This is a genomic window from Shewanella sp. SG44-2, from assembly GCF_014164215.1.
GTDB classification, from domain to species: domain Bacteria; phylum Pseudomonadota; class Gammaproteobacteria; order Enterobacterales; family Shewanellaceae; genus Shewanella; species Shewanella frigidimarina.
In genome coordinates this window covers 1-57671 of the sequence record NZ_JACJEU010000011.1, presented here as the reverse complement: position 1 = coordinate 57671, position 57671 = coordinate 1, and the positions used below count along the sequence as shown (strand labels likewise).

General features: G+C 42.2%; 43 protein-coding genes (1 of these 43 running past the window's edge). 20 read left to right on the top strand and 23 right to left on the bottom strand.

Going from position 1 to position 57671, the window contains the following annotated elements:
- A protein-coding gene (locus H5181_RS10555; protein ID WP_059745629.1) for an NUDIX hydrolase crosses the window boundary here: on the top strand, positions 1–419 show its 3' portion. It extends 115 nt beyond the left edge of the window; only the last 419 of its 534 coding nucleotides appear in the window; its start codon lies beyond the left edge, outside the window; its stop codon occupies positions 417–419.
- 91 nt (positions 420–510) lie between these two features.
- Here the strand turns inward: H5181_RS10555 and proC are convergent, their stop codons facing one another.
- Genes proC through putP form a run of 4 tightly spaced genes read right to left on the bottom strand, consistent with a single transcriptional unit; the run spans position 511 to position 5288 of the window.
- Entirely contained in the window at positions 511–1389 is an 879-nt protein-coding gene (gene proC / locus H5181_RS10550; RefSeq protein ID WP_102037121.1) for a pyrroline-5-carboxylate reductase, read from the bottom strand.
- 37 nt (positions 1390–1426) lie between these two features.
- The gene (locus H5181_RS10545; RefSeq protein WP_182750989.1) at positions 1427–2674 is read right to left on the bottom strand and encodes a glutamate-5-semialdehyde dehydrogenase; all 1248 of its coding nucleotides are present in this window, start codon (positions 2672–2674) and stop codon (positions 1427–1429) included.
- Positions 2671–3777 carry a glutamate 5-kinase gene (gene proB / locus H5181_RS10540; protein WP_011636242.1) on the bottom strand — a complete coding sequence of 369 codons (1107 nt, stop codon included), beginning with the start codon at positions 3775–3777 and terminating at the stop codon, positions 2671–2673. Before proB ends, H5181_RS10545 begins: the two co-directional genes overlap by 4 nt.
- A gap of 14 nt (positions 3778–3791) precedes the next feature.
- Positions 3792–5288, bottom strand: a complete 1497-nt coding sequence (gene putP / locus H5181_RS10535; RefSeq protein ID WP_011636243.1) for a sodium/proline symporter PutP — start codon at positions 5286–5288, stop codon at positions 3792–3794.
- A gap of 1041 nt (positions 5289–6329) precedes the next feature.
- Between putP and H5181_RS10530 the strand changes: the two genes are divergently transcribed.
- Together H5181_RS10530 and H5181_RS10525 are read left to right on the top strand one after the other, a co-directional pair.
- Positions 6330–6974, top strand: coding sequence for a TetR/AcrR family transcriptional regulator (locus tag H5181_RS10530; protein WP_259397029.1), 645 nt, complete (start codon positions 6330–6332; stop codon positions 6972–6974).
- 47 nt (positions 6975–7021) lie between these two features.
- Positions 7022–8005 (top strand): MDR family oxidoreductase, encoded by a 984-nt coding sequence (locus H5181_RS10525; protein WP_182750987.1) that lies wholly within the window; start codon positions 7022–7024, stop codon positions 8003–8005.
- A gap of 228 nt (positions 8006–8233) precedes the next feature.
- On the opposite strand, the gene H5181_RS10520 is transcribed toward H5181_RS10525, so the two are convergent.
- Genes H5181_RS10520 through H5181_RS10510 form a run of 3 tightly spaced genes read right to left on the bottom strand, consistent with a single transcriptional unit; the run spans position 8234 to position 12886 of the window.
- Positions 8234–10279, bottom strand: coding sequence for a bifunctional diguanylate cyclase/phosphodiesterase (locus H5181_RS10520; RefSeq protein WP_182750986.1), 2046 nt, complete (start codon positions 10277–10279; stop codon positions 8234–8236).
- Between the two features lie 4 nt (positions 10280–10283).
- Complete coding sequence (locus tag H5181_RS10515) at positions 10284–10814, bottom strand: YfiR family protein (RefSeq protein WP_182750985.1); 531 nt, start codon at positions 10812–10814, stop codon at positions 10284–10286.
- Between the two features lie 8 nt (positions 10815–10822).
- On the bottom strand, positions 10823–12886 hold the full coding sequence (locus tag H5181_RS10510; RefSeq protein WP_182750984.1) for a TonB-dependent receptor domain-containing protein: 2064 nt from the start codon (positions 12884–12886) through the stop codon (positions 10823–10825).
- 321 nt (positions 12887–13207) lie between these two features.
- Between H5181_RS10510 and H5181_RS10505 the strand changes: the two genes are divergently transcribed.
- The 3 genes from H5181_RS10505 to H5181_RS10495 all read left to right on the top strand — a co-directional run bounded on the left by H5181_RS10505 (position 13208) and on the right by H5181_RS10495 (position 18825).
- Positions 13208–13723 carry a VF530 family protein gene (locus H5181_RS10505; protein ID WP_011636249.1) on the top strand — a complete coding sequence of 172 codons (516 nt, stop codon included), beginning with the start codon at positions 13208–13210 and terminating at the stop codon, positions 13721–13723.
- A 491-nt stretch (positions 13724–14214) separates the two neighbouring features.
- Entirely contained in the window at positions 14215–16797 is a 2583-nt protein-coding gene (locus tag H5181_RS10500) for an acylase (protein WP_182750983.1), read from the top strand.
- Between the two features lie 558 nt (positions 16798–17355).
- The gene (locus tag H5181_RS10495; RefSeq protein ID WP_182750982.1) at positions 17356–18825 is read left to right on the top strand and encodes a carbon starvation protein A; all 1470 of its coding nucleotides are present in this window, start codon (positions 17356–17358) and stop codon (positions 18823–18825) included.
- Positions 18826–18904: 79 nt separating this feature from the next.
- On the opposite strand, the gene H5181_RS10490 is transcribed toward H5181_RS10495, so the two are convergent.
- A complete protein-coding gene (locus H5181_RS10490) occupies positions 18905–20119 on the bottom strand; it encodes a 4Fe-4S binding protein (RefSeq protein WP_182750981.1) in 1215 nt (404 codons plus the stop codon).
- Between the two features lie 243 nt (positions 20120–20362).
- Here H5181_RS10490 and H5181_RS10485 point away from each other — a divergent pair, with 243 nt between their 5' ends.
- Together H5181_RS10485 and H5181_RS10480 are read left to right on the top strand one after the other, a co-directional pair.
- On the top strand, positions 20363–21385 hold the full coding sequence (locus H5181_RS10485) for a DUF2817 domain-containing protein (RefSeq protein ID WP_182750980.1): 1023 nt from the start codon (positions 20363–20365) through the stop codon (positions 21383–21385).
- Between the two features lie 19 nt (positions 21386–21404).
- Positions 21405–22199, top strand: a complete 795-nt coding sequence (locus tag H5181_RS10480) for an alpha/beta fold hydrolase (protein WP_182750979.1) — start codon at positions 21405–21407, stop codon at positions 22197–22199.
- A 245-nt stretch (positions 22200–22444) separates the two neighbouring features.
- Here the strand turns inward: H5181_RS10480 and H5181_RS10475 are convergent, their stop codons facing one another.
- The 4 genes from H5181_RS10475 to H5181_RS10460 are packed head-to-tail and all read right to left on the bottom strand — an operon-like array spanning position 22445 to position 26615.
- A complete protein-coding gene (locus H5181_RS10475; protein ID WP_182750978.1) occupies positions 22445–23344 on the bottom strand; it encodes a LysR family transcriptional regulator in 900 nt (299 codons plus the stop codon).
- Positions 23345–23372: 28 nt separating this feature from the next.
- Positions 23373–24959, bottom strand: coding sequence for a cryptochrome/photolyase family protein (locus tag H5181_RS10470; protein WP_182750977.1), 1587 nt, complete (start codon positions 24957–24959; stop codon positions 23373–23375).
- An 11-nt stretch (positions 24960–24970) separates the two neighbouring features.
- On the bottom strand, positions 24971–25111 hold the full coding sequence (locus tag H5181_RS10465) for a DUF2256 domain-containing protein (RefSeq protein WP_182750976.1): 141 nt from the start codon (positions 25109–25111) through the stop codon (positions 24971–24973).
- Positions 25101–26615: a cryptochrome/deoxyribodipyrimidine photo-lyase family protein gene (locus tag H5181_RS10460; RefSeq protein WP_182750975.1), complete on the bottom strand. Its 1515-nt coding sequence runs from the start codon at positions 26613–26615 to the stop codon at positions 25101–25103. The genes H5181_RS10465 and H5181_RS10460 overlap by 11 nt, the downstream gene beginning before the upstream one ends.
- Before the next feature lie 204 nt (positions 26616–26819).
- On the opposite strand from H5181_RS10460, the gene H5181_RS10455 reads away from it, so the two are divergent.
- From H5181_RS10455 to H5181_RS10445, 3 genes are all read left to right on the top strand, one after another.
- Positions 26820–27458, top strand: coding sequence for an NAD(P)-dependent oxidoreductase (locus tag H5181_RS10455; RefSeq protein WP_182750974.1), 639 nt, complete (start codon positions 26820–26822; stop codon positions 27456–27458).
- An 854-nt stretch (positions 27459–28312) separates the two neighbouring features.
- Entirely contained in the window at positions 28313–29035 is a 723-nt protein-coding gene (locus H5181_RS10450; protein ID WP_182750973.1) for a hypothetical protein, read from the top strand.
- 148 nt (positions 29036–29183) lie between these two features.
- On the top strand, positions 29184–29666 hold the full coding sequence (locus H5181_RS10445) for a hypothetical protein (RefSeq protein WP_182750972.1): 483 nt from the start codon (positions 29184–29186) through the stop codon (positions 29664–29666).
- A gap of 597 nt (positions 29667–30263) precedes the next feature.
- On the opposite strand, the gene H5181_RS10440 is transcribed toward H5181_RS10445, so the two are convergent.
- Positions 30264–31166, bottom strand: a complete 903-nt coding sequence (locus tag H5181_RS10440) for a LysR substrate-binding domain-containing protein (protein ID WP_182750971.1) — start codon at positions 31164–31166, stop codon at positions 30264–30266.
- A 199-nt stretch (positions 31167–31365) separates the two neighbouring features.
- Between H5181_RS10440 and H5181_RS10435 the strand changes: the two genes are divergently transcribed.
- Together H5181_RS10435 and ybaK are read left to right on the top strand one after the other, a co-directional pair.
- Positions 31366–32334 carry a TDT family transporter gene (locus H5181_RS10435; RefSeq protein WP_182750970.1) on the top strand — a complete coding sequence of 323 codons (969 nt, stop codon included), beginning with the start codon at positions 31366–31368 and terminating at the stop codon, positions 32332–32334.
- 14 nt (positions 32335–32348) lie between these two features.
- On the top strand, positions 32349–32822 hold the full coding sequence (gene ybaK / locus H5181_RS10430; RefSeq protein ID WP_059748031.1) for a Cys-tRNA(Pro) deacylase: 474 nt from the start codon (positions 32349–32351) through the stop codon (positions 32820–32822).
- Between the two features lie 368 nt (positions 32823–33190).
- Here ybaK and H5181_RS10425 read toward each other — a convergent pair whose 3' ends face one another.
- Both H5181_RS10425 and H5181_RS10420 read right to left on the bottom strand, forming a co-directional pair.
- Positions 33191–33901, bottom strand: coding sequence for a DUF2057 domain-containing protein (locus H5181_RS10425; RefSeq protein ID WP_182750969.1), 711 nt, complete (start codon positions 33899–33901; stop codon positions 33191–33193).
- Positions 33902–33980: 79 nt separating this feature from the next.
- Positions 33981–34826: an RNA pseudouridine synthase gene (locus H5181_RS10420; protein ID WP_011636265.1), complete on the bottom strand. Its 846-nt coding sequence runs from the start codon at positions 34824–34826 to the stop codon at positions 33981–33983.
- 181 nt (positions 34827–35007) lie between these two features.
- Here H5181_RS10420 and lgt point away from each other — a divergent pair, with 181 nt between their 5' ends.
- Positions 35008–35784: a prolipoprotein diacylglyceryl transferase gene (gene lgt / locus H5181_RS10415; protein WP_011636266.1), complete on the top strand. Its 777-nt coding sequence runs from the start codon at positions 35008–35010 to the stop codon at positions 35782–35784.
- A gap of 108 nt (positions 35785–35892) precedes the next feature.
- On the opposite strand, the gene H5181_RS10410 is transcribed toward lgt, so the two are convergent.
- On the bottom strand, positions 35893–36735 hold the full coding sequence (locus H5181_RS10410) for a sulfotransferase domain-containing protein (RefSeq protein ID WP_182750968.1): 843 nt from the start codon (positions 36733–36735) through the stop codon (positions 35893–35895).
- 525 nt (positions 36736–37260) lie between these two features.
- On the opposite strand from H5181_RS10410, the gene H5181_RS10405 reads away from it, so the two are divergent.
- Together H5181_RS10405 and H5181_RS10400 are read left to right on the top strand one after the other, a co-directional pair.
- The gene (locus H5181_RS10405; RefSeq protein ID WP_011636268.1) at positions 37261–38751 is read left to right on the top strand and encodes a SulP family inorganic anion transporter; all 1491 of its coding nucleotides are present in this window, start codon (positions 37261–37263) and stop codon (positions 38749–38751) included.
- Between the two features lie 32 nt (positions 38752–38783).
- Positions 38784–39638 (top strand): universal stress protein, encoded by an 855-nt coding sequence (locus H5181_RS10400; protein WP_182751009.1) that lies wholly within the window; start codon positions 38784–38786, stop codon positions 39636–39638.
- A 168-nt stretch (positions 39639–39806) separates the two neighbouring features.
- Here H5181_RS10400 and fdhF read toward each other — a convergent pair whose 3' ends face one another.
- The 3 genes from fdhF to H5181_RS10385 all read right to left on the bottom strand — a co-directional run bounded on the left by fdhF (position 39807) and on the right by H5181_RS10385 (position 46245).
- Positions 39807–44024: a formate dehydrogenase subunit alpha gene (gene fdhF / locus H5181_RS10395; protein WP_182750967.1), complete on the bottom strand. Its 4218-nt coding sequence runs from the start codon at positions 44022–44024 to the stop codon at positions 39807–39809.
- Positions 44025–44465: 441 nt separating this feature from the next.
- Positions 44466–45182, bottom strand: coding sequence for an oxidative stress defense protein (locus tag H5181_RS10390; RefSeq protein WP_182750966.1), 717 nt, complete (start codon positions 45180–45182; stop codon positions 44466–44468).
- A 157-nt stretch (positions 45183–45339) separates the two neighbouring features.
- Positions 45340–46245, bottom strand: coding sequence for a LysR family transcriptional regulator (locus H5181_RS10385; protein ID WP_182750965.1), 906 nt, complete (start codon positions 46243–46245; stop codon positions 45340–45342).
- A gap of 100 nt (positions 46246–46345) precedes the next feature.
- Here H5181_RS10385 and H5181_RS10380 point away from each other — a divergent pair, with 100 nt between their 5' ends.
- Both H5181_RS10380 and H5181_RS10375 read left to right on the top strand, forming a co-directional pair.
- Entirely contained in the window at positions 46346–47152 is an 807-nt protein-coding gene (locus tag H5181_RS10380; RefSeq protein ID WP_404948503.1) for a class II aldolase/adducin family protein, read from the top strand.
- Between the two features lie 136 nt (positions 47153–47288).
- Positions 47289–48182: a bile acid:sodium symporter family protein gene (locus H5181_RS10375; RefSeq protein WP_182750963.1), complete on the top strand. Its 894-nt coding sequence runs from the start codon at positions 47289–47291 to the stop codon at positions 48180–48182.
- A gap of 205 nt (positions 48183–48387) precedes the next feature.
- On the opposite strand, the gene H5181_RS10370 is transcribed toward H5181_RS10375, so the two are convergent.
- From H5181_RS10370 to H5181_RS10355, 4 genes are all read right to left on the bottom strand, one after another.
- Positions 48388–49509, bottom strand: coding sequence for a sensor domain-containing diguanylate cyclase (locus H5181_RS10370; protein ID WP_180957078.1), 1122 nt, complete (start codon positions 49507–49509; stop codon positions 48388–48390).
- A 540-nt stretch (positions 49510–50049) separates the two neighbouring features.
- Complete coding sequence (locus H5181_RS10365; RefSeq protein ID WP_162022418.1) at positions 50050–50421, bottom strand: DP-EP family protein; 372 nt, start codon at positions 50419–50421, stop codon at positions 50050–50052.
- A gap of 23 nt (positions 50422–50444) precedes the next feature.
- Positions 50445–53738, bottom strand: coding sequence for a winged helix-turn-helix domain-containing protein (locus tag H5181_RS10360; RefSeq protein WP_182750962.1), 3294 nt, complete (start codon positions 53736–53738; stop codon positions 50445–50447).
- Positions 53739–53943: 205 nt separating this feature from the next.
- Positions 53944–54909, bottom strand: a complete 966-nt coding sequence (locus H5181_RS10355; RefSeq protein ID WP_182750961.1) for a 2-dehydropantoate 2-reductase — start codon at positions 54907–54909, stop codon at positions 53944–53946.
- A gap of 139 nt (positions 54910–55048) precedes the next feature.
- Here H5181_RS10355 and H5181_RS10350 point away from each other — a divergent pair, with 139 nt between their 5' ends.
- Together H5181_RS10350 and H5181_RS10345 are read left to right on the top strand one after the other, a co-directional pair.
- Positions 55049–56362: an amidohydrolase family protein gene (locus H5181_RS10350; RefSeq protein ID WP_182750960.1), complete on the top strand. Its 1314-nt coding sequence runs from the start codon at positions 55049–55051 to the stop codon at positions 56360–56362.
- 100 nt (positions 56363–56462) lie between these two features.
- Positions 56463–57631, top strand: a protein-coding gene (locus H5181_RS10345; protein WP_404948502.1) for an IS3 family transposase whose coding sequence is annotated in 2 segments (ribosomal slippage) — positions 56463–56715 and positions 56715–57631 — 1170 coding nt in all. Because the reading frame shifts where the segments join, the coding sequence is not laid out codon by codon here.
- The last annotated feature ends 40 nt before the right edge of the window (positions 57632–57671 follow it).

Genomic DNA, 57671 nt, shown 5'->3' with positions numbered 1-57671 from the left:
AAATATTAATGCTTTACACCCAACGTTATCATGACTATTCATTGCCTGGTGGTGGCGTTGATGTAGGTGAGGAGATAGAGCAAGGGCTGATCCGTGAGTTACAAGAAGAAACTGGCGCTCAACAAATTCGCAATATTAATCCATTCGGCTTATATGAAGAATATCGCCCTTGGCAACGAGATGGTTATACATCGGTTAATATGCTGTCTTATTGTTTCACTTGTGATATTGACAGCCAGCTGGGGGAAACCCAATTTGAAGCTCACGAAATTAATAACGGCATGATACCAGTATGGATTGATATCGATGAGGCTATTGGGCATAACCTTGACACTATCGCCAACAGCAGCAAAAAAGGCTTATCGATTGAACGAGAAACCTTTTTGCTGAAATTGATTAAACAAGAGTTACTGAGCTAGCCTTAAGCCATTGTGGCTTAGCAAAGTAGCATATGGCTATGTTGTATTGTCAGGCTGATGTTATTAGCATCAACTCAGGCTCACAGCTCCGTTAGCCTATAGACAATTCTTTGGCTCTTGTCGTTGCGCACGCCATTGCGCTGGCAACTAGCTCATCAAGATCACCATCCTGAAATGCCAATATTGCCTGTTCCGTCGTGCCTTTAGGTGAGGTCACCTGGTGACGTAAACTTGCCAAATTATGCTGACTGTTCATCGCCATTGATATAGCTCCCATGGCACTCTGCAGCACAGCTTTAGCGGCTATTTCTGGCGGCAATCCTTGTTCAATTGCAGCTTTTTCCATGGCTTCTAAAAATAAGAATAAATACGCCGGTGAGCTACCCGCAGCCGCCACGATGGTCGACATTTGGCTTTCTTCTTTTAACCATACGGTTTCACCTACAGCGCGCATGAGTCTTTCTGCTAGCGCAATGTCATTAGCGTGAGTGTCTGGGCCTGCATATAAACCTGTTAATCCTTCACCAATGGCGGTCGGTAAGTTTGGCATGGCGCAAATGACTTTAGGCGAAAAATGCAGTTTTTGGCGGAGTGTTGCATGTTTGACACCCGCGGCAATCGAGATAACGAGTTTACGGTTATCGTACTGCATAACTTCACTCAACTGCTCACACACTACAGGTACTACAAAAGGCTTAACGGCAACAATGATGACATCAGCAAACGCAACGGCAGCGGTGTTGTCTTGATGTACTTTAACATTGAATTTATCGATCAAGTCGTGTCGGGTGGTTTGGCTGGGGGCGCACACTAGAATATTGGCACTGTTATGACCTTGTTTAAGTAGGCCGCTGATTATGGCTCTTGCCATGTTGCCACCACCGATAAAGGCGATACAGGTATTGGGATCTAATGATTCATGTTGAGAGATGACAACCTCCGAAAATGTCGCTAAAAAAGAAAAGGCCACGCTTTCGCTTGGCCTTTGAATTGTGGTACCTGTTTAATTATGCGCGAACTTGACCTACACCGCTGACTAAGTATTTCTCAGTGGTAAGTGACTCAAGGCCCATAGGTCCGTAGGCATGTAATTTGCTCGTGGCAATACCAATTTCAGCACCTAAACCGAGCTCGCTACCATCAGAAAAACGAGACGATGCATTAACCATTACTACCGAGGCATCCACGGTACGTTGAAAACGCGTAGCCGTTAATTCATTTTGGGTACAAATCACTTCAGTATGATGGCTACCAAAGCGGCGAATATGATTGATCGCATGGTCAAAATCAGTGACTTGGCGAATGGCTATTTCTAAATCCAAATATTCTTGGCCGAAATCATCATCGCTAATAACGTTAGCATGCTCAAAGTATTGCTGGGCATTTTTGCTGACATTAATACGCACTTTATGTGCAGCAAGTTGGGCTGCCACTTTAGGTAAAAATTCTGCTGCTACATCTTGATGTACCAGTAATCCCTCTAGAGCATTACATACTCCAGTGCGTTGGGTCTTGCCATTGAGCAATAAAGAGATCGCAATATCGAGATCGGCATCTTTATCAACATACAAATGACAAACACCTTTAAAGTGTTGAATAACAGGAATTTTACTATTATCCGTAACAAAATTGATTAAGCCTTCGCCACCACGTGGAATAATGACATCAATAAAGTCACGTTGCTGCATAAGCTCTAGTAGTAAGGCGCGATCTGGATCGGGTATCACAGTGATCAGTGCTGGTGGTAACTGATATGCTTGCAATACATTTTGTAAAATAGAAGCAATGATTTTACTTGAATGTAGTGCTTCTTTACCGCCACGCAATATCACTGCATTACCTGATTTAAAGCACAATGCACCCGCATCAGCGGTAACATTAGGGCGTGCTTCATAAATCATACAAACAACGCCTAAAGGTACGCGCATTTTTTGAATGTTTAGACCATTTGGTCGCTCACATATTTCACGTACCATGCCGACCGGATCGGGTAATGATGCAACGGTTTCGATACCCGCGGCCATTGATTCAATACGTTCAGGTGTCAGTGTTAGTCGGTCTATCATTGCCGCGCCTAAATCCGCTTTTTCGGCATGGTCAAGATCCAATAAATTCGCTTTAATAATATCGTCGCTGTGTGCTCTAAGTGCACGGGCCATATCAACTAAAATGGTATTTTTAACTTTTTCATCTAATAGGGCTAGAGTTTGTGCCGCTGTGGCTGCTGCTTGCGATAAATCTTTAATTAAACTCATAGTTGCTCCAAAATGGCGATGTTTTTGTCAGAGATCAGTGGGCCCGTTTTTTGCTGGGCATTGTTGGCAAATTCACGATCTTCCTGGTCTGCAATAAAATGTAATAAACAACTACTGTAGTTTGATTTGGCTTTAGCCAATTTAGTACCATCGCCTTTGCGCACTAGAACAGTATCACCGACGGAAAAGTTGCCTCTTACGGCCACTACATCGTCTGTGGTTAGTTGAGTATCATGTTCTTCAAGGTCAGCGCTAAAGTCATTTTCGACAATTAACTCACCTTGAATTTGTGAGGTATGCATCATCCAATGCAAGTGTTCTTGCATCGGTACATCATACGGGGTGAATAAAGTGCCTGGATTTTGGCCCTTTAAAAGTTGATTGAATGTGTCCGCGTCAAAACCATCCACAATCATGGTTTCAATTCCGTGTGAAATCGCTTTCTCAGCGGCTTCAATCTTGGTTAACATGCCACCAGTACCTACGCTGCTCGTAGCACCGCCAGCCATAGCATAAATCTCAGCATTGATTTCACTGACTTGCTTAATTAGCGTGGCATCTTCATGTAAATTAGGGTTTTTAGTATAAAGCCCTTTTACGTCAGAGCAGATAATTAACGCATCTGCATCCGCTGCTGCGGCGACCATAGCTGATAAATTGTCATTATCACCCACACGTAACTTGGCTGCGGTAACAGCATCGTTTTCGTTGATAATGGGAAGTAAGCCATTGTCTAACAGGGTAAAAATAGTATTTTTAATGCTGATATAACGGTCGCGATCGCGTAAATCACCATGGGTAAGTAATAACTGCGCCGAAGGGAAATCAAATAACTTATCCCAAGTGGCCATCATATCGGCCTGGCCTGCTGCTGCCATGGCTTTTTTAAGCGAAATGCTTGGTTCTGCCGTATCAGGGAATCGATGTCTACCAGCGGCAACTGAACCTGAAGATACCAATACAACTTGGCATCCTTGAGCGCGACAGGTAGCAATAAACTGTGCAATACCTAATAAATAATGGCTGCTACAACCTTGTTGATGGGGCGCAATTAATGCGCTTCCCACTTTAACGACAATCCGTTTCCAATGTGAAGTTGACATAGTATTGTTCTCCATTACTGTTGCTCGGTTAAAACACGATTCGCTTCATGGAAGGTATCAACTGTTTTATTACAAGGATCCGAGTCAAGAGCACTGGCAATCCAAATCACTACACTACTAACAATAAAGCCTGGGATCATTTCATAAACCACGCTGGTTAATGCTTTTCCGTCGGCAAGCACAGGAGCATATATCCAAAAGAGGACGGTAGCAGCACCTGAAACAATACCAGCTACAGCGGCTTTATGAGTGAGATTTTGTTTGTATAAACTAAACAATACCAGTGGACCAAAGGCCGCGCCAAATCCTGCCCAAGCATTACTCACTAACGATAAAATACTGTTAGAGCGATCCAGTGCTAGTAAACTTGCCACAATGGCAACTCCAGCAACACCATAACGGCCCATTTTAACCATTTCTTTATCCGTTGATTCTTTCTTTGAAATCACCCGATAGATATCTTCAGTTAGCGAGCTTGACGATACTAATAACTGTGAAGATATGGTGCTCATAATCGCGGCTAAAATAGCTGCAAGCAAGAAACCACTGATTAAAGGATTAAACAGTAATTCTGAAAATATAATAAAGATGGTTTCAGGATCACTGACTTTCATGTCAAATTTGTTGGCATAGGCAATACCGACTAGACCTGTAGCCAGCGCACCAACGATAGTGACTGTCATCCAGCTCATGCCAATTCTTCGTGCGGTTTTGATATCCGAGACTGAGCGGATAGCCATAAATCGTACAATAATATGTGGTTGGCCAAAATAACCTAATCCCCAAGAAAGACTGGAAATTAACCCGAGCATAGTGACATTTTGCATCGCATCAGAAAAATGCGGAATAGACTCATAAGCAAAGCCCATCATTTTGTCTGCGCTACTAAACTCTTGATACGCAACCACGGGTACTAAAACTAAGGCAATAAACATAATACAGCCTTGTACAAAGTCCGTCAGACTTACGGCTAAGAAGCCACCGAGTAGGGTATAAGACACTACTACAGCAAGGGTGACGATTAACCCTAGTTCATAACTTAAATCAAATGCTGATACAAATAACTTTCCACCAGCGACAAGCCCAGCTGATGTATATAAGGTAAAGAAGATAACGATGATAACTGCTGCGATAATACGCACATGACCGTTAGGTGCATGGAAGCGCTTAGCAAAAAACTCAGGAATGGTCAGGGAGTTATCTGCAACTTCGGTATAGACCCTTAATTTAGGTGCTACAACAAGGTAATTAACCAATGCACCAATTAATAGACCTAATGCAATGTAGATGGTTTCAAAGCCAACCAAGAACATAGCCCCAGGTAAGCCCATTAGCATCCAGCCACTCATATCGGAGGCACCTGCTGACAGCGCGGTAACTTGTGGGCTGACTTTACGGCCACCCAAAATGTAACCCGATACATCGCTTGTTGATTGTTTATACGCGAACAATCCAATGCCTAGCATTACCAGGAAATATATTGCTAATGAGACATAGGTTAAGTAATGCATGAATTATTTTCCTCCTAACGCTTTGTGATTTTGAATCCCGCTAGGTTTCAACATAACAAAGAGATAGGTGCTTAGAAGGGCACATAAACAAAATAATTGTGAAGCCTCTTTCAGCTTTAGTGTAGCGGTATTCAACATAGTGGTAATGAGATTTTCTTCGTTTGACGTGTCCGTTGACATAATGTCCTCCTGGGTGCGGGCTAATCGGCTTATTGTTAATTTATTTTTCATTCAACAATAAAAAACCACCAAACTAGTTAGTGGTCTAACTATATTAACATCATTTTAGGTAAAATTTCCAATCCAATCTCAGTTAAGTCAGTAATAAATGTTTTTTAACAACTATTTAACGTCATATCGATATATAGCCAGCGACAATAATTATGTCGATACCACGCTGGCTACTTGGGTTGTGATAATAATTTCCTTATGTGTAGCTCATCTTTTAAATTTTTGATGGGGCTAAGTTAAGTTGCTGTATTAAATGTTTTATATATTGATTGTGTAGTGTGTGCTTCATAGGTTTAGCAGGATATTAGCTTGATATAGATGCTATAGAGTGCGTATTGTGCAGTGTAAACGTTACCAATATGGTGTTATTCGTAAGAGGACATGACACATTATTTTGCTATTAATAAGGTGTTTTTACGCAAGTGATTACAGTTCAAATGATTTGAATTCAAATGGTTTTAGCTCAAGTAACTATGCCGGAAATATTTGATCTTACCGGGTGACATGTGATGAATGACCGCTTCATTTTCAAACATTAGTAAGGCGACTGTTTCAAAATACTCATACTTCACGGCATGGATATGGTGGAATATCTATTGGCGACTTCAGTAGCAATAGTGGGTTAAGTTAGTGTGCTAGTTTAGTGATAACATTTCTGTGAGATTGGACTTTACTGGCTTATGTTAATGTTGTCCTCCCCCTGATATTAGTGGGAAACTGGGCTTCAAACCGCGATTTAATACAATGTTATTGCATTTAAATAGACGTTCGGTCTAATATTGGCCTATGAACAATTTAAGCTTAGATATAATGACGAGTCCACATACTAGTTCAAACCCTAAACCGCGCAGAGGTAGACCACCTAAAGTATCGCGAGATAATCCTGATACTCGGGCTGAGCTTATTCGTAGTGGTCTTGAACAATTGACAGAGCAAGGTTTTGCCTCATCGGGTATAGAACCTATTTTGAAAAAGGTTGGCGTACCGAAAGGCTCTTTTTATCATTATTTTGCGAGTAAAGAAGCCTTTGGCCAAGCGGTATTGCAGAACTATGCTGAATACTTTTTACATAAACTTGAGATCCATTTGCTCGATGAAGCTTATTTGCCGTTAACGCGAATTAGACATTTTGTTGAAGATGCTAAAGCAGGAATGATTCGATACCAATTTAAACGTGGTTGTTTAGTGGGTAATTTGGGGCAAGAAGTGGGCGTTTTACCAGAGAGCTTTAGGCCGCTTATTATCGAGATTTTTTTGAGTTGGCAAGCTTGTTTAGCTCGCTGCCTCAAGGCCGCACAATCACTTGGACAAATCGCTGAAACAGCAGATTGTGATGCCCTAGCGGAAAGTTTTTGGGTTGGCTGGGAAGGGGCGGTAAGCCGCGCAAAGTTAGTTCAAGATGAACGACCGCTTGATAACTACTATGATCATTTTATGGCAGCGTTACCAAAGTAAAATTTTTTAATCATTAATAGACGATCAGTCTAAATTAGGAGTGCAGAATGTTTAATGGCATGTTGATCGAGAAAGATGACCAAGGTTACCGCACCACAGTGAAAAGCATTGATGAAAGCGTGCTACCTGAAGGTGATGTGACGGTAAATGTGCTTTATAGCACCCTCAATTATAAAGATGCGCTCGCGATTACCGGTAAAGCGCCGGTAGTGAGATCATTCCCTATTGTGCCAGGCATTGATCTAGTAGGCATTGTCGAACATAGCGATAGCGACAAATTCGTTACGGGTGATACGGTATTATTAAATGGTTTTGGGGTAGGCGAAACCCATTGTGGTGGCTTGGCCACTAAAGCCCGTTTAAAAAGTGAATGGCTTATTCCACTGCCAAAGGCATTTTCACCGCAACAAGCAATGGCGATAGGCACAGCAGGCTATACCGCAATGTTATGTGTGATAGCTCTTGAGAAAAATGGCGTAACGCCAGATAAAGGTGAGGTGCTTGTCACTGGTGCTAATGGCGGAGTAGGCAGTTTTGCTATCGCTATTTTAGCTAAGTTGGGCTATCACGTCGTCGCTTCGACTGGCCGAATGGATGAAAGTGACTACCTAAGAAAATTAGGTGCTAAAGACATTATCGATCGCACAACTTTGTCAGAAGCGGGTCGTCCATTAGCAAAAGAGCGTTGGGCTGGTGCTGTTGATTCTGTCGGCAGCCATACTTTAGCCAATGTGTGTGCCAGTACCAAGTATGGTGGAACGGTTGCCGCTTGTGGTTTGGCACAGGGAATGGATTTTCCTGCCAGCGTAGCGCCGTTTATTTTACGTTGTGTGACCCTAGCGGGTGTTGACAGTGTAATGCGACCTTTAGCTGACCGTATTGAGGCATGGCAACGTTTAGGTGATATCCTGGATGTTGGTGTTTTCGATGACATTGTTCACGAGATCAGCTTGACTGAAGCGATTGATGTGGCAAGTGATTTGTTAGCAGGTAAGGTTCGTGGCCGTGTGGTTGTTGATGTAAATCGTTAATCGAATGATTTTAATAGAAGGTATTTATCTAAATACTTTGTCGGTCTGTGCATAGCAGGCCGATTAATTTCTAGCACTATTGGCTGTACCATCTAGTACTTTATAACAGTAAGCCGTCTCGATAATCTCCTGCCACAGCAAGGTTTATGAATGCCTTTATTCGAAGATTTAATGCAGAAGTAAGATATTCAGAATACTATTTTTACATCACTATTTTCAGTTGTGTTATTACTCTGCGGCAAGTGTTGATGATCTGACATAACGGTCAATAAAATTTTGTGTCGGCATAGGTTTGGCAAATAAATAGCCTTGTAAGTAATCGCATGAAAGTTGTTGAAGTAACTGATGCTGCCCTATGGTTTCAACGCCCTCAGCGACCACTTTAACCTTTAAATGATGTGCCATGGTGATAATGGCTCGCACCAACGCAATACTATTTTCATTGCTTTCCATATGCTTAATAAATGAACGGTCAATTTTTAAAATATCAATATCGAGCCGTTGCAAATAGGCTAATGATGAATATCCGACCCCAAAATCATCAATGGCGATATCAATACCGTAATTGTTGAGTCGCAGCATTTGTTGTTGAATGGGTGAGTCTGGGTCCATCAAGGTATTTTCTGTCACTTCAATAATCATGGTATCGCGAGGTAAATTGAATTTATTGCACGCTAATATCCATTCATCGACCCACAAACCCTCATGATCAATTTGTAGCGGTGAGGTATTAACGCTCACTTGCATTTTGTTGCCCGACAGCTGATAAAAATGAGCGGCATCTTCAATCGCTTGATTTCTTACCCAATTACCTATGTCTTCTATTAAACCATTTTGTTCGGCCACTGGAATAAATTCATTGGGTCCAATAAGGCCGCGTTGTGGATGATCCCAACGGATGAGCGCTTCTGCCTTAGTAACTGTAATGCCGCATTGATCAAAAATAGGTTGATAAAACAACACAAATTGACCGAGTTTGAGTGCTATGCGAATTTCTTCGATAAGGCGCCGTTTTTCAATGGCTTGTTCTTCGATAGCATGAGAGAAAAACTCATATCGATTACGGCCTTTGCTTTTAGATAAGTACATCGCTTGGTCGGCATGTTTAACTAACGCTTCAACATTTTGGCCATCAGCTGGATAAAACGTGAGTCCGATGCTACCCGTCACGTTAACTTGTACCTCTTCAATGCTAATGCATTGCATCAGGCTACTTTTCACTTTTTCAGCAATGGAGGCTGCGTGTTCTAAGTCACTCACATCTTCAATAATTAAGGTGAATTCGTCTCCGCCGAGTCGTGCAACCGTATCATGATCTCGAACGCACCCGCGTAAACGTTTAGCCACTTGATGCAGTAACCTATCCCCATATTCATGGCCTAAGGAATCGTTGATCTCTTTGAAGCCATCTAGGTCGATAAAAATTAACGCAAAAACCATGTGGTCAGTATCAATGAGCAATTGAAGTTTTTCATAGAAATAACGTCGATTAGGTAACAGAGTTAATCCATCTTGATAGGCATATTCGTGTAACTGGCTATTGGCATTTTCAAGTTCTCCAGTACGCAGTTTTACTTCAGTTTCAAGTGAACTCTCACGCTGTTCAATATTATCTAACATGCTATTAAAACATGTGGTTAATTGGCCAATTTCATCTTCAGACTGAATTTGAGCACGTAAACTGTAATCTTGTGATTCGGTTATTTTTTGCGAAATTTTAGCGAGGTATAACATCGGGCTTAAAAATTTACGACGTAAAAATAATGATAGAAAAAAGCTGGCACAAAGAGATGATAAGAGTAATAGCACAATAAATTGGCCGTAAAACGTAATCCTATCGGTAATAATGCTGTCATCAACCGATATGTGTAAATCACCATAGTTTTGGCTGTCGAGTGTTAATGGTGTTATCACTTGAGTGATGTCATTGAGGTCGTCATCAGTCAAGGTCATAGAAGGGCGCTTTGATAATGCTTGAGCTAAAACTGCGCCTTCAACATTAGTGACACTGACTGACAATACATCTGATCTTATCAAAATAGGATTAATCAGTTCTTGAATGGCGTCTTGATCATCAAACAATAAGGCTGCGGTGATATTAGGTGACAGCATTTGCGATAAGCTGTGTAAACTTTCAACTTGCTCTCTTTTAGCAGAAGACAGCTCGAAAGCGCTAAATATTGATGTCACTGTCAGTGTAGAAATGAGGGCAACGCTCATTAAAATGAACTGCAATTTTTTACTGATAGTATTGAGTGTGAAAAATTGTTTCATAGCATTAATTGTTCACTACTCGACCTAGGCGCAATACTTTTGAACTCATCGTGATACCAGACAATTTTAACTTGTCGGGTGATACTTCAAAACGAATTTTACCACCGGATAAAAAGAAACGAATATGCCCGCCTTGCACTATAAAGTTGTCAGTTTCACCGACGATCATGACATCTGCAAGATGTTTATTATTCAATTGTTGCCAAGATTCAAGGGTGTCTGTTGTGATAAACAAGATATTGCACTGAGCTAAGTCTGTTTCTGTGAGGCTCACTTCGACATTTTCTATCGGTAAATTATTGACTTTACGACCCTTGAGAATTGAGCGCGAGACACTGATAAAGCTATTATCAGGGCTGCACAATGTAAAAGAACTGGCCATATTAGCGTGGTTTTTCCATTCGCCGTAACGGGCAAAGTTAAATAAAAAACCAGCTTTTAGTGCATATTCTTTTTCAACAGCAATCGCGCCTTGGCTTATAGAAAGCAAAAGCGTTATTAATGAGCCAAACAGAATACGTTTAATGGTTATCATCAAGTTAGTTAGAATTTCGCTGTGATTTTAAAAGTGACACTTTCATCGATATAGGTTGATTGTGTGTACGTTTCCCCACGATTTCCATACTCAAGATGCGAGCCTGCAAACAGGTTTTTACCCATAATGGCGAAAGCCCAATTAGGCTGGAAAGCCCAATTCCAGGTTATATCGAGAGCGGTATAATTATCTGTACGATAGGCATCACTATTTTCAACTCTGAGTGAAGCAAAGATATTATGCTGCTCAAAAAAATGAATATCAGCTTTAGTAAAGAGTTGGCGACTGGTTGAGTCATAGCCAATTGCGGGAAAGGTGTTGTCCACTAAGTCGTAATTAAAGGTGTTATAGCTATAACCTACTTCGGCAGTAAAGTTGTCAACTGGCTGCCATGATAACACCACATCCCCCCCCTCAGTGGTAAGACCGGCATTAGAAACTAAGTCAAAGTTAATCGATGTAGTTGTCAATGCTTGCACCGCGGCATCAATTTGACCAGCTTGTAACATTGCAAAAATGGGGGTAAATTGATCTATATTAGGATCGATTTCTATCACGGCGACATTATCCGTGTCGGTATGATAAACTGATAAATCTAGTGCCCATGTAGTATCAGATAAACGATAGCCCATTTCATAAGATACCGACTTTTCCGATTTCACTTTATTATTACCATTTAGGTAAGTTCGGATGTAATAACTATCAATTTCGGGTATGCCAGTGGTGATAGGAGATACTTCGTCGACTCTTTGGCCATCAATAATGTAGTTGTCGTTAAACATCAGTAACGATGGCACGAGAACACTTTTTGATACAGATAACCATACGACTTGGTTATTCTGTGGTTTCCATACTAATCTTGCTAACGGTTGGCTTTCCCAGCCGGTCAAATCATTATGGTCAACTTTGACACCGACAATAAAGTCTAATTTGTCAGCAATCACGTTGTATTGAGCTTGTGCTAATGTGCCATATTGCTGAAGATTATCAAAACCACCGTCGCTTTGTATAAATGTACTTTCTGCAAATGAAATAGTGTTGTAACGATAATTTAGCCCCCAATCAAACTGTAAGTCTTGATACAAAAAGTTAATTTGGTAATCAAGGTCAAATGATTCGAACTCTTCTTGAATATAAGTTTGCTCACCACTTTGCTTTAACCAAGATGTTTGCAGCATTTGGTTGGCGGAAGGCGAAATGCGATTTTCCAATCTTGCCATGATGCGGGCATCGGTACGATCTAAGCTACCGGTAAATGAGATATTGCGGTTACTACTGTCAACGACGCCGTTAAAATTTTGGCCTAAAGTTGACTGAGTTATATCACCTTGAATAAGACCAGACCATTGGTCATTGGGAGTGAAATCGAACCGTGCCCCAACAGATTGCTGCTCGGAAAAGTCAGCAGGTGCCATCCTAAAGCCTTTGTCCGATGTCTGGCCATCTTTCACATGACCATAGACTCTAAAGCTGCCATTATTACCGATATCGCCACCATATCGAAGGTTGGTATCGACATTAAGTTGGCTACCACTGCTGACATCAGCATGTACGCCCCGAGTGTCGATGCTGTTCTTGGTAATGATATTGATCACGCCATTAGTGGCATTACTGCCCCACAGAAACCCGCCTTGGCCGCGGATAATTTCGATACGTTCAATATCGTATAACGGCACGTTCAGGGTTTCCCAATATACAGCGGCAAACTCTGGTGTATATAAGCTTTGACCGTCGATCATGACTAATAATTTGCTTGAAAATCGCGAAGCAACACCACGGGATGAAATAGCCCATTGGTTATTATCTAGTTGTCTTACGGCTAATCCTGGGACCATTTTCAGCGCTTCTGGCACAGACGTTACACCTGAACGAGTGATTTGTTCTTTGGTTAATACGTATATAGATGAGGCAGTTTCAAAGGCTGATTGGGTTCTTTTCATTGCCGAAGTTACTTGTACATCCATCGCCATCAGTGAATCTAAATCTAAATCAAGGTCGCTAAGAGATTCTTCAGCTACAACCCAAGGCGAAATCAATATAAATAAGTACAATAATGCAGGTGATAACTTCACGCCAATGTCCCCAAAAATCTTTGATAATGATGATATTTTTTTATTTGTTTTATTTTAACACACGCTGTTAACTAAATGTCAGTCTATCTCTTTCAATATACGGATTAATTTACTTTTTGTTAACGACTCAATCGTTATTTTTAGGGCGATATCTGTGAGTATTATCAACAATTGATGAAAAAACGATTGTGATCTGCTTCTAAAGGTAATGAGTTATAGTTAACTCGCTACCTTTAGTGTGAAAGATCAATAAAGACGATGGCGTATTTTAACGGTAAACTATACACATTATAGAGACAGCTTTTGAGGTCATGAGATAGCATGGTAGAACTACAGCAAAATAATCCACTTCACGGTTTAAAATCAGAAACGATGATATCTGAATTAGTGGCATTTTATGATTGGAAAATTCTATACGCAGCCTTGCGTTTAGAGTGCTTCAATACCAACCCGAATATGGACGCTTGTGTTAAGTTCCTAAAAAAGACGGAATGGGCGAGAGAGCGTGTTGAAAACTTTTATTTATATCGTTTCAAGCGTATGCCAAAAGGTAACTCAGCACAATTTGAATTAAAACCTCGTGAACGTGGTTTTGCTGATGGTATTTTACCGCGTAAGCCGCAGCCTTTAACGGTTGAGTTAGTTGCCGAAATGAAAGCCAAAGCAACGGCTGATTATGAGCAAATGAAACATAATCAAAGTCGTTCATATGCTTCTTCATCATCACCGTCATATTCCTCATCGAGCCGTTCAAATGACAGCGATGCAGCGACACAGCGCAGTAATCAAAATAAGCCGCAGCCTACATTTGATCCAAACAATCCGTGGAATAAATAACCACTAGACTGATCTCATGTCAACGTTGGCGCTATAAAAGGGAAAAGCCTAGATGCTAGGACGCTGCTAGATGCTATACAATCTTAGCAGCGAAGCGATACTTGCAGTTGGTCATCAATATCAAACTTGCCATTTGTTCTGCTAACAAGGCGTATTTACGCATAAATAACTTGTTTAATTCAGGTCAATACAGCGCAAATAGCTGAAGACGTCGCTATTTTATAATCGTTTATTATCTAGGACTGAGGTTAGCTGAATAAGGTTAATTGTTTTTGTTAAGCACGTTTTAGCTATTTCTATCAAGATGTAGACACACGAGAGAATGATTGCTTAAATAGCAATGCATGTCTTTGTTGTATTTAACAACAGCGCATTCGTTCAAGGTGATTGGGATTACTTTGGCGGTGCTGTTAGCTTAAATTGAGGCATAAAGGATTAAGAACCTCATCCATTTTGCTGATTAGCATTGGGATACAACAAGGATAATAATAATGAAACTGAATAAAATTCTACTCGCTATCGTTATGGCTTCTAGCGTTGCGATAGTGGGTTGCGGTGATGACACTCAATACGGTAAAACCCCTCAACCAGATCCACAACCCGAAGTCGTTACTCCTCCTTTACAAGCCTTTGCCCCTAATGGCAGCTTAAAAGTTCAAATTCGCCGAACTCAATATGGTGTACCACACATTACTGCCGACAATTTAGAGAGTCTTGGTTTCGGTAATGGTTATGCCCAAGCACAAGATAATTTATGTGTAATTGCAGATGGCTTTATTAAAGCCAATTCTGAACGGTCGATGTATTTTGGTCCCCATGCTTCGATTGACTTTACTACTGGCCTTCCAACCAGTGAAGATAACGGTAACTTAATTTCTGACTTTGCCTACAAAGCATTGAAAATCAGGCAGCTTGCTGAAAACCAATACCCACAGTTTAGTTATAATTCGCGTGCATTAATGGAAGGTTTCAGTGCGGGTTATAATCAATATCTTGCCGATGTAGAAGCTGGAACTCAAACCGGTGAGCCATTTTGTGCTGGTCAACCGTGGGTTAAACCTATTAGCGGTGTTGATGTTGCAAGCTATCTATTTTCTATCGCGCTATTACCTGGGGCGGCAAACTTTTTAGATTTAATTTTTTACGCCAACCCTGGCGATGCTCAAGAATATTTACCGCGTATTGTTGGACCAGCACCATCCACTGCGCAAACTGCGTTTGTGCAGGATATGAACAACAAATTAATCGCACGGTCTGCAACCATTACCACACCGGAAACTAATCCGCGAAATTTGGGTTCTAATGGTTGGGGTTTAGGAAAGGATAAAACCGAAAATGGTAAAGGCATGGTGTTGGGCAACCCGCATTTTCCGCATACTGGTAATTTACGTTTTTGGCAGTCGCATTTGACTATACCAGGGCAAATGGATGTGATGGGTGGCTCATTAGCCGGTATGCCTGGCTTGGTTAACATTGGTTTTAATAAAGATGTAGCCTGGACCCATACCTTTTCAACCGCAGAACATTTTGTAATGTATAACCTTGAGTTAGTTGCTGGTGATAGATTGCAATATATGTACGATAATTCGCCGATGCCAATCAACAAAGAAACGGTTTCGGTATTAGTTAATGCAGGCCCCGCAGGCATGTTGGTAGCACAGAAGGATATTTACACCACAGCCAAAGGTCCGATGGTTGAAGCACCACCAACATTAGCGCCATTTGGATGGGACGATGGCCAGGCTTTCTTTATTCAAGATGCCAACATGGCCAATAAAGATCCGCTCGATCATTGGTTAGCCATGAACCTTGCATCCAATAAAGATGAGTTTCAACAAGCGTTTAAAAATTATGATGGGGTGATTTTTAATAACACCATGTATGCAGATAAAGAAGGCAATGCGTTTTATATTGACGACTCAACCGTCCCGGGTTTTTCTGACTTAGTGGTCGATATTATTAAGACGACTCCAGCGATACAAGCGGCGAGAGCCCAAGCAGGGTTTACTATTCTACCCGGTAATACCTCGGTATTTAGTTATGATTCGCCAATGCCATATGAACGTGCGCCTAAGCTTGAACGTACAGACTTTGTGCAAAACTCAAATAACTCCTTTTGGTCTACTAACTTAGCGGCACCGCTCGAAAACTACTCTCCTTTATACGGTCCAGAACGAGGTCAATTATCGTTACGTACTCGTATGGGCTTAACCTTAATGGAAGATGCCGCGGGTGATGACGGTAAATTTAATATTGAGGAATTAGAGACGGCTTTATTATCCAATCGGGCTTATCTTGCTGAATTAGTGTTACCCGACTTAATTAGCCAGTGTGAGCAACAAGGGGCTACGCCGGTGATGGTTAGCGCAACATTGTCTAAAGATGTCTCGGCATCATGTGCCGCGCTAAAGGCGTGGAACGGTAAACAAGATAACGACAGCAAAGGCGGGGCGTTACTTCGAGAGTTTGCCCATCAGTTCAATCAAAACACCATGTTAACAGAAGCTTTTGATTATATGAGTGCGGCAACCACGCCCAATAAGCTCAACACAGATGGTAGTGCATTAGTGGCTTTAGCTCATGCAGCTTTGAATCTTGAAGCGGCAGGTTTTGCGGTTGATGTTGCGTTAGGGGGTGTGCAATTTGTTGAAAAGTCACTTCCTGATGGTACTGCATCTGGGGTTAAGTTACCTTGGCCTGGTAGCCATAATGCGGAAGGTGGCTTTAACGTATTCTCGACCAGTTTATCGGGCGATGACACCTTAATTCCTCAGCATAAATATAGCCCTGTTATGGATGTTGTTTCTGGTAATGCTACAGCATCAGGATTAACGGCTGAAGGTTACCAAGTGCGTTATGGTTCAAGTTGGATGATGACAGTGAGCTTTACTGATGATGGTCCTAAGGCAAAGGGCATTTTGACCTATTCAGAGTCTAGCAATGTGTTGAGTCCAAGTTATTCCGATCAAAGTGAATTGTATTCTTCGACAAAACAATTACGTCCATTGCTATTTACTGAGGCAGAAATCCAAGCATCAGTTGAATCTAGCATCGAGCTCACCCTACAAAAATAGACTATCGGTTCATTCTGGTTGAGCTTACAAAACTAAAACCTTACTGATATTTGTCGGTGAGGTTTTATCATTTTAATAAGCGAATGAATAAATAACAGCTACGACGGAGAATGTTTGGATTGCCACATCAGAATGAGTAGGCATTGGGGAACACTTGATTTAGCAATAATGTAAGACGTATTACTCCGCTTGCCACCTATAAAGATGTTTTTTAGGCAGTGAGCTCACAACGATGTAATTATCTTGGGTGTTTAAACGGTTAACTAGCCCTTATTTTTTTGTGGGAATACGAAGCGCTACCTGAAGTCGCGATGTGAACAAGTGATTATGTTTGAATTTTTTTGATGTATAAATATGGCTAATAAAATGGCTAATTATAAAGGGGGCGGGGTAAGCCATTAACAGGCTTAAAGTTTATCGCAAAAGTGATTATATATGCATGAAAAGTGATTGGTAGCAATCCCTACTTTGGTATAACACCCCGTTGCTTGACCTATAAAGCTAACTGAAACAAACTCGACATTGAATATATTCCTATAAATAATGGATGATAATAATATGCTGATTTTCTTAATTTGTATCGGGCTGCTCGTGCTCGGATTCAAGTTTTACAGCCCGTTCGTTGAGCGACAAGCTGGTATCGACCCTACTGCTAAAACCCCTCAAGAACGATTTAATGACGGCGTTGACTATGTCCCTGTTCATCCGGTTAAAGCGTTCTTAATTCAATTTCTCAATATCGCTGGTGTCGGACCGATATTCGGGCCAATTTTAGGTGCATTATATGGCCCTATAGCACTGGTTTGGATTGTTATTGGTAACGTACTTGGTGGCGCCGTTCACGATTATTTCTCTGGTGTGATGAGTATAAAAGAAGACGGTAAAAGTTTACCTGAAATTGCCGGCCATTATTTCAATGTGTACTTTAAAGGTGCCATGTTGATATTTACCGCGATGTTGCTCTTCTTCGTTGGTGTTGTATTTATCATGAGCCCAGCAGGGCTGCTAAGTAACTTAGATTATTTTAAAGACACCTTTTTGAGTAACAATACCTTTTGGGTATTATTAATTTTAGGTTATTACTTCCTCGCGACGTTGTTACCGATAGATAAAATTATTACAAAACTGTATCCATTATTTGGTTTACTAATGATTGTAATGACAACATCAATTGCAGTGGCATTGTTAATCCATGCGCCGCAACTACCCACTATCGACGGTATCTTTGCTTACTTCGATCACAGTCACTATAACAATGATTTATTGGAGCCTAATCCTAGTGGATTACCAGTATGGCCATTGTTATTTGTTACTATTACCTGTGGCGCAATCAGCGGTTTCCATTCAACTCAAGCACCGATTATGGCGCGTTGTTTAACTAACGAAAAATACGTTCGTCCTGTGTACTATGGTGCAATGGTTGCGGAAGGTGTAGTGGCATGTGTGTGGGCTACTGCAGGTATCGCAGCTTTCCCTGGTGGTTATATCGAACTTAAGAGTGTTCTCGATATTGGTGGCCCAGGTATGGTTGTTAACCAAGTGGCGACCACTTACTTAGGTGTCGCGGGTGGTATTATGGCAATTATCGCGGTTGCGGTTTTCCCAATTACCTCAGGTGACACTGCGTTTAGAGCATTGCGATTAACCATTATTGATGCGTTTAAAATTCCGCAAAGCGTCAGAAACCGTTTACTGGTTGCCATTCCTATTCTGATTATTGCTTATTTTATGACTAAGATTGATTTCACTCTAATCTGGCGTTATTTCGCATTCTCAAATATGTTGTTATCAACTAGCGTATTGTGGCTTGCGACTAAGTATCTGTTTGATCGCGGTACCTTCCATTGGATTGTCAGCATTCCAGCGATTATTGGTACTTGTGTGACAGTGTCGTACATCATGACCGCAGGTATAGGTTTTGGATTGCCGCAAGCGCTGAGCCAGCCCGTGGGTATTACTGTAGGTGTAATATGTCTTATTGCGCTGATTATCGCGCACAATAAACGTAAAGTGATTACTACTCACTAAGTTAATGATTGTGGTAATTGTTAATTAATAGAAGGGCTGCATTGTGCAGCCCTTTTTGTTGCCCATTTGAAAATGTAAATTAATGACCAATGCGGTCCAGTTTCTGAATCAGTTCCATTTTGATCTCGCTAGGTGTTTGACTGTGCCAGTAGCCACTCACGTAAGCAAACAGCGGTAACATAAACATAATAGTCAGTAACACAATCAGTAATCCTCTGGCCGAAAGCGGGATACCATTACGAGTACTAAATTGCAGCGCTTGTTTTTTAGGGCAAGCAGACACACAACGCATGCAAGCTTGGCATTCGTCTGAGCGGATATTTTTTTGAGTATGCACCGATATATTGGCAGGGCAGGCACGAGTGCACTTATCACAATTCATGCCTTTGGTTTCAATTAAACAATGTTGAGTATCACGACGAATTTTAAACGGGCTTAAAAAACTTACAATGCCCAACAACGCGCCATAAGGGCAAATGTAACGGCAAAAACCTTGGCGACGCCATGCGGCTAAGGCAAAGATCATTCCAAAACCGATTAAGGTCACCATTGATGGCATCATAAAAAACACTGCCATTTTTAAGTCAGCCACTTTGTGGTAATTACCCGCTAAGTAGTTTGGAATGCTTGCTGATGGCATCGAAATAACCAAATAAAGCAGTGCCGCTAATAATAAATATTTAACCATTCTGAGTGGCCAGTCTATCCACGCCGGCGGTAGTAACTCTGCATGAACAACACGTTTTCTCAGTTTATAAAGGTACTCACCTGCTAATCCTAGCGGACAAGCCCAACCACAAAATGCTCGCTTACACACGACACCTGTAAGCAATACTACACACAACATCACTACCGCAGCAGGATGGTTTTGATCCCACAATCCGAGGGTTAAAATAGCTTTGAGTTCTATACCGCCCGCAATAGGTAAAAATGCATCACCGACATCAGGCCTCATTAGCCAGGGGGTTTCTCCGGCATACAATAATCCAGCATTGATGGCATATTGCACTCCAACCAGTAACATCGAAAGGGCAAAGAAATGTTGGCAAATCTCACGTACTGCATTGGGCCTTCCTTCTGCATTGGCAAACGCAGGTTGATATTGTCCTATTGCGGTAACAACTAATACCGCGCCCAACAATATGAGTAAAAGCGGCCAGAAAAAGCTAGCAAGAGTTGCGCCGAGCAATAATGCCCCGCTGACCAATGCGCCCCATTTTTTGCCACCCCAATACAGTAAGCTGGTGCTATATACTAAGGCTAGCATTAAGGTAATTGATTCGATTGTACTCATAGAGGATGCCTATAGTGTTTTATTTTCTATTAATAATGATAAAAGTTCTGCTTAAGGGCTAATGTGAGAGGGGTCACCAAAGGCAATAATTGATTTCTAAATATATGATCTATATTGATTTGTTTACTTTATGTAAACATTGTTAAGCAATGTGTGAATTTGGTTCTTCACTCGATTGTCATTAACTTGTCTTAATGACTGGTTACCTTATTAAGATTATTTTGTGACAGTAAAAAGTGGCTAATGGCTAAGTTTTCATTTGAGCATTCTTTCGAGATCGACACCTTAAAGCGCTTAATTGCCCAGCATCAGCATCTATTTAGGCATAAGTCCCTAGCGAATTTATATTATCGTGGTGAAAAATTATCGGTAACCGCCATTGAGCTTGGCCAACAACAGCAACCTTGCCCTACGGTGTTATTTGTTGGTGGGGTGCATGGTGTTGAGCGTATTGGTGCACAAGTGGTGTTGGCCTTTTTAGACAGCTTACTCAATCGACTACCTTGGGATACTCATTTACAGCAATTACTCAAACATGTACGTTTAGCCTTTGTACCTGTGGTCAACCCGGTTGGCTTTTTGCGTGGCAGCCGAGGCAACGGTAACAATGTAGATTTAATGCGCAATGCACCGATTGATTCAGATGAAGACGTGACCTTTCTTGTTGGCGGCCAGCGACTGTCACCGCGCTTGCCTTGGTATCGTGGTCAAAATGGCATGGAGCTAGAAACCCAAGCATTAGTGAACTATGTGCAACAATTACAGCAACAAAGTAGCAGTGTTATTGCCTTAGATGCTCATTCAGGTTTTGGTTTGCTAGACCATTTGTGGTTTCCTCATGCGCATACTCGGCAACCGTTTTCCGGCATAGGTTATATTTATCATTTAATGCAGTTATTCGAAAAAGGTTATCCTCACCACGGCCATTATCGGTTAGCGCCACAAAGTCATTTTTATCGGACTCATGGCGATATTTGGGATTACTTAGTGGCGAGTAATATCAGCGAAAACCCGTTTATTCCATTAACGTTAGAAATGGGCTCGTGGGCCTGGGTGCGTAAAAATCCGCGACAACTATTTAATTTCCCCGGCTATTTTAATCCGCAGAAAACACATCGACATCAACGTATTTTAAGGCGTCACGTGGTATTAATGCAGTTCATTATCGATGCAGCTTATGCACAAATTATTGAACAAATAAAGCCTAAACAGCTTATGCAGTTGACTCAACAGGCGAATCGCTTCTGGTCTAAAGAAGCTAAATGAGGCTATGTGAGGATAAGCAATGACCACCTTAGTTTTGCTTAGAGGATTAATGCGCGATAGCCGCCATTGGTATGGTTTTGATCAGAGTTTAGCTCAACAAGCTGTGAATGTTATTAGCGTCGATTTACCGGGTAATGGCCTGTTAGTCAATCAGCCTAGCCCAGGTAAAATACAGGATTATTGTGTTGCGGTGTGGCAACAAATTGATGATGCATTACTAAAGCAGAGCATGATACCAAGCCAAGTTAAGGTGGTATTGGTTGGGTTGTCTATGGGAGGTATGCTGGCATTAACGATGGCGGCGCAGTGTCGCTCGCGAGTACAACATGTTGTGTTAATTAACAGCAGTGCTGCTAACTTGTCACCTTGGTATAAACGGTTCCAATGTTTGGGGTTAATGAGGTCATTGGGGGCTGTGTTCATTCGGGCTTTACGCGCCAGCTTGTCGAACAGTATTGATACAGATAAAAGTCATTGGCTAGAGGCAACGGTATTAGATTTTACCAGCAGGCATTTGGGTCAAAGTATTGAAGTGATTAATGCCTGGAGTATACTGAGATTGCAATGCCATACATCATTTATTAATGGATTACGCCAATTGTACGCCTCAGCCCGTTTTCACAGTCCTATATTGAATGACATACCGGTTAGCGTGATTGTCGCTAATCAAGACGAACTTGCGCATCCAAAATGTAGCGAACAGTTAGCGGTATTTTATCAAACACAATTACATAAAATAGATGATTGCGGTCACGATGCCAGCCTTGATCAACCACAACAATTACAACAACTATTGTTGAAAATTATTCATTAGAGCTTATTCGTTAGGGCCTATTCATTAGAGCTAATTCATTAGGGCTAATTCATTAGGGCCTATTCGTTAGAGCTTATTCAGTAGGGCTTATCCATTAGGGCTTATAGAGTAGTGCTTCTTAAATAGAAAGTACTGAATCGAGAGTATTAAACAGAGAGTACTAAATTGAGTGTGCAAAATAGAAAGTGCTAATTTGAAAGTGCTAAATAGTAGCGATTAGTCATTCAATCATTCATTCCGTCACTTTAGCTTGCTGGCCATTTTTTAATGTCTTGCTGCCAAGCATTAGCGGTAAAGTCGATAAAGGCTCTGACGACGGTTTGCTGATAACTACGCGACAAATAAACCGCCCACAAGGTTTTTCCTGGCGCGGTAGTATTGGGCAGCACTTCGATTAACTCACCTCGTTTAAGATAGTGATTAGCTAAATCGGTCGGCAAGCACACAATACCGTTGCCACGAAGCGCCGCATTGATCAATACACCCATGTCATTGGCCTGTAAATTACCGCTCACATCAAGTAAACAGGTTCGAGACTCATCGATTATCTCCCAACGTGGTTGGCTCGAGTGGCATAAACAGTTGTGTTGTAATAAGTCGTTGGCTGACAATAGGGTTGAATGTTTGACGAGATAGTCAGGTGATGCGCAAATGACACTGTCGATATGCATTAAGCGTCTGGCGATTAAGCTTTCATCAGGCTGGTGGGTGTAACGCAGCGCAATATCGACTCTGTCATTCACCAATTGCGAGACATTATCCGACAGTAATAGCTGAATATTAACTTGAGGATGTTGCTGGCAAAAAGCCTCAACTACGTCATACAGTTTGTGTTGCCCAAGGCCAATGGGTGAGGCGATCCGGATACTGCCAACCAGTTCAGTATTATGACTATTAGCACGACCTTCCATCGCGGTGACTTCACTTAAAATGCGTTGGCAGTAATTAAGCGCTTCTTCGCCTTGTAGGGTGAGGCTAACTCGGCGCGTGGTGCGGTGTAATAATCGCAACGCTAACCATTGTTCAACTTCTTTGATATGGCGCGACACTTGTAAACGGCTTAAGCCAAGTTGCTCGGCCGCTTGGGTAAAGCTGCCACAACTGGCCACTTCAACAAAGCTGCGTATAGCAGATATTTTGTCCATAAAATCATCCTGTCGCGACAGCTAAAGGTTATAAGCTTTCTATATTTTCCAATAGGCTATCGGCTTTGTTAATAATGGCCTGTTGCGTGTGCACATCCATTTTTTGCCAGTTTTTATATACCATTGCCATGCGAGGGTTACGTTTAAATTGGTCTTGATGCCGCTGAATAAAATGCCAATATAAACTGTTGAATGGGCAGGCGTTATGTTCTGTCTTGAGTTTGACATTGTAATGGCAGCTTTTGCAATAGTCGCTCATTTTGTTCAAATAGTTACCGCTGGCGGCATAAGGCTTAGTGGCCACAATTCCACCGTCAGCAAATTGAGTCATCCCGCGCGTATTGGGCATTTCGACCCATTCGATGGCATCAATGTAAATACCTAAATACCAGTGGTCGACTTCATCTGGATTGATACCCGCGAGTAAACTAAAGCAGCCAGTCACCATCAATCTTTGAATATGGTGGGCATAAGCATAATCGAGTGACTGTTTTATGGCGTGGTGCATGCAATTCATCTTGGTGTTGGCGGTCCAAAAATACCCTGGCAGCGGCCGCAGTGCTTGTAAGGCATTTTTAGTGGCGTAGTTAGGCATATTGCACCAATAAATACCGCGAACATATTCACGCCAGCCAAGTATTTGCCTAACAAAACCTTCAACTTGAGCCAGTGAAATATCATGTTGATGCGCTTGCCAATGCGCGATGACTTTATTAATCACTTCACTGGGGGAAATAATTTTTGCGTTAAGTGCAAACGATAGCCTTGAATGATATAAGCTCCAATCCGCACGGCTATTTTCGGTCATCGCATCTTGGAAATGACCAAAGCGGATCAATAAATGCTGGCAAAAAAAGTCGAGTAACTCACGCGATTGGCGTCGATTCACTGGCCATAACAATTGGCTTTCTGCCTTGCCTATGGTGTTGATATTATGGCGCTTAAGGCGGGCTAAAATATCACTGACATCGTTAGCAAATACCAAGGGCGCAGGAACATCAGCAAGATCATTCTTTTTAAAGCTCGCACGGTTTTGCTGGTCAAAATTCCATTGGCCACCTAATGGTTCACCCTCTTGCATTAATACATTAAAGCGTTTGCGCATGCGTCGATAAAAAAACTCCATTTTCACATGTTTATTCGGTGTAAATTCGCGCTGAATATCGGCAAATGGCAGTAAGAAATGTTCTGTGTCGTAGCTGTTTTTACTCACCTTTTGCAGTGCGAGTTCACTCAATTGTTGCGCTAAGCGATATTCATCAGGCTGTTGATATTCAAATATCGTCAGTTGCTGGGTTGTGGTGATGTTTTCAAGTAATGCAGGGAGATCTGCATAGTGCTGGGTGTCATCTAATGTTAGGTGCATCACTTGATGACCACTCTTGGATAAGGCCTGTGCAAATTGCGCCATAGAGGCAAAAAAGGCGCAGACCTTTTGCACATGATGAGTGACATAACTTGCTTCTTGTCCCAACTCGGCAATCAAATACACCACATTAGGATCGACTTGTTTAAACCAAGAGTGTGACGCATTGAGTTGATCGCCCAAGATGAGTCTCAATGTGCTGGTTTGCGGCAATAATGTTGGTGAAGCATTGGTGTAAAGCGTCGTCATGGTGATTACCTTTATTCAGATTTATGTCGGCGACAGCGTTCAGAACAATATTTAACGTTGTCCCAATCTTTGGCCCATTTTTTACGCCATGCAAAAGGGCGTTGGCATACCAAACAGATTTTATGGGTTAAATGTGGTTTTTTATGTGTCATGGCGAGCCTTCTTCTGTTTGGGCTTTGGGCGTACATGACGGGTTAATACCGCAACAATATGCTGTTTAACTTGAGGTTGTTCGCGATACGACCATAAACGATCGCGGGCAGTTTGTGATGCTTGAGTTAAATCAATCATTGGCTCTGGATAGTCACGACCTAAGATAATGTCGTTAAAAATCGCTTCCATAGGCGGTTGTTGCCAAGGTTGATGAATATACTCATTGGGTAAATTGGTGAGCTCTGGGCACCACAATCGAATAAACTCACCGCGTGGGTCTTGGTCTTGTGACTGCTTTACGGGGTTATATAACCTTATAGTGTTAATACCAGTGACCGAGGCTTGCATTTGCAGTTGCGGATAATGGATGCCAGGTTCGAAATCGAGAAAATAATTGGCTAGCGGTAAGCTGGCATGCTGCCAGGCTATATTGAGATGGTGAGTCACAAAGCTGACTAGCATGGCGCGCATTCTAAAGTTGATATAGCCGGTTTCTTTTAAACAACGCATACAGGCATCGATAATAGGGATCCCCGTTTGGCCGTCAGCCCAGCGTTGAATATCTTGCTGCACTTTGTCGTCGGTACGGTAGGGGTAATCAACATACCCAGGGTTAACCGGGGTAAATTCCATACTGCATTGGCTTTCAAATTTTTGCATAAAATGGCAATGCCAATGTAAACGAGACATCATCGCCAATAACGGTTTTCTCCACGCTTTGTTGCTGGTTTGCACCTCGTTATAACGTGTTAATGTCGCTTGATATACTTGCTTTAGACTGATGTTTCCCCATGCTAAATAAGGCGACAAGCGTGAACAATGGGTCTGACTTAAGCTCGGGCTTGAAATACTGCGTTGATAATCTTTACCCCGATGGGTTAAAAAACTGCTCAGTATTGTTCTGGCTGCTTTGGGGCCACCTATTTGAAACTGATCATTGTGTGCCATGATGGCATTATCAAGAGTCGGGTCTTGATAATTATCGAGTTTTTGTAACTGACATTGTTGCCAGTTGGGGATGGCAATAGGGCTGTTCATTACTTGTTGCCAGTGTTGATCCCATGCCTGACGATTTTTTCGGCCACGAACTACAGCTCCAGTAGGCGACTGCTGCCAATTAACTTGCTGTTGATTACACCAGCGAGCAACCGTTTTATCGCGTTCAAAGCTGTTGTGTAAACCTATCTCTTGATGACTATAAATATTCTTAATTTCAAATGTTTGGGATATCTCATCCAGTAAGTCAATCATCGGCATACTGAACATATACACCTGTCCGTTAAATCGGAGCAGTTGTTGATTCATATCTTGCAGCGACTGCCACACAAAGCGCCAATGGCGTTCATTATAATGCGAGTCAGCCAGCAGAAATGGCTCAAAGGTATAAATGAGCAAGCAGGGTAAATCGTGATTAAACGCATCGACGAGCGGCTGATGATCAGACAAGCGCAAGTCGCGTTTAAACCAGACAATATTAATAGCTTGTTTGATTGTGTCGGGCATGGCGCCAAAATCTCATGATGAATGAGCCATTAGATACGCACTAGCCTGCCGTTTAGATTGCTTTTAAGGACACTATTACGTAAAGATTTTTACACCTTGATTTGTATCTTTAAATGATACAATTAAGCGCAATAATCGATATTTATCTCTAAAAGATTACCCACTAAACTAGCTCCATTGATAATTAATAGAGCGAGACACAAAATGAAATTAGCAGTATTAGGCGCAACAGGTTGGATTGGTGGCACTATCATGCAACAAGCGATAAGCCGAGGCCATGAAGTGGTTGCCGTAGTGCGCGACGCCAGCAAAGTCACTCAAGATGTGGCCGTACGTACGCTTGATTTAACCACGATGACAAGCGATGCCATCGCTAGCGCATTTGCCGACGTTGATGTTGTTATAGCGTCAATCGGTGGCCGCGCCGCACAAAACCATCAAGTAGTTGCTCAAACCGCTAAGCAATTATTGCAACACTTGCCTAAAGCGGGCGCACCGCGTTTGTTATGGGTTGGCGGTGCAGGTAGCTTAGAAGTCGCACCAGGCGTGACGTTAGTGTCAACACCAGAGTTTCCTGAAGATTATAAAGCCGAAGCCATCGCCCAAGGTGAGGCACTAGCTGCGTTCCGTGATACAGATTCTGATATCGAGTGGACTTATGTTAGCCCTGCTGCGATGATTTTCCCTGGTGAGTCAGAAGGCCCATACCGTATAGGCGGCAACGAATTTTTTACCGATGCACTAGGCCAAAGCCGAGTATCAGTAGTGGATTATGCCAAAGCCATGCTTGATGAAGCCGAAAATGCTCAGCATATTAATCAACGTATTAGCGTTGCTTACTAAGTGATATTTGGTGGGTGATTAATCGAAACAGGCCTAAACGGCCTGTTTTTTTTATGCTTTATCCGGCGCATAGGTGGTTATATCGATTAGGCAAACAATGGTTGAATTTGTATTAGGCCATAGCCGTTACTCGGTAAGATTTGAGCGCATTTTACTCAAAAAATTATATTGGGTTATCAGTTACAGGTTATGTAATTTGAGTCTGTTTTAAAACGTTTTTGGATAAAAGTGTATTTAAGGTATGGCCTACGGCCACTAACGTCGTGGCGCTTCGCCCACACCAGACCAAAAGGAAACCAACGGCTATTCCCTCTTGGATCACCCAGCCGCCACATCAAAATTATCTGAAAAGCGATAATTTCGCGACGTGGTCTGATCCAGCTTTTAACTTCGTCTGAGTGTTCTTCGGCCTTATTTGAAAATGCTAACGCTTCAGATGGGGCGTCCCTTCCCCTCCAAAGCTAGCCAGACATCCATGTCTGGGCTCACGCCATTTTCTTCAACAGCCTCAAGTTCAGAGTTGAATTTAGATATTTTTAAGTCAAAAACCAACTCGTTTTTGCCCCAAAGTGTGCTAGCACTCGCTTAATGAATCGAAAATGACGAACGAGTAGCCTACAAATTCTCATCTATTATGCATGCTTTTATCATGAGTTACCGAAACAGGATAAGTATACTGTTACATTCAAAAATGAATGGTTTTGAGTTCATTTTAGTTAATATATGTTCGCGTCACTTAAACTGACAAAGTATTCAGTTATTTAAAATTAGTTGCGCATGTAAAGAAGAACTTAGGTGATAAGTTTGGGAAACACGCATGCGCATTAATAAAATGTTAGGCAAACAGAGGAAATATGAACAGCAAAATTCAGAATCGAATTGAAAAAAACAAGATGATGCTTTCCAGTATTGTAAATACCTACTTTCTAGCTGACCAAAATCAGAAGTTGTTCGGACAATTATTAGATAACCCTGACTTGCTTGTTCGTTGGGATGGTTCGTATGCATTAAATGGAGTTAATAATATTCGATTTTCGCTATATATGTACGTCTTGTCAGAAATGCGTGCAATCTTGTTCGACACACATAAGAAAGTAGCGAGTATTCATAATATCTTTAATAGCCTTGAAGACGAAAACTTTTTAAATCAATTAAGAAAATTTTTTTGCGACACTAGCCAAAAGGAAATTCTATCATTTGACAGAAATTTGTCAGAGGAAACAAAAGATTACTTCCGAGCTGAGGATAACAAGTTGAAGGCTACTTGGTTTGATAAGTTGCTTGAGCAAGCAACGACGAATTATAAGGTACTACTTACTTCTGAAATTGGTTCAAGGGTAAATAACGCTCGAAATAAAATGATATCCCATAAAGAATTCCAATCTGCTGATGACATTGGGCGAAGAGTGTTTGAAGCTAATGACTTCGGTTTAGTTTACTCTGATGCAAGAGACATTATTGATATGTCGCATGACATCATTTTCCCGCTATATAGCCTATTTACTAAGTCTCACTTTGATAGTAAGAACTCAATGAATCATCATAAAATCGTTGCCAAAGAATTTTGGGCTAAATAGTTTGCCTAACGAAGCGTTTAAGACAGATGCACAACGCTCGGCATTTTCGGTTTGCCTGAATTTAGTTTCTACAGCACAATGGGTTAAGTTTTATGGCAGCGTCGCTCACTACTTAAAGCGGCATTAGCTTATTGCAGAGTAGTCAATAATGTATAAATTTTTAATTCTATTCTTACTTACATTTTATTCTAAATATGTTTTTCCTGATGAAACCTCATGGTCTATAGAAAAGCTACCTTTTGATCCCGGCGAGGATCAGATTCCTAGTGTTGTTAGTGAGTCGAAATTATCAGTGGCGTATGTAATGCGGCACCCAATAAAAAAAGATACAAGGTTATATTTCATGCTTAACGATGACAGTTGCAAAATAGATTTATCAGCGGTTGGTATGCATTTTGTTTATATAAACAATGAAAAAGATCTCTTCATGAGCTCTTGTTGGGATGCCTCGCACCGAAGGTTTTACTCTCTTTCGGGTGGATATCTTTTAATAGATGAGTTTTTAAATAAAAAAACGGTGTCCATAAGAGAAATTGAACCTACAAGTGGTTGGGCTCCAATAAATCAAAAATTTAGCGCAGAAAATTTTGAAAGCAGTTTCTATTCTTATAACAAGAAATCTTCTCATTAAATTTACAACGCTAACAAAGCAATCAAAAGGATTAGAGTTAGGAATCTAGCACGCTTTTGTCCATAAATTACTTAGAAGTCTTGATTGAAAATGTCTAAATTCAACTCTGAGCTTGAGGCCGTTGAAGAAAATAGCGTGAGCCTGACAGGACGTCAGGCTAGCTTTCGCGGTACAGGATGTACCATCGGAAGCGTTAGCATTTTCGAATAAGGCTGAAGACGGTTACAGATGAAGTTAAAAGCTGGATCAAACCCCATGGCGACTTTTCGCAGCTCTTGTTTTGTAAATAGCGAAAATGTTGCGGGGCGGCTGGGAGTTCCAAGAGGGAACAGCCGTTGGTTTCCTCTTGGTCTGGTGTGGGTGAAGCGCCACGACGTTAGTGGCCGCAGGCCATCGCCAAGACTAAAACCAAAGAACAAAGCTGGATTCCGGCTCACAAGCATTACCGGAATGACAGAGAAGAGTGACTGGAATGTCCGATGTATTAGCCCGTGCAGGGTGGAACCTTGCGATCTTAATTCAAACGAAGTTTAAAAATAGATCTGGTGAAGCGCCACGACGTTGGTGGCCGAAGGCCATATTCAACCAAGAACCGCTTTATGTATTATCCCATTGATGACAAAACTCAATAAAGCTTTTCAACAGCGGGCTGTGATATTTATCTTTGTGAACCACCAACCAAAACGGTCGCTGCATATTAATATGATTCCCCTTAATTGGAGAATCAAGCTGAGCCACACGTCCATCGTTAATCGCATATTGTGCCGCCAAAGCAGATAAACATCCTAAGCCAAGTCCAGCGGCGACACTGTTAATTAATGCCTCAGTAGTGTTAAGTTCAAACACTTCATGCCACGATTCTATTTGCGGCGCGATAGTGCGCAAAAAAAACTCTCTTGAGCCAGAACCTGCCTCACGTAATATCCATTCACTTTGCTCTAAATCATTAAACGTCCATTGTGCTTGCTGACTTATGGGTAAATGAGGCGCAGCGATAATACACATTTCATCATGGCTAAACTGAGTGGCGATGAGCTCTGGGTGATGACTTTTACCCTCAATCAAGCCAATGTCTAACTCGTAATCCAGCAGCTTTTGGCAGATTAAGCGTGAATTTGAAATCACCACGCTTTGTGAGAAATGTTGATGTTGCTGCCTAAATTGGCTCAATAACCCAGGTACAACATGATTACCTAAGGTGTCACTGGCACCTATTTTCAATTGACCCGTAAAAGCGTGGTCTGCATCAAACAATTGAGTGATATTATTTGCTCTACTAAGCAGCTCATCGGCCAGTGGTAATAACTTGTGTCCTTCTTGATTAAGCACCAAGCGATTATTGACCCGATCAAATAGCGGGTGACCCAATTGTTTTTCGAGTTCTGCCAGTGCCATGCTCACCGCGGCTTTAGACAAATACAGTGCCTCAGCTGCAGCGGTTAAGGTTTTATGTTGGGTAACACTGGTAAACACGTTGAGCTGCTTTAATGAAATGTGCATAGCGCCGCTTAGTTTGATATAGAGTGAGTTTGATGGTTATAAAGTTAATGTGAACGGTTTCATTTTTATTTTCATCGTTATTGGTATGATAAATATTCGTTCAATTTTTATGAACGTATGTTTCATATAATTGGATATATATAAACAAAGTGCAAGCGTAATATAAGCTTATTCTCTGATGGGTTGTTTTGAGGTTGTAATGATTCGAGCGGTAAAACAAACACTAACGGCAGTTCCAACCCCTATGGCTGGATTAGCGTTGGGAATTGCAAGTTTAGGTTGGAGTTGGGAAACCCTCGTTGATTTACATCATTATAGTCAGTGGGGTGGGGCTGCCATCGCAAGTGTATTATTACTGATTTTAAGTGCTAAATTTTTATTACATTCAGATTTATTACGCCAGGATCTTGCTCATCCAGTGGTCGGCAGCGTGGTACCTACTTTTGCAATGGCGTTAATGGTGGTGTCGAATTCGCTGAGTTATGCCTCGGCACTCGCAGGTGATTTATTATGGTCATTTGCAGTATTGCTGCACATCAGCTTTTTGGTCGGGTTTATTTATCATCGCAGTAAACAATTTTCACTGCATCATATGGTGCCTAGCTGGTTTATTCCGCCCATTGGTATTGTGGTGGCCGATGTGTCATTTTCTGGCAATATTCATTTAGCGTGGGTTGCTCATGCTGCGCTAAACTTTGGCATGTTGAGTTATGCCATAATGTTACCGATGATGATTTATCGTCTTATATTTACAGAACAAATCCCAGATGCTGCTAAACCTACTTTAGCGATTTTAGCGGCGCCAGCAAGTTTATCTTTGGCGGGCTATTTAACGGTAATTGAACAACCATCGCCGGTTATTGTTGGGCTATTATTTGGTATTGGGGTGTTAATGACCTCAATTATCTATTTGTGTTTTTTCAAACTGATGCGTTTACCCTTTAGCCCCGGCTATGCCGCGTTTACGTTTCCGATGGTGATAGGGGCAACGGCATTATTTAAAATGTCTGTTTGGATGGAAAGTGTTGGCATGGCAGCGGAATATGTACAGCAAATTAATGCATTAGCTGAATTTGAATTGCTTGTCGCTACCGTGGTTGTCAGTTATGTTTGTCTGCGATATCTGCATTTTTATCAGCCAAGCAAAGTATTGGCGGTGAATCCATAAATGAGCGCATTATCATGACCCCAGCAATTGAGATAGCCAAAAAGCATAAAATCGATTTTGAAGTACATGAATACCATCATGATACTAATAGTGAATCTTATGGTTTAGAAGCAGCGCAAAAATTGGGCGTGCCAACGGAACAAGTGTTTAAAACCTTGGTGGTGAGCTTAGATAACCAAGCGCTGGTGGTTGGGGTTGTACCAGTGTCGTCGATGTTGAGTATGAAGTTAATCGCGAAAGCCGCAGGTGCAAAAAAAGCCCACATGGCAGAGGCGTTAGTCGTTGAGCGTTCTAGCGGTTATGTACTAGGAGGTGTGAGTCCGTTAGGGCAAAAAAAACCTTTGCCGACGATTATCGATATTTCAGCACAGCAGCATCAACGTATCTACATTAGCGCTGGCAAAAGAGGCGTAGATATCTCGCTAAGTCCTGCTGATTTACAACGGTTATTGAAAGCTACGTTTGCTGATATTTGTGCCCAACGCTAACGTCTATTTGCCGTTAACTAGCCGATGAGATTGTTAGCTTAATGACCATTGGCAGCAAGCAATATGCAGCAAGCATTTCGCAGCCAACATTTCGAAATAAGCATTTCACAGCCAATAATTTTCTACAAAGAGTTTGCTATAAAAGGTTAGCTATAAAGAGATCGCCGTATACATTTTGCCGCAAACAATTCATCTCAAACAATTCATCTCAAATAATTCATCTCAAACATTTAATCGTAAAACATCTGCTCTTGAACGAGTTCGTCTCAAAAGAGTGAGCCTCAAATCATTAGCCTCAAAAGAATGAGTGTTGAGCTATTCAAGTTCAAACTCTAGGTTTTACCTTCGTTCAATAACACCCTTCATTATCAATTTATTTTGGCTTTAAACTCTGCTTGGGTATTAGGATTGGCTTTTTGATACCAATAATCGAGCATTCTACTGACTTCTGCTTGGGTGATATCTTCAGTTTTATTAACCTGAGTGTCGGCGGTATTGTTACTTGCTGTAACCTCAGTCGTTTTTGCGACTGGTACTATTGCTACTGGCATAATTGCTATTGGTACTACTGGTGCAGCAGTAGTTGTTTTTGAGGTGATACGTTTAGCTGATGCAATTGCAGCTATGGCACCAGATCCATTATATTGCGCGATTTCTTGAGCAAAATTACGGCCAATTTGTAAGCCTGACTTCATCAGCTTATCTTGAGTAAATACAATGCTTTTACCCGTATTGTCGGTTAACGTTATAGTGGGTTGATCATTAAATTGATTGGCGCGTGAGGCAGAGTTAATGGTCGGCAAAGTGAGTTGATAGTTTTGCTCGCTGGCCTGAAAACGCAAAATAACAACATCAGAAACAAAATCATTTTGGCTGCCATTATCTCGGTAACGGGCTTGATAGCGAAAAGCGATTTGTTGCATGTTATCGGGCATGCTTAAGTCCAGTTTTACACTAGATTGCTGTTGTGAGGCTTTACCATTAACTAATACCGTTTCGGCTCTGTCTGGCAGTTGTAAACTGGCGGCGATGCCCATAGGGCTAAGAGTAAGACAAAGTAACGCGATGATATGACGCATAGTGTGTGGTTCCATTGATGTTGATGAACAATATTGTTTGTTATGTGTAAGCACAATAATTGCTTATTTACTTCATTGCTTAATGGGTAATAAATGCTGGTCGGTAATGCTCTGGCAGTTCAAAGGTTTTTAGCGTGTTGCTTAATGGGCAAACAAAACGGAAATAACACGATGTCAGTGCAAGGTCGGGCGAGTGCTCGTCGCCATTGCCATGCAAACGGTCGCCTACAACGGGGTGGCCTAAGCTTGCCATATGAATACGAATTTGATGCTTACGACCCGTGTCTATTTTTACCTGTACCTTGGATTGATTTAACTCTGAGTTGTAGGTCAGTAAGGTGGCGTGTGATAACGCCGGTTTATTATCGACTGGAGTATTAATGGTAACGGGATTGCTCGGAAACTCACCTTCAACAATCACTTGATAGTACTTTTCTAATTCGCGAGTTTCAAACAGCTTAGCAATAGCGGCAGTGGCTTTTTTACTGTGTCCCAATACTAATAATCCGGTGGCAGCACGGTCTAGGCGATGAATAATAAAGGCATTGCGCTGTGGCTGCATATTTAATTCAGCATAGCGATTAATAGTGGTGTGATCGCTCCACTTTGAGCCCTGGCAACGCATACCATAAGGCTTGTACCAAATGCTGTATTCAGCTTCATCAAACAATAACTCAGCGGGTGTGACTTGTTCATCTAGAATGTATTGATTGTAATAAAGATGCAGCTTGTCACCCGGTTGCAAAGGTTTTTTTGCACGGCGAATACGATTAGTTTGTTTACCATGGCTGTGCCAAATAGCGCCTTTTTGCATAGCATCTTTCAATACTTGCTTACTCAGGCTACTGACTTGCGCCAATAGCTCAATGGCGTCAGTACTGTGCTCGGTAATATCAATATGGTATTCGGTTTTATCGGCCATCATTTGGTTAACTCTAACAATGCAGTTTATCAGCAGTAAATAACGCTAAATGTTACCTTATTTAGCGCTTCAATGTTGATTAGTTAATGAAACTTTCTCTTCGCTTAAGTATCTATGTATCATCTGTCGTAAAGTTGTTTTAGCATAACGCGACAAAACACCATATCAATCTGGAGTAGGTAACTTGGAACACATCGTTTGGGATTTTGATCCTATATTAGTCTCGTTTATGGGATTAACCGTACATTGGTACGGCGCGCTTTTTGCGTTGGCTATAGCCACTGGTTTTCAGGTGATGAAGCACTTTTACAAAAAAGAAGGCTTAGATGTTGAGTCTCTTGATAATCTATTAGTGTATTGCGTTATTGGCATTATTGTTGGGGCACGTTTAGCTCATTGTATTTTTTATGACCCTGGATACTACTTTGCTCATCCGCTGAAGATATTTGCGATCTGGGAAGGTGGGCTTGCCAGCCATGGCGGCGGGTTAGGAGCGATATTAGGTCTGTATTTTTACCAACGAAAAGTGAAGTTACCGTTTTTATTTTTACTTGATCGTTTAGCTATCGCGACGGCTATATTTGGCTTTTTTGTGCGTATGGCGAACTTTGCTAATTCAGAAATTTTGGGCGAACCAACAACTGAGCCATGGGGCATTATCTTTAAGCGCATCGATATGTTGCCGCGCCATCCTGCGCAGTTGTATGAATCGTTTGCCTATTTATTAATATTTATCGGCCTATACGCCATTTATAAATACACCAATATGAAGCAAAAACACGGGGCTATATTTGGCCTGTTTTTGGTGCTGGTCTTCAGCGCGCGTATCGCGATTGAAAGTGTGAAAGTTAGCCAAGCTGCATATCATGAGTCAATGCTCAGTGCCGGCCAGTGGTTAAGTTTACCGTTTCTATTTACTGGCATTGTGTTGCTTGTTATGGCTTACCGTAAACGCACTTAGTATGCTGACAAACTGAAAGTGATATCCAATAAAAACGTCCTATTGCTACTGCAATAGGACGTTTTTTATGAACAATCTAAGTCAGGCTTTAATGCTTTTTATTTGGCATTACATTCCAGCAGGTAAATACTTAAAGCGCTTCATTTGCTCGTAATGGGTAGCAACAATTTTTTGTACTTGCTCTGGTGTCAGTTTGGTTTTCCATTGATGCTTGCCACCATTCCTAAAGAAGGCATTAGCATTTTCATGTTTTTCAACAAAGCCGAGTTTAGTTTCTTGGGCTTTCAATTGAGCAAAAGAAGAGTGCTTAATGGCATTTTTCAGGCGGACAGGATCTTTTTTCAAACCTAAAAAGGATTCTACTTTACGGAAGACCTTTTTAGGATCATCTAGCATATCCTCATAGCGTAAAATCAGCTTTGATGCGTCATCGGCAGTCCAGCTAGACACATGCATAGACCAAGAGGTAATAATTTGCGGCACATGCGGTGCTTCATTTGGCGTGCCTGTCATTTCTTCTGCCATATAAGCTATGGCTTCATCGATGCTGTAACCAAAGTAATTGGCCATTGAGATTGCCACATCTAGCGGGTTACGAACCACATAAATCGCCCCAGATGTGACAGAGGAGTTATGCAGTGGATGACCGTTGTATTCGCCTAGGTAGTTGTGGGTTTTTACAAATGTGGTGCCATTAGCTTGATGCGCAATATCAGCCTGAACCTTTGGTCTTAGTACACTGACTTCTTCTAACGTCAGTTCGGTGGTGGCCGTTTTGTCTTTTGGTAAATAATGCTGGTAACGATGCGCGGCCGACTCTGCTGTCGAAATGGTGTGCATGGTATTAATATCAATCGGTTGATCTTGATTTTGAATATAGTTTTCTAAAAATGCGCGTACCCAAGTGTTACCCGATTTAGGGTAAGAGGCCACCCAAAGTATGTTTCCCATCCGTAATCCTTTGTTATTATTTTTACGTCTTTCAATACAGTAAAACTACCGATAATTGTGCAAAATGGCAAGTTTACTGGGTTGTAGGTATAGGGATTAGAGTGTGAGCATTAAAAGGTGATAGCTGAGTTTTATATCCACTTTAACTGCTCTGACAAGGCTCTAAACCAGCAAACGTGTCCGCGGTGTTACTGTTTAAACGCTTTGATTTTACTTATGCAACCCTTTATACTTGCCGCTGCATTTTTATGCACTGCGCGTTTAATAAATTTTAAGCCTAATTTACACATATTGCCGAGGTCGTTTTTCCATAATGAATATTAAGCCGCATTAGTTTTCCCTCCCTATTTGGATCGTTAAGATCCGTCCGTAATTGCTGCCATGTTGGTAGTTTTTGTTGTATATCACTATCCAATATCATTTTGTCGCATTAATGAGTTAATTTCACCGCTGACGCACGCTGATATATCAGGCGTTAACATATGTTATTGGCATATTGGCTAACATTAAAACAGAGTAAAATACATGATACAAAACATGAAAAAAGAATGGTTTTCCAACATCCGTGGAGATCTGTTAGCAGGTATAGTCGTCGCGCTAGCGTTAATTCCTGAGGCGATTGCCTTTTCTATTATTGCTGGGGTTGATCCAAAAGTGGGTTTGTACGCTTCATTCTGTATCGCTGTGGTCATCGCGTTTACGGGTGGACGTCCTGGAATGATCTCTGCGGCCACTGGTGCTATGGCGCTATTGATGGTGACCTTAGTTAAAGAGCATGGTCTTGAGTATTTATTAGCCGCAACGTTATTGACCGGCATATTTCAAATTGCAGCAGGTTACTTAAAGCTTGGCAGTTTGATGCGTTTTGTCTCGCGTTCGGTGGTGACTGGCTTTGTGAACGCACTCGCCATTTTAATTTTTATGGCGCAGTTGCCAGAGCTTACTAATGTGACATGGCATGTGTATGCCATGACCGCAGCAGGACTGGGGATTATTTATTTATTCCCATTAATCCCTGTTATTGGTAAATCGTTGCCGTCACCTTTAATTTGTATTGTCGGCTTAACCATTTTTGCGGTTTACATGGGATTAGACATCCGTACCGTAGGCGACATGGGACAACTTCCTGATACGTTACCAATCTTCCTTTGGCCAGAAGTGCCATTAACCCTTGAAACGTTAATGATCATCTTCCCTTATTCAGCTGGTCTTGCTGTTGTTGGTTTATTGGAATCAATGATGACAGCGACTATTGTTGATGATTTAACCGATACGCCAAGTGATAAAAACCGCGAATGTAAAGGCCAAGGTATTGCTAATATCGGTGCTGGTTTAATGGGCGGCATGGCAGGTTGTGCCATGATTGGTCAATCTATTATCAACGTTAAATCAGGCGGGCGTGGGCGTTTGTCGACCTTCTCTGCCGGTTTGTTTTTGCTTATTTTGATCGTGTTTTTAGGTGATTGGTTAAAAATGATCCCTATGGCTGCACTCGTTGCCGTGATGATCATGGTGTCTATTGGAACCTTCTCTTGGGATTCTATTCGTAATCTTAAACATCATCCTTTATCGACCAATCTTGTGATGGTCGCCACAGTTGTTGTGGTTGTTGCTACCCATAATTTAGCGATTGGGGTATTTGTAGGTGTGTTACTTGCCTCGTTATTCTTTGCTAATAAAGTGGGTCGTTTTATGGTGGTTAAAAGCACCGACACCACCGCAGAAGCCGGCCGTCATTATCAAATTGTTGGCCAAGTCTTTTTTGCCTCAGCAGATAAGTTCAGCAACTCATTTGATTTCAGAGAAGTGGTTGAAAAAGTCACTATTGATTTATCTTTGGCGCATTTTTGGGATATTACTGCGGTATCGGCGCTCGATAAAGTGGTGATTAAATTCCGCCGCGAGGGTACTGAAGTTGAGTTAATTGGTCTTAACGAAGCCAGCGCTACCATTGTGGATAAATTTGGTGTGCATGATAAACCCGAAGACGTTGAAAAAATGATGTCAGGTCACTAAGCCCATAGCAACACCATAAAAGGATAATAATGATGACAAATGTGATTGCCTGTATCGACGGTTCAAAAGCAACACGCGCGGTATCTGATGCTAGTGGGTGGGCGGCTATGCAGTTGAACGCCCCTGTGACGTTATTACATGTATTGGATAAGTCTGCCTATCCTACAGAGTTAAATCTGTCGGGAAATATTGGCCTTGGTAGCCGAGAGCATTTACTTGCTGAGATGGTTGAACTTGAAGGGCGCATGAGTAAACTCGCGCTCGAACAAGGTAAATATATGCTACAAGATGCTCAAACGAGCATTGTAGCGGCGCAACCTTCTGTGGCGGTGCAAACACTGCAACGCCATGGCGATTTAGTGGAAACGCTGCTTGAGCAAGAAGCTGATGCCAGACTAGTGGTTATTGGTCGTCAAGGTGAGCAGCATCAAGATCAAGCGCAAGCGATTGGCAGTCATTTAGAAAGTGTTATTCGCACGCTTAAGCAGCCGATTTTAGTGGTGATGCCGGAGTTTGCAATGCCAAGCCGTTTTATGATCGCTTATGATGGCAGCGCCACCTCGAAAACAGTGCTTGAACGAGTGATTAGCAGCCCACTACTTAAAGGGCTCGAATGTCATTTAGTGATGGTGTCTGACAATCAGTCTCAAGCGCAAACCGAATTGACCTCGGTTGCAGACTCTCTTACTGAAGCTGGTTTTGAGGTAACAACTGCGGTTTGTCAGGGCGAAGTGCAAACTGCTCTAGAGGCTTACCAGCTAGCACACCAAATTGATTTAATGGTAATGGGTGCTTATGGTCATTCACGTATTCGTGAGTTTTTTGTTGGTAGTAACACGACACGGATGATCAGTAAAAGCCACATCCCATTGTTATTGTTACGCTAAGCAAAAAGACTAGCGTCGCTTCGCTGCTAGGGTGGACTACGTCCTGCTAGGATCGCTTCGCTGCTAGGGCGGACTTACGTCCTGCTAGGATCGCTTCGCTGCTAGGGCGGACTTGCGTCTTGCTAGAGGCTAGATTCTTGATTTTATAGGATCTAGCCGCGCAGCGACCTAGCGACCTAGCAGCGTAGCGCCCCTTGGCAGCAGTGACTTTTCTGCTTTAACAGCACACACCTTATATTCTGGAATTTTTGCAATGGGATCCAATGCATTAATGGTCAGCTTATTGGCTGCTGCTTCGGCAAAGTGGAATGGTAAAAATAATACCCCTACCTGAGCCCGCTTAGTCACAAAGGCGGCTATGTCTATTTCTCCGCGGCGAGTACTCAGTTTCAACATATCACCGTTATTGACTCCCAATTGCTCGGCATCAAAAACCGAAATCATTACTCTGGGCGAGCCTTTAATATCCAGTTCCGGGGTTTTGCGCGTCATAGTGCCAGTATGGAATTGTTCCAGTAAACGGCCTGTTGAAAGGGTTAATGGATATTCGCTATCGGGCATTTCGGCAGGTAGTCGATAACTCACTGGCATCATTCTGCCTTTACCGCGTAAAAATGTTTCGGTATGCAAAATCGGTGTGCCAGGATGGTTTTCATCAAAGCATGGCCACTGTAAACCATCTACCTTATGTTCAAGTCGTTGCCAGGTAAGGCCTTGATATTGCGGGGTGACGTGGTTAATTTCTTGCCAAATATCTTTGGTGCTGTGGTAATTCCAATTAGCATCAAGGCTGTTGGCAATCATTTGGATAATTTTCCAGTCTACAATCGCATCCCCCGGAGGGGTTAACGCAACACGTAATTGTTGTACCCGACGTTCTGTATTGGTGAAATGGCCATCTTTTTCTGCAAAGGCGGTTGCGGGGAGTACCACATGGGCCATCTGCGCGGTTTCGGTTAAAAAGATATCTTGCACCAGCATAAATTTAATTTTAGATAGTGCAGCGATTACGTGAGCTTGGTCCGGATCGCTTAGCACTGGGTTTTCTCCCAAAACATACAGAGCATCGAGTTTACCTTTGACAATCGCCTGCATGATTTCAGTTGCTGCTAATCCTATGTCTGAATTTAGCGATGTATTGCCCCAAGCTTTGGCAAATTTAGCGTTATTAGTCGGATTGATTTTTTGGTAACCGGGATAATAATTGGGTAACGCGCCCATATCACAAGCGCCTTGAACATTACTTTGGCCGCGCAGTGGGTTTAGTCCGGCGCCTGTTACGCCAATATTGCCACACAGCAATTGCAAGTTGGAGGTGGACACAACGTTGTCGTAACCTGAGGTATGTTGAGTAATCCCCATAGCATAATACAAGGCGGTTTTGCTCGCGGTGCCGATCATTTTTGCCATAGTGGCAATGTCTTCGGCACTCACGCCAGTTATTAGGGCTGCATTGGCTAAGCTGTAATCGGGTTTCATCACTTCTTGTTTGAGCAATTCATAGTCTTCAATACGGCTATTGATGTAGTGCATGTCTTGCCAGTTATTGATGATAATTTGCTGCATGATGGCATTGAGTAGCATCACATCTGTGCCAGGTTTATGTGATACATATAAATGGGCACTGTCTGCAATAGCCGTTCTCTTTGGGTCCGCGACAATTAAGCGCGCGCCGTGTTGGCTAACGGCTCGTTTAATATGCGAGGCGATAATAGGGTGGGCGCTGGTGGTATCGGAGCCGATGATGAAAATCACATCTGAGTCTTTAATGCTGGGAATATCATTGGTCATGGCCCCGCCGCCAATGGTATCGGATAGCCCTGCGACAGACGATGAATGACATAATCGTGCGCAGTGATCAATGCTGTTGGTGCCCATAATGCTACGGGTGAACTTTTGCATTAAATAGTTTTCTTCATTGGTGCATTTAGCAGAAGACAATGCAGCAAACTTGCTTGGCCCAGCGGCATCTTTAATCGGTTGCAGTTGCTGTGCTATATAACTAATGGCTTCAGACCAAGAGGCGGGTTGCAGCTGACCATTTTTGCGAATTAATGGCGTTGTAAGGCGTTTAGGGCTGTTTAAAAAATCAAAACCAGAGCGCCCTTTAACACATAACATGCCTTCATTGACCACTGATTGAGTATCGCCAGATACTCGCATTACATGATTTTTGTCCTGGTCGACATGCAGTTCAACCCGGCAACCAACGCCACAATATGTGCACACGGTTGAGGTTTTGATTAACGCTCTGTCGCTACCTTGGATTTTATCGCGGGCATCAACCAAAGCGCCAGTAGGGCAAACTTGAACACAGTTACCGCATTGCACACAATCGCTGTCATTCATCGACGCAGTAAAGCCAACTCGAGGGGCGTTGCGGCTAATGCCTGCTGTTGTAGCATCGGGTAGTGCTTGATAACTATTGGCTTCAAAGCTGATAACGTTATGACCACTTTGTTGATGGCAAGCATCAATACAAGCGGCGCAACTGATACAGCGATTAGCATCGAAAGTAATAAAAGGCGCACTGTTATCGACTTTAAATTTACGCGCCTGAGTTTGATCCAGTGTTTTTCCGTCGACTTTATATTCGGTGGCATAATCGCGTAATTTACAATCGGTATTGGCTTGGCAAGCGCACTCCAAACAGCGCATCGCTTCTTTCATTGCCTCATCGGGAATGAATCCTAGTTCTACCTCGGCAAAGTTAAGCGCTCGATTGAGCTGGTTTAGCTCTGGCATTTTTAAGCGGCGACGCTTGGCTGTCTCTGGGTATATCTCAGCAGATAACGAGGCTGTTTTGTTGGCCTTTCGTGAGTTAAATAGTCTAGGTTCTAAATGACAAGTTAAGCCTTCAGTTAACAATCCTTCAATGGCTTCAGCGGCTTTTCGGCCATCTGCTACCGCACCAACAGCAGTACCAGGGCCAGTGCGGGAGTCACCGATAACAAATAGTTTTTCTACCCCTGCAGACATGGTTTGCTCGCAGCCAAGGAAGGTATGCCAGCGGGTGAGGGCAATATGACCAGTGTCTATTTGATTTTCTGGCTGGTCTAAAAAGGCTAAATCCACTTGTTGAGATACCGCAGGTATTACGGTGTCGAATGTTTCTTCAAAGGTTTCTCCAGTCGCTTTGGGAGAGCGGCGACCAGATTCATCGGGCTCGCCGAGCGCCATTTTAGCAAAGGTGACGGATTTAACCCGGCCTTGGTCATCGCTGTGGTTTTCCAGTGGATTGGTGAGAAAATGAAATTTAACCCCTTCCTCTTCTGCTTCATGTATTTCATAGGGCTCAGCTGGCATTTCATCACGGCTACGACGATAAATTAAGGTCACATCAGCGCCATCGCGCACAGCGGTACGGGCGCAATCAATCGCAGTGTTACCGCCACCAATGACGGCCACTTTTTTGCCTGTAATGAATTTTTTTTCCGTACAATAATCACGCAAATAGTCCACACCTAAATAACAGCCGATTAAATCACTGCCAGGGTAATTCATTGGCACGGCTTTTTGCGCCCCAATCGCGAGGCAAACCGCATCATAATTGGCCACTAATTCGGTTAAATTGGTATCACGACCCAGTTCAACTCCCGTTTCAATTTTAAGTCCGTTGCGGGTGAGCAGTTCGATCTCTTTATCGAGTATATCTTTAGGTAAGCGGTACTCAGGAATACCGTAACGTAACCAGCCTCCAGCTTTAGGAGCCGACTCCATAATGGTCACATCGTGGCCATTATTAGACAAATAATAACCCGCGGTTAATCCTGCAGGGCCACTGCCGATAATGGCAATGCGCTTGTTGGTGGCTGGTGCTTTTGGAGGAACATAAGACTCTGCATCTTGTAAATCTAAGTCTGCTGCATGACGTTTTAATTGACGAATCGCCACAGGTTCATCTACCAGTCCGCGGCGACACTGGGCTTCACAAAAAGCGGGGCAAACACGGCCAATAGACAAAGGTAAAGGTAAGGTTTGCTTGATGACTTTGACGGCTTCTTTATGATCGCCTCTGCCGATATGATACAGATACGATTGCACGTCAACGCCGGCAGGACAGGCAGTTTGGCAAGGTGCTTCACAATCCGCAAAGTGATCACTCAGAATATCTTTGAGTGCTTGTTGACGAAGATGGCTTAAGTGGCTCGACTGAGTAATGACCTCTAAACCAGTTTCTAGCGGTGTTTCACAGGCGCGAACACATCGTAAACTACCATCATGGTTTTTGATTTGTACTTGGCACAAATTGCAGTGTTGTCTCTCTTGGCGATGAGAATAATCACATAAGCTAGGGATGTTAATACCGGCGTTTTTTGCTGCCTTTAACAAGCTGTCAGCTTTAGGAAGCGAAAGTGTTGTTCCGTCGATAGTGATATCAATCATTGCAAAGCCTTTTCATTTTTTGAGTCACGGGCAAAGTCTAATGCCTTTGAGGATGGGACGAGTAGGGCGTCAATAGGGATAAACAACTAAACCTAAAATGGGGTTAATGTCAGCAATGGCAGATTAAGCTGATAACCTTGCTCTGGCATCCACAGTCTATGTATCAAGTTTAATTTGAGGAGTGATTTTCAGATGTGACTTAGATCATTTTTATTGCGATTAAATGTGTATTTTATATTAATGTTATAATAAACATTTAACTACTTGTGGTTTTATCTCGTAATTATTGCTAGGAGAGTGATGATTTGTTGTCATTGTTCACGATTGTGGACAGTTGGTTGTGATGAGAGGATTCATTACTGTTGCAACCATTGCTGTTAAAACCATTGCTGTTACAAAAAAGCAGGCTGAGTAAATGATATTCAACCCGCTTGTTTATTGTTACTTCAATCTAAAAACCACTTCCACTCTGTCGCTAATCGCGACTTGGCCTTGTTGATAGGTTTGCGCTACATCGGCATTCATTTTCATGCTGGCGCGGTACATTTCTGGCTGATTGGCTTGTTGCGGAAAGTATCTTACTTGCCATACCCCAGCAATTTGTTCACCAAAGCCTTTTGCTAAAGATTGAGCTTTTTGCTTGGCATCATCAATCGCGGCTTGGCGAGCTTGAGCAATGATTTTGGTTTCTTGGCTCGACTTTAGTTCGATATTATTAACGTTATTAATCCCTTCAACCAAAGCGCTGTCGAGTAATTCATTTAAGCTGTTAAGGTCAATTACGGTAATGGTCATTTGACGGCTAGCGTTATAACCCGTGAGTTTACGCGGTTCATTTTGCACATACATATATTGCGGATTAAGTTGTAAGTTAGCACTTTGAATGTGTTTTTTGTCGACTCCAGCCTTGAGTAATCGTTGCATAAATTGGCTGACGGCTTCGTCGGCTTTGTCTTTAGCTGCTTTAGCGCTATCGGCTTCTATAGATACTTGAACATTGATAATAGCCATGTCTGCTACAGCTTCAATGGTGCTTGTTCCCACTGTTTCAATATGAGCAAAACTGAGCTCGGCCGCTTGCACTGTCGATAAACTGCTGGTGGCGGTTAAGGTAAATAATGAAGCTGAAATGATGCTTGTGAGTAATATTTTGTTCATTGATAACTCCGCTAATGGTTAGCTAAATACTGTTTTCACACAGGTAAAGTGGGTCTGTTATGAGTGTAAACGGTGCAAATATAAAAAAGGGTTTTTATTTTTGCTTATGTTTACGGTTTATTTATTTCTCGTTGTTTATTACCTATTTTCAATAGTGCTAAAACAACTGTGCTGAGATATTAAGCAGTTTGTTTCTGATCCATTGATTTACCGGATCGTCTTGGGCTTGTTGATGCCAATACATGTGTACCGCCAGTTCTGGCACCTCAAAGGGGAGTGGCGACACTACAATTGGCATGGTTTGTTGTAACAACATGGCGTAGGTGTTTGGCATGGTCATGATCAAATCTGATTGGCAGATGACGCTGATGGCGGCAAAGTAATGCTCGCAACGTAATGCAATATTGCGGCTAACGCCTTGATGGGCGAGCGCCATGTCGACGGTGTCGATGTTGAAGTCTTTTAAGCTCACTAATGCATGAGATGCGGCGGCATAATTAGCGAGGGTGAGCTGCTGTAAAATCGGATGGTTTTGGCGACACACTAATGAAAATCGTTCGCTGCATATTAGAGTGTTGCAAATATCTTTATGGGTTGGCATCAGTACATCGATAACGATATCTAAACTTTGCTGCGCCAGCGACGGCTCAAGTTCAGTGCGTTTAATTTGACGACTGTTTAAGGTGATGTTGGGGGTGTTATTGAGTAAATCGGGCATAAGAATAGGAAAGAACATTGACTCTAATATGTCTCTTAATCCTAGTTTTATCTCACGTTTGTGTTGCTGTATGTCAAATGTAGCGGGCTGGCTAACAGTATTATTGAGTAACAGCAGCGCTTGTTGCACGTCGGGAATCATTTTTTGGCACAGTGCTGTCGGTACCATTTTACGACCATGACGGACAAATAATGGGTCGTTAAATTTGTCGCGTAAGCGAGCTATAGCATGACTCACAGCGGGTTGTGTAAGGTGTAGCTTACTCGCCGCAGCAGTAATGCTGCCGTGCTGATATACCGTGCTCATAATGAGGAATAAGTTTAAATCAATCTTACTATGCAGCATATTAATAGTTATCTATGATTTAGTATCATTTGAATTTATTTTAGGCTTGGTTAAATTAAAGTCAAACTAAACCAATAAAAGCAGACTCAACATGACCGCAATAAATGACACTCAAGCACAGCAAATTCAAAAAATGACCATTGGCACAGATAAATATCCAATGCCACTACCACCAAAATTTGATAACAAACAACAGCAACAACAATATGAAAAACAGCACTTAGCCGCGGCATTTAGGGTATTTGCCCATTACCGATTCGACGAAGGATTAGCGGGGCACATTACCTTGCGTGATTGTATTGATCCTGAGTCATTTTGGGTTAATCCATTAGCGGTGCATTTTTCTAAAATTAAAGCATCAGATTTAGTGCGAGTTGATCATAAAGGCAATATTTTGGAGGGCAAGCACCCAATCAATAATGCCGCATTTGCGATTCATTCGCGTATTCACCATGCGCGCCCAGATGTCAACGCAGTGGCCCATGCCCATACTACTTATGGTCGTGCATTTTCATCACTAGGTGAGTTACTTAAACCTATCTCTCAAGATGCATGCATGTTTTATGAAAACCACAGTGTGTTTGACACTTTTACCGGCGTGGTCGCCGATTTATCTGAAGGCGATATGATTGCTGAGGCGCTACAAGGTCATGCTGCGGTTATCTTACAAAACCATGGCTTACTCACTGTCGGTAAGTCTGTTGATGCGGCAACGGCTAATTTTGTCATGTTAGACAGTTGCTGCCATAGCCAGTTATTGGCACAGGCGGCGGGTGAACTTAAATTGATTGGCCATGAAATTGCGACTAAAACTCGCCAAATTAATGGCTCAGATTTAGTGACATGGGGTAATTTTCAACCCTTGTATCAGGTCATGTTGGCGCAAGATAACAGCTTTTTAGATTAAGCCTGTTAACGATGCCAAAGGGCGGTTTGATTTTGATAAAACCGTATTCATGCAGCTATATTTCGCAAGAACGTATTCTGTACTGATGCTTATGATACTCGCTAAGTCTGCTTAGCGAGCAAGGATGCAACTCCCTATGACAGGTTCGATTATTACCGAAATACTGCTGCCATTGTCGCTCGCCTTCATTATGTTTGGCATGGGCTTAAGTTTAACTCAATTTGATTTTTTACGTTTATGGCAAACTCCAATGCCGATTATTGGCGGCTTTATTGGCCAAATTATCGTGTTGCCCTTGTTGGCTTTTACTCTTTGTTTGTTGATGGACTTATCGCCAGCGATGTCGATAGGGTTAATGATTTTGGCTGCCTGCCCCGGTGGCACAACCTCAAATGTTGTAAGTCATCTTGCTAAGGCTAATTTGGCTTTGTCGGTGAGTTTGACTGCACTGAGTCGTATTGTATGTGTTTTTACCGCACCGTTTATCATCCAATTTGCGGTTAGCTATTTTAGTGATAGCCATGATATTGAAGTGTCATTAAGCAGTATTTCATTAGGTTTATTGGTGATTACCTTGCTACCGATTATGTTTGGCATGATTGTGCGGCGTTATTATCGCGATTGGGCTGTTAAAGTGGAGGTGTATTTTAGGCGCTTTGCATTAGTGTTTTTATTGTTGATGATTACAGGGGTGGTGATTCAAGAACGTGACATTATCAGCGACGCTTTTAACGAGGTGTTTATTGCGTGCATGTTGTTAAATTTGCTTGCCATGATGGTGGGCGTAATTACTGCCAAACTATTCAAATTAAGCCATAAAGATAGTCTAACGTTGGCCATTGAAATAGGTTTACAAAACTCCACTATGGCAATGCTTATTTGCATCAGTTTACTGCATATGCCCAGTTATGCTGTGGTAGCTGGAGTATACAGTTTAACCATGTATTTGGGCGCAGGGTTATTGGTTCTTTATGCCAGTTACAGCAATTCCAATCGTAATTCTGTCATTCAACCTACTGACTCACATTAGCCTCGTGCTAGTTCTAACTTAACACTAACATCTACATTAACGATTATTGCTGCTGGTCTTCACTTCGGTGTAGGCCTTGCCAGTACCTAAATGCTCGGTGAACTTTAACACTGCAACCGAGTATCACTTTATTTAACTAACCAATCTAAACCGCGTTATAGCCACTCATTAAACCTGTTATTAAGCGGTTTTCTCACATTCGTTCTTAGCTACTCATATTGATGCGGTTACGGCCAGTTGATTTGGCACGGTAAAGTGCTGTGTCTGCTGCGCAAACCAGTGCGGTTGGCGTGCGGTATTGGCCACTTCGTTCACAGGCAATGCCCTGGCTGACACTGATTTTGGTTTGTGCAGGTAACCCTATATCGGTAAAGCTTAACTGGTTAATACGACGTTGAATATTTTTGGCAATGTATTCTGCTGTTAACGGATTACTGTTGGGCAGAATGACCACAAACTCTTCACCACCATAACGGGCTGCCATCGCATTGTTAGACGGGAGCACCTCTGCCAGTACTTGAGCAATTTTTTGCAAACATTTATCACCGTTAACATGACCATACTGGTCATTAAACATTTTAAAATAATCGACATCGATAATGATTAAACACAGCGGTTGGTCGTGGTTAATACTGTCGTTCCAGTTGGTTTGCAGGGCATCATCAAAAGCGTGACGGTTGGCAAGGCCGGTTAATTTGTCTGTATGGGCTAAGTGGCGCAGTTTGTTGTACTCGGCTTTATGCGTAGTGAGATTATGCATGATGCCTATAAATAACGGCTCAGATCCTATCTGCATCGACGGTAAACATGACAATGATAAGTCTGCTTCGAGTAACGTGCTGTCGGCGCGATTAATAATAATTTCTTTAGGACCATGATTAAACTGAGTCACTTTATTGGCTTCATCGCTGGCGCTATTCCACAAGGAAAATAAAGATTGATACTCATCTTTAAAAGGGCTTTGTAGATAATCGGTCCAAGTTTGACCTATTAACATTTCGGCTGGGGCACCGAATAATTTAGCGCCTAACGGATTGATCATCTCAATCACACCGGCAGAGTTAATCACAAAAATCGCTTCTGAAATCGCCGTGATCACATTGAGCAAGGTGCTAATTTGTAGGTTATCTGCTACTGCCATTTTGCCATTATGACTTGCTGAAGTGGCATCAAAAGCGACATCCGTAAATGATGAGTCGGATAGGATTTCATCATCAAGACGCAATGGTATTTTTATTGAACGGGGAAATTTAGCAAATGAGTCTGTTAATTTAGTCACACGAGAAATCGTGGCATTGAGTTCTGTTAATTTATCATTGGTAAACATGGTGCATTCCCTTAAGCGTTTGGTATTGGTAACCCCTTGTTGATGTCAAACACTTTATTAGGAATAAGGCTTATTTACCTTTCGGTAACCTTCTGCTTTTAAGTTGTTGATTTTAAACTGTTTAAAGTTGCTATTTATTGTGTGAATTTGTTGTGATTGAGTTGACTCTATTGCATGTACCTTGGATACAAGCTGATTTTGTTGCTGGTTTTTAGGATTTGTCTCACTAAAATCGATAGTGTTCTTAGCTTAAATAGCTTGTTGTGCAGCTGTATTTGGTTGCATCGTTGACAGATGTTGAGCCGTTATTGGGAGGTAGCGAGACCGTTATTTTACAGGCGTTTGCTCATCGGTCTGTTGAGAAATGATTGGTTTTTGAGTTCGGTTAACGGGTAAAAGGTAAGTCCAACCTCGGGTTATGCTACTGGATAACACAAGTCGTTTTAGCAATGGTTATGTTATTGATTAATGTTGCTCTGTGGTTCAGCATAAAAGCTCAGGGCAAGCCTGAGCTTTCGTCATATTCAACTCATCGAATATTTAGTCTGGGTGATTAACAACTTCAGGATCTGGGCTGAGTACCAATAAGGTATTGCTGGTGTTCGACAACACAAACTGAAAACTGGTATTGCCTGCTACTTCATCTAAATCGGTTAAGTGTATCAAGCTGCCATTGTTGCAGATGCTTACGGCATCAATAATGCCGTCAAATGGGGTAATAAAAGCCGCGCCAACAAATCTAAGTCCTTTGCCCGTTTGATCAATAAGTTGGTACGTGATGGTACAGTTTTTAGTAATAATAACATCACCGCTTTTAGGGGTGCCATCGTGATTGGTATAACTGAAAAACGGCTCGCCGTTTTCTAGGGTGACGGTGAGATTAAAAAATGTTGTATCTTGAGTTGTTGACATTATATTTTCCATTTTTTGTTGGTTTAGGGTTTAGGGGTAAATCTATAATTGGTTATTGCCGATTTATCTAACAGTTGTAACAAGTCAGGATACTTATTCAATTCGCCTAAGCAGTCGAGTGCTTTAGCATAGGGAATCGTATACTTAGGGTCGCTGTTGTTATCTATAATCAGTGCCAGTTGGTTTTTAGTCTGTTTACACTGAACATTAACTTGCTGTGATGGTTCTATAGATTTCATCAAAATGGCTGTAAGAATGGTACTTTCAGCTAAATCGGCAGTGTAAGCCGTATTTTGGTGAAACTCGGTGATTAATTGATTAAACGAGGTTATTGCCTGACGCGCAAAAAGTAGGCTTTTTTGTAACTGTCCTTGTGATGCTAAATAATTTGCAGCTGCCAGCTGATATTTAGCCCATAACTCGTTCTTTTTATTAGAAGTTGTTAAAGTCGCATCGGTTTCAAGCATAGCCGCCAAAGAGTTAATACTCTGACCCATAGTGTTTTCAATAGGTATCGAACTATATGTCAACATATCAAAGTAAGCATAATATTGTTGGATTTTCAAAATATCATTTTGAGGGTCTTGTTTAAAGGCCTTGGTAATAGTAGCTAAACGGAGTTCGGCAGTTGAAAATACTTCCTGATGTTTGCCTTGATAGTTTAATAATTTAGCCAGCAGACCATAACTACTCGATAATCGTTCAAGTAAATAAGGCTGCTTTTCTAAAGCTTGATTGGCCAACTGCTGTTGAATTTGTTGGTGTATTTGTATCGCCGCGGTAATGTCGCCTTGGGCGGTGGCTGCACTGGCAATCCATGATTGTGCATTGGCCACATCAGCAATCATTTTGCTATTACTTGGGTCTTGAACTAGTGCTTTTTGTTTTAACTGTAATGATTGCTCAAATGCCTCTCGTGCAGCAGCAAAGTTTTGCTGCTTCATGTGTATCGAGCCAAGAGAGTTTTGTGCGTACGACAACTCCATTAACGCATCGTTATCGTCTGGCGCGAATTGATACATGGCTTGGCTGTATGTTAAATATTGTTCAAACCAAGGCTGCGTTGCTGCCCAATCACTTTTATCGTATTCAAGCCTGCCGAGCCAAAAAGCATTGGCGCCTAAGGTTTTAAGTAAGTTGAGGTTTTGGGGTTGTATTTCGAGTAACGGCAGCATGCGCTCACGGGCGGCGATTAAGGCGCTGTGGGCTTCGTCGGTATTGCCGCGAGAATAGGCCACTTCGCCCATGGCCTCTAAGGTTTGGCTGTGTTGAAACTGGGCTTCAAAGCTTAAATAGCTGGCATCGTCGGCGGAAACGTCACTGAAATATTCTAATGCTTTATTACTGATACCATCGAGCAAGTCCATGCGGCCAATACCGCGCATTTTGTCGGCGAATTCACCGACCATAAAACCGAGTAAGTTTTCTGCCGCTAGGCGTTTTTGTTGTGCCTGGGTTTCGGCCTCAATGCTGCGAACACTCATGGCGACAGAAATCAATGTCAGTGTCACAAGGGCTAGCATGACTGCGCGGCGGCGCCAGCGTCCGATGTTGGCTTGTTTGCTAGAGGCTTGAATGAGTGCCAGCTCTTGAGGCTCTAGGTTAAACAATTGGTTATTGAGCAATGTGCTTGCTTCTGCCAATGGTTTACCTTCTGCCAGCAAATAAGCACTACTTTTTGACTCCGCTAGCCAGCGGTTGGATTGATGCTGTAAACGGCTTTTAATAGCTAAACTGTCCTTGTGTTCGGTTATCCATTGGGTCGCGCGGGGCCAGCGCCTTAATAGCGCTTCGTGGGCAATACTAAAGCAGGCTTGATCTTGTTGCAGATGGGAAACAAACAAACGGTTATCGACCATGGCTTTGACGAGGTTTATTTCGGCATCGTTAGTGAGATCGCTCCAGCGGGCGGTACTGCTGGTGATTGATTTTTCATCTTCGGTTAGGGTGACTAACATCGACAGTATTTTAGGCAGTGCGGCGCGTTCGCTGTTGTTTAATTGGTTGAGCACTTCTTCAGCATTTTTACCGATGGCGCCTTCAATCCCCCCAAGCGAATGGTATACCGACACCAATAATTGATTGTTGTCATCTTTGTTTAAATACAGTGATTGCAAGGTGTATTGCAACATGGGCAGTGCATCGGGGTTTGAGGCGGCTTCACTGCAAAGTATTTCGTCCAACGGCATTGCCGTATCGGGATCGAGTGTCCATGTGAGGTTAGCTGCATTGGCCGGTAAGCGGATCATTTGCATCAGCTCTGCTCGGGTTGGCGCGGATAAATCGAAATGTGAGCCATTGGCTTTGCCTGCCATTAGGCTTGGGTGGCTAACAACCTGAGGGTAAAAGTCATTGCGGCAAGCACTAATAATTAATACTACCCCTGAAACCGCAAGCGTTTCGAGGATATCTAATACATTGTTACGTTCGGATTCGGTAAATAATGGCGAGGCTAATAAGATTTCTAAACGGTCGATAAACAATGAAAAATGGGGCCGACTGTATTTGGGGGCATTGTCATCATCGATTGATGAGTATTTGGCTAAAGCTAGCTGACAATATTCAATAACGGTTTTGATGTCGTTTTGCAGTTTGTTTGCCAGCATATCGGCACTGCAGTCGGTAAACACCGCTTGGTCATTGATTTCCCAGTCGAGCATCGCACTGGCGATATCGATAATTAACCTGCCTTTAGTGACATCGGCTAAATCTAAGTTGGCATTATCGATTACGCCAACCCCGTTAAAGCCATTTTTTGACATTAAATTCGGCATGATACCGGCATTAATTAACGATGATTTACCTGTACCGCTGGGGCCGAGGATTAAACAGAAGGCTCGGCCAAATTCAACTTGTTTAGTGATGCGATTTAATAAGGTGTCAACTTGCTCGCTTCGGCCAAAAAATACGTTGGAGTCGTTGGTGTCAAATACGCGTAAACCCGGAAAAGGCGAGGCGCCTTGCCATTGTTGGGTTACGGCTTTGGCATGGTGACCTACAGGGAATTCAATACTGGCAATGGTGCGATAACCGCGTTTGCGGATGGTTTCTATGTACTGCGGATTAGATGCTTGATCGCCTAATGCTTTACGCAGCTGGGTAATGACTTTATGCAGCGGATTATCACCAATGGCGATGCTGTTCCAGCAGTGGTTAATAATATCGTCTGCTGCTAGCACTTCCCCTTGGTGTTGGCACAGTAAACGCAACACATCCATGGCTTTGGGTTCAAGACTGCGAATAACATCGCCAGACTGAACGCTATTACTTTGTGGATTAATTTGCCAATCGCCAAAAAAGAAAGTGCTGTCATTCATCTGTAATTAATTTCCGATTGGTTAATCGCGTTAAGTTATAAGCAATAAAGATTACGTCACGATGACTTTTATTGAGAGCCATCTTTGGGCGCACTACTTCTGCTTGTTTTATTGTATCGTGCGATTACGTCAATTGTATTGTTGTTGTAAAATCTTACAATAAATTTACATTTTTCTCGACATCGATATCGCGTACGGCATTTGGTTAATGTCGTTGTTCTAGCTGTTTTATTTGTTCTACTATCGCTTGATTGACCGGCGTTTTTATACCATATTTTTTGCCAATACTGACCACCGCGCCATTGATGTAATCAACTTCCGTTTTTCGTTTTGCTTGAATGTCTTCCCACATTGATGAGCGTGCTTTGGGATCGATGTCGAGCATCTGTTTAGCTAAAACAGTAAAGAGTACATTTGGCAACGATAAAATGGTGGGTAAACAGGAGGGTTTAACCTTGGTGTATTGATGTAATTGGATATCTGCCGCCTCGCATACCGTTAACCACTCTTTCATTGCTTTAGCCAATATTCGGCGATTTTTGTAATGACTTAATTGCTGTTTAATTGGCAAGTCGGTGACCGCATTTAACGCATTATTGAGATTTAACAGTAATTTTCCGTAAATCATCGGGGTAAAGTCTGCTTCAATGTCGCAACCAAATCCGTGGTTAACCAGTGCGGATTGAATTGCGATGGTATGAGGGTTTGCTTGCAAGGTAAACACACCCTCTGTGCCTTTGTGAAACACAGCATTGGGCAGTTGCAGCACATTAAATGGCGTGATCCCTTGGAGTAAGCTGTAATGATCGAGCGAGTCTTTAATGCTGTCAAAACTGCCTAAGCCATTTTGCATAAATATAATGCTGCTGTTGTCGTGAGTAATCGCCATTAATTGATTGGCAATACTGCTAACTTGATGACATTTTAAGGTGACGAATACTACATCAAATTTGCCATTGATTGACGATTCTTGGTTGATATCGGTGATCAACGCTTGCGGCATAATAGTTTGTTTAAAGCTGTTATAATCGGTCAAGGTAATGCCGTTATTGGCGATGATTTTTTGCTTAATTGCTGGGCGACAAATTAAGCTGACTTGTAACTCTGATATACATAACTGACCCGCTAAATAACAGCCTGTTGAACCCGCGCCAAAAATTGCAATATTCATTCTATATTCATTCACTGTTTGTTAATGACGAAACGATTTTTTAATCGTTATGTAACACGATATTTTACTCTCTTGTAACATAACAGCATTTTTGGCAGTGTAGAAAACTTAACCAATTAAAATTAAAAAAAGAGTTTCCATGAATAATAATACTATTACCACTATCGCCTTAGCGGTATTCGGATTAACGATGGCATCTACGGCGGTAGAGGCTGCCGATATTAACGTTATTTATGCTGGTACATTATTAACTACGCCAGGTGAGTCTCCTTTAACTCAGCAAACTGTAGTGATAAAAGATGGGGTTATCACTTCTATCACTTCAGGCTATCAGTCTGCACCGGTGGTGGACGAGAATGACAATATTGAGATTATTGATTTAAAAAACAGCTTTGTTATGCCAGGGCTGATGGATATGCATGTTCATTTACAGGGTGAGTTAGGGCCAAATAATGATAGCGAGGTTTTGCGAATGTCGGATGCTGACGTGGCGATGCACAGTGCTTATTTTGCCAAGAAAACCTTGTTAGCAGGTTTCACAACGGTACGAGACTTAGGCGCGAAACCGGAACAGATTTATGCATTACGCGACGGCATTAATAAAGGCTGGGTTGATGGCCCGAGAATTATTGCATCTGGTGGCGTGTCGGTAACGGGAGGTCATGGTGATGTTGATGGCATGAGCCCTGATTTACTTGATAAATTTACCTCTAAGACTATTTGTGACGGACCTTATGATTGCCGCCGCGCGACTCGTCGGGCGATTAAGTTTGGCGCTGATGTGATTAAAATCACCTCTACCGGAGGAGTGTTATCTGACATCAATACGGGTACTGGTCAGCAAATGGACGATGACGAACTTAAGGAAGTTATTGATACTGCGCATGCTTTAGGCCGTAAAGTGGCCAGCCATGCCCATGCTGCCCAAGGCATTAATGCAGCGTTGCGCGCCGGCGTCGACAGTATTGAACATGGCAGTTACGCCGATAAAGAAAGTATTAAATTAATGAAGAAAAGTGGCGCGTTTTTAGTGCCAACATTGTTGGCGGGCGACACGGTAGTGAAAATGGCTAATACCGCAGGGGCTGACTTTATGTCTCCAGCCATTAAAGCTAAAGCAATACGTGTTGGTGGTGACATGATGAACAACTTCAGTGCGGCTTATAAAGCTGGGGTTAACATTGCTTATGGTACCGACAGTGGAGTGTCACATCATGGTGACAATGCTAAAGAAGCAGTATTGATGAGCGAAGCCGGTATGAGCAATGAGGATATTTTAATCAGTGCAACGATTAATTCGGCAAAACTGATTGATATGGCAGATAAGCTTGGCACGCTGCAGGTTGGAAAATATGCCGACATTATTGCGATGCAGAAAAGTCCTCTTGAGCAAATTAAAGCGCTGTTAGATGTATCATTTGTGATGAAGAACGGAGTTATTTATAAGCGTTAATGTTATTTATTACTTTAAGTCAGTGGTATCGACAATATGACGTGGTTTAATTGATACGACTAACCCAGTTAAGACATAATTGATTTAACTGGAGATTGAAATGACTAAACGTAAAACCTATTCAAAAGAGTTTAAGCTTGATGCCATTGCGCTGGTAAGAGAGCAAAATTATAGCATTGCTGAAGCTTCAAGAAATCTAGAAGTGAGTGCTCAGCTCCTCGGTCGCTGGATAAAAGAATCCGAAAATGATGATGGTCATGCATTCAGAGGAAACGGCAAGCTAACACCTGAGCAGCAGGAAATTCGTCAACTAAAAGCACAAGTCAAACGCCTAGAAATGGAGCGTGAAATATTAAAAAAAGCGACGGTCTTCTTTGCCAAAGAAACGAAGTAAAATACACGTTTATTGCCCAAAATAAGAAGATCTGGCCTGTGATAGTAATGTGTCGCGTGTTGGGTGTAAAAAACAATAACTACTACAGTTATCAAAAGCGAAAACCACAAAAGTCTGTTGATACAGAGCATCAAGAGTTGCTCCAGTGGGTAAAGAATATTGCTGAGTTTAGCGATAATACCTATGGCGAAAGGCGAATTCAAAAAGCATTAAATACGCTTGATTATCCTGTCGGGCGCAGGAAAACAGCACAATTGATGAAAGAGGCAAACGTTTGGGTGCGCTACAAGAAAAAGTATAAAGCAACGACGAATAGTGAACACAATAAGCCAATATACGATAATGAACTCAAACAGAATTTTGATTTTCAGAGCGCCAATCAAGCGTGGGTGCAAGATATTACGTATATATGGACTTCAGAGGGATGGCTGTATTTAGCCGTCGTAATCGATCTCTATTCCCGTAAAGTGGTCGGCTGGAGCATGGGTAGCAGAATGAAAGCGCAACTTGTTTGTGATGCGCTAACAATGGCCATCTGGCAAAGAAAACCTAAAGCGGGCTTGATAATACATTCAGATCAAGGTGTTCAATATGCGAGTCATCAATATAGACGAATACTGAGAACACATGGATTTGTAGGCAGTATGAGTAAAAAAGGATGTTGTTGGGATAATGCAGTAGCAGAAAGCTTTTTTGGCAGCTTGAAACAGGAACGGGTTCACTGGCGAAACTATCAAACGCGTTATGCTGCCCAGCAAGATGTCATGAATTACATCACCATGTGGTACAACAGCCAACGAATGCATTCATACCTTGACTACCAAAGTCCCAATGAATTTGAGCGTATGGATAAGCAGATAAAAGAAGTCGCTTAACGAACTTAACTAGGGTGACCTAATTCAGTTGACCAGGTCA

Coding starts and splice junctions, on each gene's coding strand:
- H5181_RS10480 (WP_182750979.1), top strand. CDS start 21,405: ATGACCACCTTAGTTTTGCTTAGAGGATTAATGCGCGATAGCCGCCAT.
- H5181_RS10465 (WP_182750976.1), bottom strand. CDS start 25,111: ATGACACATAAAAAACCACATTTAACCCATAAAATCTGTTTGGTATGC.
- H5181_RS10495 (WP_182750982.1), top strand. CDS start 17,356: ATGCTGATTTTCTTAATTTGTATCGGGCTGCTCGTGCTCGGATTCAAG.
- H5181_RS10420 (WP_011636265.1), bottom strand. CDS start 34,826: ATGATGGCCGATAAAACCGAATACCATATTGATATTACCGAGCACAGT.
- H5181_RS10485 (WP_182750980.1), top strand. CDS start 20,363: ATGGCTAAGTTTTCATTTGAGCATTCTTTCGAGATCGACACCTTAAAG.
- H5181_RS10470 (WP_182750977.1), bottom strand. CDS start 24,959: ATGACGACGCTTTACACCAATGCTTCACCAACATTATTGCCGCAAACC.
- H5181_RS10360 (WP_182750962.1), bottom strand. CDS start 53,738: ATGAATGACAGCACTTTCTTTTTTGGCGATTGGCAAATTAATCCACAA.
- H5181_RS10390 (WP_182750966.1), bottom strand. CDS start 45,182: ATGAACAAAATATTACTCACAAGCATCATTTCAGCTTCATTATTTACC.
- H5181_RS10440 (WP_182750971.1), bottom strand. CDS start 31,166: ATGCACATTTCATTAAAGCAGCTCAACGTGTTTACCAGTGTTACCCAA.
- H5181_RS10460 (WP_182750975.1), bottom strand. CDS start 26,615: ATGCCCGACACAATCAAACAAGCTATTAATATTGTCTGGTTTAAACGC.
- H5181_RS10525 (WP_182750987.1), top strand. CDS start 7,022: ATGTTTAATGGCATGTTGATCGAGAAAGATGACCAAGGTTACCGCACC.
- H5181_RS10410 (WP_182750968.1), bottom strand. CDS start 36,735: ATGGGAAACATACTTTGGGTGGCCTCTTACCCTAAATCGGGTAACACT.
- H5181_RS10425 (WP_182750969.1), bottom strand. CDS start 33,901: ATGCGTCATATCATCGCGTTACTTTGTCTTACTCTTAGCCCTATGGGC.
- H5181_RS10405 (WP_011636268.1), top strand. CDS start 37,261: ATGATACAAAACATGAAAAAAGAATGGTTTTCCAACATCCGTGGAGAT.
- H5181_RS10435 (WP_182750970.1), top strand. CDS start 31,366: ATGATTCGAGCGGTAAAACAAACACTAACGGCAGTTCCAACCCCTATG.
- H5181_RS10505 (WP_011636249.1), top strand. CDS start 13,208: ATGGTAGAACTACAGCAAAATAATCCACTTCACGGTTTAAAATCAGAA.
- ybaK (WP_059748031.1), top strand. CDS start 32,349: ATGACCCCAGCAATTGAGATAGCCAAAAAGCATAAAATCGATTTTGAA.
- H5181_RS10500 (WP_182750983.1), top strand. CDS start 14,215: ATGAAACTGAATAAAATTCTACTCGCTATCGTTATGGCTTCTAGCGTT.
- proB (WP_011636242.1), bottom strand. CDS start 3,777: ATGTCAACTTCACATTGGAAACGGATTGTCGTTAAAGTGGGAAGCGCA.
- H5181_RS10365 (WP_162022418.1), bottom strand. CDS start 50,421: ATGTCAACAACTCAAGATACAACATTTTTTAATCTCACCGTCACCCTA.
- H5181_RS10355 (WP_182750961.1), bottom strand. CDS start 54,909: ATGAATATTGCAATTTTTGGCGCGGGTTCAACAGGCTGTTATTTAGCG.
- H5181_RS10530 (WP_259397029.1), top strand. CDS start 6,330: ATGACGAGTCCACATACTAGTTCAAACCCTAAACCGCGCAGAGGTAGA.
- H5181_RS10515 (WP_182750985.1), bottom strand. CDS start 10,814: ATGATAACCATTAAACGTATTCTGTTTGGCTCATTAATAACGCTTTTG.
- H5181_RS10445 (WP_182750972.1), top strand. CDS start 29,184: ATGTATAAATTTTTAATTCTATTCTTACTTACATTTTATTCTAAATAT.
- H5181_RS10370 (WP_180957078.1), bottom strand. CDS start 49,509: ATGTTTACCAATGATAAATTAACAGAACTCAATGCCACGATTTCTCGT.
- H5181_RS10545 (WP_182750989.1), bottom strand. CDS start 2,674: ATGAGTTTAATTAAAGATTTATCGCAAGCAGCAGCCACAGCGGCACAA.
- H5181_RS10350 (WP_182750960.1), top strand. CDS start 55,049: ATGAATAATAATACTATTACCACTATCGCCTTAGCGGTATTCGGATTA.
- H5181_RS10475 (WP_182750978.1), bottom strand. CDS start 23,344: ATGGACAAAATATCTGCTATACGCAGCTTTGTTGAAGTGGCCAGTTGT.
- H5181_RS10490 (WP_182750981.1), bottom strand. CDS start 20,119: ATGAGTACAATCGAATCAATTACCTTAATGCTAGCCTTAGTATATAGC.
- H5181_RS10375 (WP_182750963.1), top strand. CDS start 47,289: ATGACAGGTTCGATTATTACCGAAATACTGCTGCCATTGTCGCTCGCC.
- fdhF (WP_182750967.1), bottom strand. CDS start 44,024: ATGATTGATATCACTATCGACGGAACAACACTTTCGCTTCCTAAAGCT.
- H5181_RS10400 (WP_182751009.1), top strand. CDS start 38,784: ATGACAAATGTGATTGCCTGTATCGACGGTTCAAAAGCAACACGCGCG.
- H5181_RS10520 (WP_182750986.1), bottom strand. CDS start 10,279: ATGAAACAATTTTTCACACTCAATACTATCAGTAAAAAATTGCAGTTC.
- putP (WP_011636243.1), bottom strand. CDS start 5,288: ATGCATTACTTAACCTATGTCTCATTAGCAATATATTTCCTGGTAATG.
- H5181_RS10455 (WP_182750974.1), top strand. CDS start 26,820: ATGAAATTAGCAGTATTAGGCGCAACAGGTTGGATTGGTGGCACTATC.
- H5181_RS10385 (WP_182750965.1), bottom strand. CDS start 46,245: ATGCTGCATAGTAAGATTGATTTAAACTTATTCCTCATTATGAGCACG.
- H5181_RS10450 (WP_182750973.1), top strand. CDS start 28,313: ATGAACAGCAAAATTCAGAATCGAATTGAAAAAAACAAGATGATGCTT.